This is a genomic window from Sporolactobacillus kofuensis (assembly GCF_024125425.1).
Lineage (GTDB): Bacteria > Bacillota > Bacilli > Bacillales > Sporolactobacillaceae > Sporolactobacillus > Sporolactobacillus kofuensis.
The window spans coordinates 1-55,289 of record NZ_JAMXWN010000015.1 but is presented as its reverse complement, the minus strand read 5'-3'; the positions used below and the strand labels follow the sequence as shown (position 1 = coordinate 55,289).

The following is a 55,289-nucleotide window of genomic DNA, read 5'->3' as shown; positions in this document are numbered from 1 at the left end:
GGAAATGATAAAACGAGTTCTCCAGCTATTCTTCATAATAATTGGCGGTACGCTAGGTTTTGTCTATATACCAAAAATAATTTTGCTTTTAAATCTAGGAAGTGGAATTCCGGATTGGATCGATTCTCCGTTTGTCGGCATGGTGGTTGGTGCGGTCATCATGGCATTTTTATCTTTTTGGTTTGTGGACTCATTAGTAAATGTAATCAAAACTTTTGAAGACAAAATAATAAAGGCACCGATTACAGATGTCGTGTTCGGTTCGATAGGATTAGTCTTTGGCTTACTAGTCTCGTTCCTAATCCAGATTCCGCTTGCGAGCCTGCCTATAGCTGGAATAAGCACAGTACTACCGATTTTTATTTACATCTTCTTAGGCTATTTCTTTTTCCAAGTTGGTTTTAAAAAGCGAGATGAACTGATCGGTCTGTTTCGTCTACCGTCAAGATCGAGAGAGCGAAAAAAGGATTTACGACCTGAGATCGCTCAAGTGGGCGACTATATTCCATATAAGATCTTTGATACGAGTGTGATTATTGATGGCCGGATTGCGGATATTTGTCAAACAAAATTTCTTGAAGGCACTATGGTCATTCCGCACTTTGTCCTTGAAGAGCTGCAGCACATTGCCGATTCTTCAGATGTATTGAAGAGAAACCGTGGACGACGAGGTTTGGACATCTTAAATAAAATTCAGAAGGACCACTCGATCCATGTTGATCTTTATGAAGGTGACTATGATGATATCACTGAGGTGGACAGCAAACTCGTGCGACTCGCCAAAGAAATTGGTGGTATTGTCGTCACCAATGATTTTAATTTAAACAAAGTGTGTGAATTTCAGAAGGTTCCGGTCCTGAATATTAATGATCTCGCAAATGCAGTGAAACCAGTTGTTCTTCCAGGTGAAGAACTGCGTGTTCAAGTGATTAAAGATGGAAAAGAACAAAATCAAGGGGTCGGGTATCTTGACGATGGGACAATGATTGTGGTAGAAGAAGGACATAGGTATATAGGCAAAACGATTGATGTGATCATTACCAGTGTTTTGCAGACATCTGCGGGCCGAATGATTTTTGCCAAGCCTAAATTGCTTGAGAAGGCGCTGTAATGTTAGAAACATACCGCCTTTGAGTTCGGAGGCCATATTAAGATGGACTATCAAGTGGTCGTCCTCGCCGCGGGTCAAGGACGGCGGATGGGCACCGGAGGAAATAAAGTATTGCTGGATTTAGCGGGCGATCCGGTTATTATTCATACGTTAAGAGTTTTTGAAACAGACCCGTCTTGCACCGGCATTGTTCTTGTTATTCGTAAAGATGAGCGGGAGCAGTTCCTTAACTTGATTGAAGGTTACCATCTGAAAAAAGTGCGGAAATTCGTTGAAGGTGGAAAAGAACGTCAGGAGAGCGTTCGGTACGGACTTGCGGCTATTGAAACAGATCAAAAGAGTACTGTTCTGATCCACGACGGTGCGCGTCCCTTTGTTACTCGTCAAGGTATTACGCGAGTAGCAGAGGCTGCAGCAGAGTATGGGGCAGCGCTCCTAGCCGTTCCTGTCAAAGACACCATTAAAGAAGCCACTCATTTTTCAGTTAAACGAACATTAGAGCGAAAAAGCTTGTGGGCTGCACAAACCCCACAGGCTTTTCGATTGTCGGTGATCCGCCGCGCACATCAAGAAAGTGTCGAAACGCATTTCGTGGGCACTGACGATGCGTCACTGGTCGAACAGATGGGGGTACCGGTGAAAATTGTTGAAGGAAGCTACCGCAACATCAAGTTGACAACCCCTGAGGATTTAGTCATTGCGCAAATATTTTTGGAGAGAGAGGAGGAATAAATTGATGAGAATAGGTCATGGTTTTGATGTGCATCAATTCGCGGAGAATCGTAAATTAATTATTGGCGGCGTCACCATTCCTTATGATCTGGGTTTGGTTGGCCACTCCGATGCGGATGTACTGCTTCATGCGATTAGTGATGCATTATTAGGTGCTGTGGCTGAAGGAGATATCGGAAAGCACTTTCCGGATACGGACCAGACTTATAAAGATGCAGATTCTAAGAAACTTCTTGAAGAAGTTGTGGCCATTGTCCGATCTAAAGGATACGAAATCAGTAATGTTGACAGTGTAGTGATTGCACAGAAACCAAAACTTGCACCTTATATTTCGGATATGTGTCAAACCATTGCCGCTATTCTGCAAATTGACACAGGACAGGTGAACGTAAAAGCAACAACCACTGAAAAACTGGGCTTTACAGGCCGAGGAGAAGGTGTTGCTGCAGAAGCGATCTGTTTGTTGGAAAAAGTAGAAGAAGGTTGAGTTTTGAACGAGTACACTTTCGAACATGGTGGATTTGGTGTTGCGTACGAACGGTGACATTCTTTGCGGACGCTCTAATATGTAGAAAAGGCCATGTTTCGTTAAAATCGGACAATTTCTCATTGCTTTTCCCGTATTTTGTTGAACATCCTTTATGAAGAACGTGCTAAAATAAGAAGGAATAACAGAAAGTGGTGAATGCGTTGACAGAAGAAGTCAGGGTACGTTATGCGCCGAGTCCAACAGGTTTTCTGCACATCGGGAATGCGCGTACTGCAATCTTTAATTATTTATTTGCTCGTCATGCAGGCGGCAAGTTTATTATTCGTATTGAGGATACCGACCAGAAACGTAATGTCGAAGGCGGCGAAGAAAGCCAGCTGAAATTTCTAAAATGGCTTGGGCTTGAATGGGATGAAAGTGTGGATGTTGGCGGCGAATATGGCCCATATCGCCAGATGGAGCGTCTGGACATTTACAAAAAATATTGGCAAGAATTGCTGGACAAAGGGCTTGCTTATAAGTGCTACTGCACTCCGGAAGAACTTAAGGCAGAACGTGAAGAACAGATGGCAAATGGCCAAACACCTGGCTATTCAGGTAAATGCCGGCACCTGACGAACGAACAAAAAGCACAGTTCGAAGCTGAAGGAAGAAAGCCAACGATACGTTTTCGTATTCCTGGCGATCAGAAAATTGAATTTGACGATATTGTTAAAGGCCATGTAGCCTTTGACTCGAACGACGTCAGTGATTTTGTGATCGTCAAGCAGAATGGTGTGCCGACCTACAATTTTGCGGTTGTTGTCGACGACCATCTGATGAAAATGACCCATGTTCTTCGCGGTGAGGAGCATATTTCAAATACTCCGAAACAAATTTTATTATTCCGTGCTTTCGGCTGGGAGCCTCCTGTATTCGGTCATATGACACTGATTGTCAATGAACAACATAAAAAGTTAAGTAAACGCGACAACAGCATTGTTCAGTTTATTGAACAATACAAGAACATGGGCTTTCTGCCTGAAGCGCTTTTTAACTTTATTACATTGCTTGGTTGGTCACCAAAAGGTGAGGAAGAGATCTTTTCGCGTGATGAATTCATCAAACTTTTCGATGCAAATCGATTAAGCAAATCTCCGGCGATGTTCGATAAATCCAAGCTGGAATGGATGAATGGCCAGTATATCAAGAAGCTGTCTAAAGAAGACTATGCCGAACTGACCTTGCCTTATATGATTGATGCTGGACTCATTCCGGCCGAAATGACCGATAAGGAACGCGACTGGGCGACTCGAGTTGTCCTTCTGTATCAAGAGCAATTGCATTTTGGTGCGGATATTGTCAATTTATGCGACATGTTCTTTAATAAGGACATTGAGAAGAAAGAATTAACGACAGACGAACAAAAAATTCTTGATGGTGAAGGCGTACATGATGTACTTGCTGTGTTCGATCGTGAACTGAAAAGTTTGCCTGAGTGGACAGCCGAAGCCATTGCACCTAAAATAAAGGTAACTCAGAAAGAAACGAAACAACGCGGATGGAAGTTGTACATGCCGATTCGTGTCATTGCTACAGGATCGCAGCATGGACCTGAACTTCCGGAAGCTTTGGAACTGCTCGGCAGAGATCTGGTACTGAAAAGACTTGATCACTATCTGTCCACACAGCCAACAGTTTGATTTCTTGGAGCTGAATGACCGTTATGTAGTAGCTCTTTAAGTAGCTGAGCATAATGTGTAATGGAAAACGATGAAGAGGTTGAAGTAGGCGTTCGTGTTTCTCAGACAGAGAGGGTGGTCGTTTGGTTGAGAGCCACCTGGGAAATTGAATGGCTGAATTGCCCCTCTGAGTTTATCGCTGAACGAAGACCAGTAGGCGAAAACGGTAGCCACCGTTATCGGCAATGAGTGGAGATTTTTCTCAAGCAAAGTGGAACCGCGTCGATGAGGCGTCTTTGTGTCTGACGACATAAAGACGTCTTTTTAATATAAGAAATTAGGTGAATGATGCCGCAGAAATGGGAAAGTCAAGGCGGCATGATGAAAGAAGGAGGCCAACTTCTGTGCCAAGCATTATCGCAGAAGATCTAAATAATGTGTTTGATCAAGACCCTGCGGCAAGAAGTAAGTGGGAAGTCATTATGACTTACTCAGGTCTGCACGCCATTTGGTCGCATCGACTTGCCCATTGGCTATGGGAGAGAAAAAGATATTTCCTTGCCCGCTGTTTGTCACAGCTTTCACGCCATTTTACAGGCATCGAAATTCATCCGGGTGCCCAGATTGGCAGACGCTTTTTTATGGATCATGGGATGGGCATCGTGATTGGGGAAACTTGTGAAATTGGTGATGATGTGACTTTGTTTCAGGGTGTAACACTTGGCGGTACCGGTAAAGAGAAGGGAAAACGGCATCCCACAGTAGGAAATGATGTGTTAATATCCGCCGGTGCAAAAGTACTGGGATCGATTATGATTGGTGATCATTCTAAGATTGGTGCCGGCTCCGTTGTCCTTCATGATGTCCCTTCCGACTCGACAGTAGTCGGTATTCCCGGACGCGTCGTTCGCCAAAATGGTATTAAAGTGCATCATCATGACTTGAATCATGCGGATCTACCGGATCCAGTTGCAGAAAAAATGAATGAATTAACGCGGCAAATCAAGACGTTACAATCAGAAATTCAGGAATTGAAAAATACGATAAAAGATAAGGAGTGAACATGATGGGATTAAAGGTGTATAACACCCTAACACGGAAAAAAGAACCTTTTACACCAATTGAAGACGGAAAAGTACGGATGTACGTGTGCGGGCCAACCGTCTATAACTATATCCATATTGGAAACGCACGTCCGGCTGTCGTATTCGACACGGTTCGCAGATACTTTGAGTATCGTGGGTACACGGTGAACTATGTGTCTAATTTTACAGATGTTGATGATCGACTCATTAATGCGTCAAAAGAACGTCATCTTTCGGTGCCGGAAATTGCCGATCAATTTATTAAAGCCTATCAGGAAGATACAAGTGCGCTTAATGTGAAAACAGCCACGGTGCATCCGAGAGCAACGGAAACCATGCCTGAGATTATTACATTTATCCGCAAACTCGTTGACGCCGGCTTTGCTTACGAATCAGATGGTGATGTCTATTTCAGAACCCGTAAATTTAAGGACTATGGGAAATTGTCTCATCAGTCTATTGATGATCTGAAAGCCGGGGCTCGAATTGAAATTGGAGAGAGTAAGGAAGATCCTCTCGACTTTGCTTTGTGGAAAGCCGCAAAACCAGGCGAGATTAAATGGGAAAGCCCATGGGGTGAGGGTAGACCTGGTTGGCACATTGAATGCTCGGCAATGGTTGAGAAATATTTAGGTGATACGATCGATATTCATGCGGGTGGCACCGATTTAACATTTCCACACCATGAAAACGAAATCGCGCAGTCTGAAGCTTTGCATCACCAGACGATGGCACATTATTGGCTGCATAATGGTCATATCCAGATCAATCATGAAAAAATGTCGAAATCAATTGGCAATGTCATTCTGGTTCATGACCTCGTTAAAAAGTTTGATCCTCAAGTGGTTCGCTTTTTTATCTTATCTGTTCAGTATCGTCATCCGATTAATTTTAGCGATGAGCTGCTTAATGATGCGGTGCAGGCATTCGGACGTTTAAAGACAACGCATTATAATCTTAGTCACCGCTTGAAGGACGCAGATCAATCGTTAACAATCAATGCGCAACGTGTCGAAAATTATCGAAAATCATTTATTGAAGCTATGGATGATGACTTTAACACCGCAAATGCGATCGCCGTTCTGTTTGATAGTGCTCGGGATGCGAACATTGCACTCCAGGAGGAACAAACTTCAGAAGCTGACCTCGCTGCTTATTTGCATATCTTGACGGAGCTTGCTGATGTACTTGGCTTGAAACTTGAAGATGATTCAGAAAGTATATTAGATAATGAAGTAGAGGCGTTGATTCAGAAGCGTGAAAAGGCTCGGAAAAGCAGAGATTTTGCTGTTGCAGACAGCATTCGCGATCAATTAAAAGCGGCGGGAATTATCCTTGAGGATACCGCTCAGGGTGTTCGCTGGAAAAGAGGGCAGGAATGAAAATGAACGGAATAGATACAGACCCGAATCTACTCAATAGCCTTGCACTCGCTTATATGGGTGATGCGGTGATTGAAGTGTATGTTCGCCAAGCGATTGTCTCTTCTTCAGGGATCACAAAGCCTCATGCACTGCATGTCCAAGCTGTAGACTATGTATCTGCAAAAGCACAGTCCCGGTTCTTGCATGAGCTTATGGATGAAGATTTCCTAACTGAAGAGGAACTTAGTGTTGTTCGAAGAGGACGCAATGCAAAATCACATTCCGTTCCACGAAACACCGACGTGCAGACCTATAATTTTAGTACTGGTTTTGAAGCTTTGATTGGCACCTTATTTTTAATGGGAAAACAGCAGAGGATTGATGAGATTATGGAGAAAATGTTTCTCAATCATCCGATCGAAAGGAGTGGACGTTAATGAGTGATGAATGGATCGTTGGAAGACATCCCGTTGCAGAAGCCATTCGCTCGGGCAGAGAGATCAATAAGGTATGGCTGAATAAAGAAGGGCGCGGATTAGGTGATTTACTGGATCTGATTAAATCCAACGGGATTGCCGTTCAATTTGTGCCAAAACAAAAGCTGGATCAATTGTCCAAATCTGCACAGCATCAGGGAGTGGTTGCCTCTATTGCAGCTTACCGTTATGCAGAACTGGATGACCTTTTTGCGCTCGCCAAACAGCGGGGCGAAACACCTTTTTTTATGATGCTGGATAATGTCGAAGATCCTCATAATTTGGGGTCTATTTTAAGAACAGCCGATGCGTCTGGCTGTCACGGTGTCATCATTCCAAAGAGACGTTCTGTTGGCTTAACATCTGTTGTCGCAAAGGCGTCAACCGGAGCCATCGAGTACGTCCCGGTTGCCCGTGTATCTAATTTGGCGAGTACCATGGACAGTCTTAAAAAACAAGGAATCTGGTTTGCGGGAACCGCAGCAGATGGAAGTGAAGATTATCGTGTGGCTGATTATTCGATGCCGCTTTGTCTTGTCATCGGGAATGAAGGTGCAGGCATGTCGCAATTGGTCAGAAAAAAATGTGATTTTCTCATCAGTCTACCCATGCGCGGGAAAGTAACATCACTGAATGCATCGGTGGCTGCGAGCCTACTGATGTACGAGGTACTCAGGCACCGAGAAAAGCAAGGGTGACGCCTCATGAACGATATTCTGATTGTTGATGGCTACAACGTGATTGGTGCTTGGACAGAACTAAAAGCACTCCAGAATAGTGATTTTGAACGTGCACGCGATTTGCTGGTTGATAAACTCTCAGAGTATCAAGCGGTGACCGGCTGGCAGGTCATTCTGATCTTTGATGCTTATTTGATTCCTGGAAAGGAAACGAAAACCAAAAAATCAAAGATTGAAGTCATTTACACGAAAAAGAGTGAGAAAGCAGATCAGAAAATCGAAGGATTAATTAGAAAGTTGCAGAATGTGAAGACACGTATTCATGTTGCAACCTCTGACATGGCGGAACAATGGGCCGTTTTTTCCCAAGGAGCGTTACGAAAACCATCTCGAGAACTCATAGAGGAAATTGGCGAAATTGAGCGAGAAATAAAGAAAAGTACAACAAACGGTCAAATGACTCAAAAAGTAAAAATCGAACTCGACGAAGCGACGCGCAAGAAATTGGAACAAATGAGAAGAGGATTTTGAATTTTCTTGACGATTTAAAAAACGGTAATGTATAATGTGTTAACAAAAAGCATCATTGTTCTCGGGGGGATTAAAGATGAGTGATGATCCAGTTAAGGCAAATGTAGCATTTGTTGCATTAGATGACGCAGAAATATTGAAAGCGGTTCATGAAGGGGATAACCAAGCCTTAGAGTTTCTCATTTTTAAATACAAGAACTTTGTTCGTGCCAAAGCCAAAGCGTATTTTTTGGTTGGGGCGGATCGGGAAGATATTATCCAGGAAGGCATGATCGGACTTTTTAAAGCGATTCGCGATTATAGAGGGGACAAGCTTGCCTCGTTTAAAGCGTTCGCAGAATTGTGCATCACACGACAAATGATTACTGCCGTTAAGACTGCAACCCGACAGAAGCATATTCCGTTAAATTCCTATGTATCTCTAGATAAACCGATTTATGACGAAGAATCCGAACGTACATTGATGGACGTTGTTTGTGAAACACAGTCAACAGACCCAGAACAGATGCTAATTAATCGAGAAGAGTACGACGATATTGAGGAAAAGCTTTCCCGTGTGCTTAGTGATTTAGAACGTAAAGTACTGAGGCAATACCTTGATGGACGGACGTATCAGGAAATTTCTGTTGATTTGAAACGTCATGTAAAATCAATTGATAATGCGCTTCAGCGTGTGAAAAGAAAGCTTGAACATTGCATGCATCTAAGAGAATTTAGTATATAATCTGCGGACCCCCTGTCACTAGGCCTGTTATTGACACGATATTCGGCTTGTGTTAGAGTGTAAGCAGTATATGACGAACAATAAGAGAGGCGTATTTTCGCCTTTCTTTTCTTTACTTGCAAAAAATGAGAGCAGTTTCAGCATGCATTTGTTATAGGCAGAGATGAACTGGCGTGATTGTTTCTCCTGGGCGACAGAAAATGCAAGTGGGCATCCGAGAGTAAGAATTAGGACGAGTCATGCCAGGCCTATTTTTATAAATGGCAAGGCATATACGACGCAATAGAAACCGAAATAAACTCACTAGCGGAGGGAATACCTATGGCTGGCCTAATCAAAGGGACCGGAAAATTTTTCCAAGACATTGTTACTGAATCAAAAAAAATCACATGGCCGACACGCAAGGAATTGTTGAAGTATACCGTTACGGTCATTGTTACGGTTGTATTCCTGGCGCTCTTTTTTGTTGTTATTGATCTGGGAATCTCTCAGCTTCTGCACGTGATCACAAATCAATGATTGAACTTCTCGTGAACGCGCGAATCAATCATTTGGAGGAAGAAAGATATGGAAAAGAACTGGTATGTTGTTCACACATACTCGGGTTATGAAAACAAAGTAAAGACGAACCTAGAAAAAAGAGTTGAATCGATGGGTATGGCGGATAAAATTTTCCGCATTTTGGTGCCTATGGAAGAAGAAACTGAAATTAAGAACGGTCAGAAGAAAACGGCAATGCGTAAGGTTTTCCCAGGCTATGTACTCACTGAAATGATTATGACTGATGATTCTTGGTATGTGGTACGCAATACCCCGGGTGTAACCGGGTTTGTTGGTTCTACAGGTGCGGGATCAAAACCAACACCACTTCTTCCTGAAGAAGTTGATGCCATTTTGAAACAAATGGGCTTGAAAGACCGAATCAGCGATCTTAACTTTGAATTAAAGGAACAAGTTAAAGTGAATGAAGGACCATTTGCTGACTTCATCGGAAGTGTGGAAAGTATTGACGAAGAAAAAAGTAAGTTGAAGGTTCATGTCAATATGTTTGGCCGTGAAACGCCGATTGAACTTGATTTTAATCAAGTCAAAAAGTTAGATTGAGTGAACATTAGCAAATAGGTCAAGAAAGTTGCTTGACTAAACCTTGCAATTTGTGTCTGCCGATTGTATAATCTTGATGTTTGTATGATTTTATTCTGATCTCACCATCGCAAGACACAAGAAGGAAACAAGCCATAGAGGTAATGTAGGAGTGGGAGGGGAAGACCCGTACCACAAATTGTTGTAGGGAGGTGCTCTCATGGCAAAGAAAGTAATCAAGCTAGTTAAGCTGCAGATTCCAGCAGGGAAAGCAAATCCGGCTCCGCCAGTTGGTCCGGCATTGGGCCAGGCGGGCGTTAACATTATGGGCTTTTGTAAAGAATTCAACGCTCGGACATCCGACCAGGCAGGTCTGATCATTCCGGTTGTTATTACTGTTTATGAAGACCGTTCGTTTACGTTCATCACTAAGACACCACCGGCTGCTGTTCTGCTTAAGAAAGAAGCCGGAATCCAATCCGGTTCAGGTACGCCGAACACAAAGAAAGTAGCGACAATCAAACGTGACAAAGTACGTGCGATTGCTGAACTGAAAATGCCAGATCTTAATGCGGCAAACGTTGAATCCGCAATGCGCATGGTTGAAGGAACTGCGCGCAGCATGGGTATCGTTGTCGAAGACTGATCGGGTACAGTGCGAATAGGGTGAGACTTATTCGTGCCTTTTGTTTATGGTTGGTGGGAGGTCATATACAAACCGTTAATACCACGAAGGAGGATTTCAAATGGCTAAAAGAGGTAAAAAGTATCAAGAACAAGCGAAAGTGGTTGACCGTTCAAAAGCATACGGCATTGAAGAAGCTGTTAGCTTAGTGAAGAAAATCGCTTCTGCTGGTTTCGATGAATCCGTCGATGTTGCTGTTCGTTTAGGCGTGGATACACGTAAAAACGATCAACAGGTCCGCGGTGCTGTTGTACTGCCAAACGGTACAGGTAAAACGCAACGTGTTCTTGTATTCGCCAAAGGTGAAAAAGCGAAGGAAGCGGAAGCTGCTGGAGCAGATTACGTTGGCGAAGCTGAACTTGTAGAAAAAATTAACGGCGGTTGGTTTGACTTTGACGTCGTTGTCGCAACACCGGATATGATGGCACAGGTTGGTCGTCTTGGCCGTGTACTCGGACCAAAAGGCTTAATGCCAAACCCAAAAACAGGTACGGTAACCTTTGACGTTGAAAAAGCAGTTAAAGAAATCAAAGCTGGTAAAGTTGAATACCGTGCTCAAAAAGACGGCAATGTTCATGTGCCGATCGGTAAGGTTTCTTTTGAAGATGAAAAACTGGTTGAAAACTTCAAAGTGTTAATTGAAACACTTGTGAAAGTTAAGCCGGCAGCTGCTAAGGGTACGTACATGAAGAATATTGCCATTTCTTCAACGATGGGCCCTGGCGTGAAGATCTCAACTGCTTCCGTAAAATAAAACAATTCGAGTTGCTGGGTTGACAGACTACAGCAAACTCAATATAATGTTTTATGTTGTGAATTAAATGATTAGCCGTAGACAGCAGGGGCATGGTACATGCTTAATTCATCCCAGCCGAGGTTTAGCAAGTTCTTGATAACTTTTTTGTTTGATAGATAGCGCCCTCGTGTCTTCCGGACAGAGGGCTTTTTTGATGGACCGAAAAGTGGGGGCAATACTGATACGGATTAATTTTGTATGAGGAGGTGCGAAGAACCATGAGTAATGAAAAAGTTCTCGAAGAAAAAAAGAAAATTGTTGATGAAATTGCCGGAAAACTAAAGGATAGTGTGGCAACAATCGTTGTTAACTATCGTGGTCTTTCCGTTGCAGAAGTCACAGAACTCCGCAAACAATTGAGAGAAGCAAACGTGGACTATAAGGTATATAAGAACACCTTTGCCCGCCGCGCGACAGCAATTGCTGGACTTTCTGAACTTGATGATGCTCTGAAGGGACCGACAGCCGTTTCCTTCAGTAATGACGACGTCATTGCACCGGCAAAAGTACTGTATAACTTTGCTAAGGAACATGAAGCTCTTGAAATTAAAGCCGGTGTCATCGAAGGTAAGTTGACTTCCGTTGACGAAATTAAGGCTCTTGCCGAACTGCCATCCAGAGAAGGACTTCTTTCGATGCTGGCCAATGTTCTGCAGGCACCAATCCGCAACTTCGCTTTGGGTGTCAAAGCCGTTGCCGAAAAGAAAGAACAAGAAGCATAATTTTAAGCAAATCATTTAAAAAGGTTTGTTAAAAACTAAATGAATACTGAGGAGGATTATTGACAATGACTAAAGAAGAAATCATTGGCGCTATTAAAGAAATGTCCGTTCTTGAATTGAACGATCTCGTTAAAGCAATCGAAGATGAATTTGGTGTAACGGCAGCAGCTCAGGTTGCTGTTCAAGCAGGTGCAGGTGCCGCTGCAGCTGAAGAACAATCCGAATTTGATGTTATCCTTGCCGATGCAGGTGCTCAAAAGATCAAGGTTATCAAAGTTGTCCGTGAAATCACAGGTCTTGGCCTGAAAGATGCAAAGGCATTAGTTGACGGAGCTCCAAGCCCTGTAAAAGAAGGCGCTGCTAAAGAAGAAGCCGAAGAAATTAAAGGCAAACTTGAAGAAGTTGGCGCAAAAATAGAACTGAAATAAGTTCTTGAAAAGGCCCGCGCTTGCGCGGGCCTTTTCTTTTTCTTAACGTGTTCTAGGCTGCCATGAAACATGTAAGAAAATAGAATTTCAGAGGGAGTGAAAGCCATGAATGAGCATTATTATTCAGAACACCCCCATGTTGAGAGTGATCCTCAACTTTTGAAAGCGACATTGCGTAACTTTGATTTGACATTTACAACAGATGCGGGTGTTTTTTCAAAACGTGCCATTGACTTTGGATCCAAATTACTTATTGAAACAGTTCGTGAACCGTCAATATCAGGCGACTTGCTGGATATGGGTTGCGGCTATGGACCGATCGGAATTACACTGGCGAAAGCTTTTCCGGAGCGAAAGGTCACAATGGTTGATATCAACGAACGTGCGGTAGCTTTGGCAAAGAAGAACGCCGTTGAAAATCAAGTGAAGCCGACTGTGCTGCAGAGTTCTTTGTTTGATCAAGTGTCTGGTGATTACGCTGCCATAATCACGAATCCGCCAATTCGTGCAGGGAAACACGTCGTTCATCAAATTTTTACGGATGCATATCGCTTTTTGAAAGCACAAGGGGAACTTTGGGTAGTCATTCAAAAGAAACAAGGCGCACCTTCAGCTCTGAAAATGTTGCAGACATTATATGGCCACGTGGATATCGCTGCAAAGAAAAAAGGATATTTTATTTTTTGTGCAAGAAAAGATTGACAATGAATATTGTCTATGATATTATGTCTTAATGCTAACATTGGTCTATTTGTAGGTATAGGGATCCCTAATTTTGGGAAAACTAATCAAATAATTTTTGGACTGCGGTAAGCTCAGATGTTTGGTTTGCCGATTTTTTCAATATGCTTGATTTGAGGGGTGAAATAGTTGACAGGTCAACTCGTACAATACGGACGCCACCGCCAACGCAGGAGCTACGCTCGGATTAAAGAAGTGCTGGAACTCCCTAATCTTATTGAAATTCAGACCGCCTCCTATCAGTGGTTCCTTGACGAAGGAATCCGAGAAATGTTTCAGGATATTTCTCCGGTGGAAGATTTTACGGGAAATCTTATTTTGGAATTTGTTGACTATAGTTTGGGAGAACCAAAGTATTCAGTTGACGAATCGAAATCGCGTGACGTGACCTACGCTGCACCGCTCCGCGTTAAAGTTCGGCTAATCAATAAAGAGACTGGTGAAGTGAAAGAGCAGGAAGTCTTTATGGGCGATTTCCCTCTGATGACAGAGGCCGGAACGTTCATCATCAATGGTGCAGAACGTGTCATTGTATCTCAGCTCGTACGCTCTCCGAGTGTCTACTTTAACGATAAAGTCGATAAGAATGGAAAAAAAGGTTTTGGTGCGACGGTTATTCCTAACCGTGGTGCATGGCTTGAATATGAGACGGATGCAAAAGATGTCGTCTATGTGAGAATTGACCGTACAAGGAAAGTACCCGTAACGGTTCTTTTGCGTTCTCTTGGATTCAGCACGGATCAGGAGATTATTGATCTGCTCGGTGACGATGAGTATCTAAGAAACACTTTGGAGAAAGATAACACCGATAGCACGGACAAAGCACTCGTGGAAATTTACGAACGTCTGCGTCCGGGTGAACCGCCGACCGTTGAAAATGCGAAGAGTTTGCTTGAAGCACGTTTCTTCGATCCGAAACGTTATGATCTGGCAAACGTCGGTCGCTATAAAATGAATAAAAAGCTTCATATTAAAAACAGACTGTTTAATCAAAGACTTGCACAAAAACTCATTGATCCGGAAACGGGAGAAATTATTGCTGACGAAGGCACATTGCTCGACCGTCGGACACTTGATCGCCTATTGCCAACGATCGAGAAAAAATTAGGATTTGTTGACTATACACCTGCCGATGGTGTTATTGCTGGTCAAACGATTAAAGTTCAGAAAATTGATGTCTACTCACCTCTTGATGAAGATAAGGGGAAAGTTGTTAGCGTCATGGGCAACTGTGTGATTGACCGATCAATCAAACATATTACGCCTGCTGACATTTTGGCTTCAATTAACTATTTCTTTGATCTGCTTCATGGAATCGGCGACACAGATGACATCGATCATTTGGGTAACCGTCGTCTGCGTTCCGTTGGTGAATTGCTTCAAAATCAATTCCGCATTGGTTTGTCCCGAATGGAACGTGTGATTCGCGAACGTATGTCTATTCAGGATACGAACAGCATTACACCACAGGCATTGATCAACATTCGTCCGGTCATTGCATCGATTAAAGAATTCTTTGGTAGTTCACAGCTTTCACAGTTCATGGATCAGACGAACCCTCTGGCCGAATTGACGCATAAGAGAAGACTGTCTGCCCTTGGACCTGGTGGTTTGACAAGGGAACGTGCCGGTATGGAAGTGCGTGACGTTCACTACTCGCACTATGGACGTATGTGCCCAATTGAAACGCCAGAAGGTCCGAACATCGGCTTGATCAACTCACTGTCGAGTTATGCACGTGTGAATAAATACGGCTTTATTGAAACACCTTATCGTCGTGTTGATCCGGATACGGGCAAGGTAACTGAACATATCGATTACCTGACAGCTGATGAAGAAGATAACTACGTTGTTGCTCAGGCAAACGCGGAACTTAGTGATGACGGTGAATTCTTGGATGATCACATCCTTGCACGTTTCCGTAGTGAGAACTTAGTTGTTCATAAAGACCGCGTTGACTATATGGATGTGTCGCCTAAGCAAGTTGTTTCTGTCGCTTCTGCTTGTATTCCATTTTTGGCAAATGACGACTCCAACCGTGCGTTGATGGGTGCAAACATGCAGCGTCAGGCTGTTCCGCTCCTACGTCCGGAAGCACCGCTTGTTGGAACAGGTATGGAATATGTATCTGCTCGTGACTCTGGTGCTGCTATTCGTTCGAAGTTCCGTGGACGCGTTGACTACGTATCTGCACGGCAAATTAGAATCCGCACATTAGAAACGATTGATGGACGTGAAACCGAAGGCGATCTTATTTCTTATAAGCTCTCGAAGTTTGAACGTTCAAACCAAGGCATGTGCTACAATCAAAAACCGATTGTTGCAAAAGGCATGATCGTTGATAAAGGTGAAATTATCGCAGATGGTCCTTCGATGGATCAAGGTGAACTCGCATTAGGACGCAACGTTCTAGTTGGATTCATGACTTGGAACGGATATAACTATGAAGATGCCGTGATCATGAACGAAAGACTTGTAAAAGATGACGTATATACTTCTATTCATATTGAAGAATATGAATCTGATGCCCGCGATACAAAACTCGGACCGGAAGATATTACGCGTGACATTCCGAATGTCGGCGAAGATGCGCTGAAGAATTTGGATGATCGTGGTATTATTCGCGTCGGTGCTGAAGTGCGCGACGGTGATATCCTCGTTGGTAAGGTAACACCTAAGGGTGTAACGGAGCTCACTGCAGAAGAACGTTTGCTCCATGCGATATTCGGCGAAAAGGCGCGCGAAGTGCGTGATACCTCGCTGAAGGTGCCACATGGTGGTGGCGGTATTGTTCATGATGTTAAGATATTCACACGCGAGGCCGGCGATGAATTGCCACCAGGTGTCAATGAACTCGTCCGCGTGTATATTGTTCAGAAACGTAAGATTCATGAAGGAGATAAAATGGCCGGACGCCACGGAAATAAAGGTGTCATTTCCAAGATCCTTCCTGAAGAAGATATGCCATTCTTGCCAAGTGGACGTCCACTGGATATCATGCTTAACCCACTTGGGGTGCCTTCACGTATGAACATTGGTCAGGTTCTAGAACTTCACCTTGGTATGGCTGCTCGTGAAATGGGTATTCATATTGCAACACCGGTATTTGACGGTGCGCGAGAAGAAGATGTCTGGAGCACACTTGAAGAAGCCGGATTGTCACGAGACGGCAAGACCGTGCTTTACGATGGACGTACTGGTGAAGCGTTTGATAACCGTGTATCCGTCGGTGTCATGTATATGATCAAACTGGCACACATGGTTGACGACAAGTTGCATGCACGATCAACAGGCCCATACTCATTGGTTACTCAACAACCACTTGGTGGTAAAGCACAGTTCGGTGGTCAGCGTTTTGGTGAAATGGAAGTTTGGGCGCTTGAAGCCTACGGTGCAGCGCACACGCTTCAAGAAATCCTGACTGTTAAATCCGATGATGTTGTCGGTCGTGTGAAGACTTATGAATCTATTGTTAAAGGCGAAAACGTACCTGAACCAGGTGTACCTGAATCGTTCAAGGTACTGATTAAGGAACTTCAAAGCCTTGGTATGGATGTTAAGGTTCTCGATGCCGATCACTCTGAAATTGTCATCAAAGAACTTGAAGACGAAGAAGAGACATTGGATGACAGCCTGAACGTGCAAGTCTGAGTCTCTTTGAATCAACCTCTTATAGGGCGCAATGAGAAGGATTGAAGGACAAACGATGGTTCTCATAATCCTGTACTCACCGCCTAACATACAACAACTCGGTGAACTAAAGCGATGGCACTTATGCCAGACACTGAAAATATAAGGGAGGTTGCCCCCTTGCTGGATGTCAATAAATTTGAGTTTATGAAGATTGGTTTAGCGTCACCTGATAAAATCAGGTCCTGGTCTCATGGCGAAGTTAAGAAGCCGGAGACAATCAATTATCGAACATTGAAGCCAGAAAAGGACGGCCTATTCTGTGAGCGGATTTTTGGGCCGACCAAAGACTGGGAATGCCACTGCGGAAAGTACAAGCGCGTCAGATATAAGGGCGTCGTTTGCGACCGTTGCGGTGTTGAAGTAACACGTGCGAAAGTCCGTAGAGAGCGCATGGGTCATATTGAACTTGCAGCACCGGTTTCGCACATCTGGTATTTCAAAGGTATTCCAAGCCGTATGGGACTGCTGCTGGATATGTCCCCAAGAGCATTGGAAGAAGTCATTTATTTTGCATCATATGTCGTGACTGAACCTGGAGATACTCCGCTTGAGAAAAAGCAGCTGCTGTCTGAAAAGGAATACCGCAGCTACCGTGAAAAATACGGCAATGCGTTCAAAGCAGGCATGGGTGCAGAATCGATTAAAAAACTTCTTCAGGATGTTGATTTGGACAAAGAATCCGAAGCACTCCAAGAAGAACTAAAGAGTGTTCAAGGTCAAAGAAGGACACGCGCAGTAAAAAGGCTGGAAGTCATTGAAGCCTTCCGTGAATCCGGCAATGAACCGTCTTGGATGATCCTTGATGTACTTCCTGTTATTCCACCTGAACTGCGTCCAATGGTTCAGCTTGACGGTGGTCGATTCGCAACATCTGACCTTAATGACCTTTATCGAAGAGTCATCAACCGGAATAATCGTCTGAAAAGACTTCTTGAACTTGGTGCGCCAAGCATTATTGTTCAAAACGAAAAACGTATGTTGCAAGAAGCGGTCGATTCACTTATCGACAACGGCCGTCGTGGCCGTCCGGTTACCGGACCCGGTAACAGACCATTGAAATCCCTTTCGCATATGCTCAAGGGTAAACAAGGCCGCTTCCGCCAGAACCTATTGGGAAAACGTGTCGACTATTCAGGCCGTTCCGTTATCGCAGTTGGACCGACGATGCAAATGTATCAATGCGGTCTGCCAAAAGAAATGGCTCTGGAATTATTTAAACCATTTGTGATGAAGGAACTGGTTAGTCGAGGCATCGCAAATAACATTAAAAGTGCAAAGCGCAAAGTGGAGAAAATCCATGCAGACGTATGGGGCGTACTTGAAGATGTCATTAAAGAGCATCCGGTACTGCTGAACCGTGCGCCAACGCTTCACCGGTTAGGAATCCAAGCGTTCGAGCCGAGAATTGTAGAAGGTCGTGCGATCCGTCTTCACCCACTCGTTTGTACGGCATATAACGCCGACTTTGACGGTGACCAAATGGCTGTTCACGTACCACTTTCTGCTGAAGCCCAGGCAGAAGCACGTTTGCTGATGCTTGGTGCACAAAATATCCTGAACCCGAAGGATGGTAAGCCAATTGTTACGCCTTCTCAGGATATGGTGCTCGGTAACTACTATTTGACACTCGAACGTAAGGGTGCTGTTGGCGAAGGAAAGATTTTCAAAGACATTAATGAAGTGCTGCTCGCTTATTACAATGGCTACGTTCACTTACATTCACGCATTGCCATCCCTGCAGCTGCAACGCATAACCCGACGTTTACTGAAGAACAGAACAAGCAATATTTGCTAACAACGGCAGGTAAGCTGATTTTTAACCGTATTCTGCCACCAGCATTCCCATATATTAATGAACCGACGGATAAAAACCTTCAGGAAGCAACTCCTGATAAGTTCTTTGTCGCAATGGGTTCTGATATTCCTAAAGAAATTGCGGCTCGTGAAGAGATTCCGCCATTCAAGAAGGGCTATCTGGGACATATTATTGCTGAAGTCTTCAAGCGCTATAAAGTTACCGAAACATCTAAGTTCTTGGACCGTCTGAAGGCACTTGGATTCCAATATTCAACGAAAGCCGGTATTACAGTTGGTGTATCTGACGTTATCGTGCTTCCTGAGAAGAAAGAAATCCTTGATGAAGCTGAAGAAAATGTCCAGAAGGTAACAAAGCAGTTCCGTCGAGGCTTGATTACTGAAGATGAGCGTTATGAACGCGTTGTAGGTATTTGGAGCGATGCCAAGGATACAATCCAATCAAAACTGATGGATTCCCTGGTAAAGACCAACCCAATCTTTATGATGAGTGATTCCGGTGCCCGTGGTAACGCATCGAACTTTACACAGCTTGCCGGTATGCGTGGATTGATGGCCGATCCTTCTGGTCGTATCATCGAACTTCCAATTATCTCGAGTTTCCGTGAAGGGTTGACCGTGTTGGAATACTTTATTTCAACGCACGGTGCACGTAAAGGACTTGCCGATACGGCGCTGAAGACGGCAAACTCTGGTTACTTGACGAGACGTCTTGTAGACGTTGCTCAGGATGTTATTGTCCGCGAAGATGATTGTGGTACGGAACGTGGCATTGTTGTTCATGCGATCCGTGAAGGTAATGAAGAGATTGAAAGTCTGTACGATCGGCTTGTTGGACGTACAGCCAATCAGATCGTATACCATCCGGATACAGATGAAGTGCTTGTTGAGAAGAATCAGTTAATCACAGAAGATATTGCTTCAAGAATTGTTGAAGCTGGGATCACCGAAGTAGAAATCCGTACCGTATTTACTTGTGAAACGCGACACGGTGTCTGCAAGAAGTGCTACGGACGTAACCTGGCAACAGGTTCTGAAGTTGAAGTTGGCGAATCAGTGGGTATCATCGCCGCCCAATCAATTGGTGAACCAGGTACTCAGTTGACCATGCGTACCTTCCACACGGGTGGTGTGGCCGGAGATGATATCACACAAGGTCTCCCACGTATCCAAGAATTGTTCGAAGCTCGAAACCCGAAAGGGCAAGCGGTTATTTCGGAAATTGATGGTACGATAACTTCATTAACTGAATTGAAGGATAAACGTGAAATAGTAGTCAAAGGCGAAATGGAAACCAGAAACTATACTGTTCCGCTCAGTGCACGCATGAAGGTTGGCGAAGGCAATGAAATCAAAGCCGGCGAAGCATTTAACGAAGGTTCTATCGATCCAAAGGAACTGCTTCATGTAGTTGGCCTACAAGGTGTACAAAACTACTTGCTCCGTGAAGTACAAAAAGTTTACCGGATGCAAGGTGTGGAAATCGGCGATAAGCACGTTGAAGTTATGGTTCGTCAGATGATGGGCAAGATTCGTGTCATTGACAGCGGTGATACTTCCGTGTTGCCAGGTGCTCTTGTTGATATTCATCGCTTTAAGGATGACAACCGTGATGTCTTGCTTAAACGTAAAATGCCTGCAACCGGTCACCCGGTACTTCTTGGTATTACGAAAGCTGCGCTCGAGACAGATTCCTTCTTGTCTGCCGCTTCATTCCAGGAAACAACACGTGTATTGACGGATGCAGCGATTAAAGGCAAGGTTGATGAATTGCTCGGCTTGAAAGAAAATGTTATCATTGGTAAGTTGATTCCTGCAGGAACCGGTATGCCGAAGTACCGTAATGTTGTGGTTGAAGCAGAAGATGGTTCAGTTACAACAGAAACAAAGGCTCAACCAGAAGAAGCATTGATGAATCAAGAAAGTTGATTCTGCCATTGACAATAGTTAACGGCCGGTGCTATTATATCTGAGTGTTCTTTTACACTTGTTACTTTGGAGGATGTACGGTGATGTCTTATGATAAAGTGACACAATCAAAGAACGAAGTCATTATTGGCACGAAACAGGCAATTAAAGCTCTGAAAGAAAACCGAGTTAAAGAGGTTATCATAGCTGAAGATGCTGATGTTCGAGTCACCAATAAAGTACTGACACTTGCGGAAGAATTAAAAGTGCCTGTGAGCACGGTGGCCTCAATGAAAAAGTTAGGCCAGGCTTGCGGCATTGAAGTCGGAGCATCGGCTGTTGCGATAAAAAAATAATGTTTTTGCAAGAGCAATCTTGCAAAAACAATTTTTTGCGCGAGAAAAGAACCGCCTGGATCAGTGGGTTTAGAAATTTGAAAGGAGGAACAGGTAAATGCCTACAATTAATCAATTAATTCGTCAAGGACGCAAGTCTAAAATCAGAAAGTCTACGGCGCCTGCATTGAACAGAGGTTACAACAGTTTTAAGAAATCGTTGACTGATGATTTTGCTCCACAAAAGAGGGGCGTGTGCACCCGTGTCGGCACGATGACACCTAAGAAGCCAAACTCTGCGCTTCGTAAATATGCTCGTGTTCGTCTGTCAAATAACATTGAAGTCAATGCTTATATCCCGGGAATCGGCCACAATCTTCAGGAACACAGTGTTGTTCTGATTCGCGGCGGACGTGTGAAGGACCTCCCTGGTGTGCGTTATCATATTATCCGCGGTGCTTTGGATACGGCTAGTGTTGTTGACCGTAAGCAAGGCCGCTCGAAATACGGCGCAAAGAAACCTAAGGCTTAATCACTACTAACTGGGAGGAGGAATTAACATGCCTAGAAAAGGCCCTGTCGAAAGACGCGATGTACTGCCTGATCCGCTTTATAATTCCAAACTGGTCACTCGACTGATCAACCGGATTATGGAAGATGGAAAAAAGGGAAAGGCACAAACCATTCTCTATCAGGCATTTGATCTGATCAAAGAACGTACAAATCAGGAACCGATGGAAGTTTTTGAACAGGCACTTAAGAACGTTATGCCTGTACTCGAAGTAAAGGCACGCCGTGTTGGTGGATCTAACTACCAAGTGCCGGTTGAAGTTCGTCCGGAACGTCGGACAACGCTAGGACTTCGCTACTTAGTTAATTATTCAAGACTTCGTGGAGAAAAGACGATGGTTGAACGATTGGCTAATGAAATTATCGACGCATCCAACAATACCGGAGCATCGGTTAAGAAACGCGAAGATATGCATAAGATGGCTGAAGCCAACAAGGCTTTTGCTCACTATCGCTGGTAAGATTACTAATAGGAAGGAGAGAAAACCATGGCTAGGGAATTCTCCTTGGAAAAGACGCGCAATATCGGTATCATGGCGCACATTGATGCCGGCAAGACGACAACAACTGAGCGTATTCTCTTCTATTCAGGCCGTATCCATAAGATTGGTGAAACCCATGAAGGGGCTTCACAAATGGACTGGATGGACCAGGAAAAGGAACGCGGTATCACCATTACATCCGCGGCAACGACTGCGCAATGGAAGAACCATCGAATTAACATTATCGATACCCCAGGTCACGTGGACTTCACGGTTGAAGTAGAACGTTCACTTCGTGTACTTGATGGTGCGGTAACAGTTCTTGACGCACAATCCGGCGTTGAGCCTCAGACGGAAACCGTTTGGCGCCAAGCGACGACTTATGGCGTACCAAGAATCGTGTTTGTTAACAAGATGGATAAGATCGGCGCGAATTTCCTTTATTCTTGCAAGACTCTGCATGAACGCCTTCAAGCCAATGCTCACCCGATTCAGTTGCCAATGGGTGCTGAAGATAATTACCAGGGTGAAATTGACTTGGTCAACATGCAAGCTTATGTCTATGAAGATGATCAGGGTTCCATTGTAGATGCGGAAGAGATTCCTGCTGAATACAAGGAACAAGCCGAAGAATACCATGAAAAACTCATTGAAGCCGTTGCGGACGTTGATGATGAACTCATGGAAAAATACCTCAATGGTGAAGAAATTTCTGTAGAAGAATTGAAAGCAGCAATTCGTAAAGCGACTTGTGCTGTTAAATTCTATCCGGTACTTTGCGGTACGGCCTTTAAGAATAAAGGTGTACAACACGTATTGGATGCCTGCATTGATTATCTTCCTTCACCACTTGATGTCCCTGCAATTAAAGGTACGCTGCCGGATACAGGCGAAGAAGCATTGCGCCCAGCTGACGACAGTGCACCATTTGCAGCATTAGCATTTAAAGTTATGACAGACCCATTTGTTGGTAAGCTGACATTCTTCCGGGTATACTCAGGAACAATCGAAGCAGGTTCTTATGTACAGAACTCAACAAAGGATACACGTGAACGTATGGGACGTATTCTTCAGATGCACGCCAACCACCGTAGCGAAATCAAAAAGGTTTACTCCGGTGACATTGCGGCAGCTGTTGGTTTGAAGAATACAACAACCGGAGATACACTTTGCGATGAGGATCACCTCATTGTTCTTGAATCAATGGAATTCCCTGATCCGGTTATCCACGTTGCCATTGAACCAAAATCGAAAGCTGATCAGGATAAGATGGGTATTGCGCTTGCAAAACTGGCTGAAGAAGATCCAACCTTCAAAACGCATACAGATGAAGAAACAGGCCAAACCATTATCGGTGGTATGGGTGAACTTCACCTTGACATTATCGTTGACCGTATGCGCCGCGAGTTCAAAGTTGAAGCCAATGTAGGTAACCCACAGGTTGCTTACCGTGAAACGCTAACTAAGGCTGGCAGAGCTGAAGGTAAATTTATTCGTCAGTCCGGTGGTCGTGGACAATACGGTCACGTTTGGATTGAATTTGAACCTCAAAAAGAAGGCGAAGGATTCACATTCGAAAACAAGATCGTCGGTGGTGTTGTTCCTCGTGAATACATCCCAGCGGTTGAAGCAGGCTTGAAAGATGCATTGCAAAACGGTCTACTTGCCGGCTATCCGTTAATCGATGTGAAAGCTAGCCTTGTTGATGGATCCTATCATGATGTCGATTCCAGTGAAATGGCGTTCAAGATCGCTGCTTCAATGGCGCTGAAATCAGCGAAGAATGTCTGTGCTCCAGTTATTCTTGAACCGATCATGAAAGTAGAAGTCAGCATGCCTGAAGAATATTTGGGAGATATTATGGGTGATATTACAAGCCGTCGTGGACGTGTAGATGGTATGGAAGCACGTCAAGGCGTTCAAGTAGTTAGCGCTCATGTTCCACTGGCTGAAATGTTTGGCTATGCAACGAATCTTCGTTCAGCTACTCAGGGTCGCGGAACCTTCACGATGCAATTTGATCACTATGAAGAAGTACCGAAGAGTGTCAGTGAAGAAATTATCAAAAAGGCAACCGGCGAATAATTATTCGAATGGTTTGTCTGCCTGACAAATTCATTGTCACACTATATATTTTATTGTAAGCTAGGGGAGATGGCATAAGCTTGCCAACTTTCTTACTGCATATAAATTAAACTTTCTATTGAATTAAAGGAGGATAATACAATCCATGGCTAAAGAACATTATGAACGTACAAAACCGCATGTTAACATCGGTACAATTGGTCACGTCGACCACGGTAAAACAACACTGACGGCTGCTATTACAACCGTATTGGCAAAATCAGGTAAAGCACAAGCGCGCGCTTATGATTCTATCGATGGTGCACCAGAAGAACGTGAACGTGGTATCACGATTTCAACTGCACACGTTGAATATGAAACTGACAAACGTCACTATGCACACGTTGACTGCCCAGGACACGCTGACTATGTAAAGAACATGATCACAGGTGCTGCTCAGATGGACGGCGCTATCCTCGTTGTATCTGCTGTTGACGGCCCAATGCCACAAACTCGTGAACATATCCTTCTTGCTAACCAAGTAGGTGTGCCTGCGATCGTTGTCTTCTTGAACAAAACAGACCAAGTTGACGATCCAGAACTTCTTGAACTCGTTGAAATGGAAGTTCGTGACCTTCTTAGCGAATACGACTACCCAGGCGACGATGTTCCTGTAATCAAGGGTTCTGCTTTGAAAGCATTGCAAGGCGATCCTGAAGAAGAAAAACACATTCTCGAATTGATGGATGCAGTTGACGAATACATCCCAACTCCAGTTCGTGAAAACGACAAGCCATTCATGATGCCTGTCGAAGACGTATTCTCGATCACAGGTCGTGGTACTGTTGCTACTGGCCGTGTTGAACGTGGCCAAGTTAAGATCGGCGACGAAGTTGAAATTCTTGGTTTGACAGATGCTCCTAAGAAATCCACTGTAACGGGCGTTGAAATGTTCCGTAAAACTTTGGACTTTGCAGAAGCCGGCGACAACATCGGCGCATTGCTCCGTGGTGTTGACCGTGAAGGCGTTGAACGTGGCCAGGTTTTGATTAAACCAGGTACCGTAACTGCCCACAAGAAATTCAAAGCTCAAGTTTACGTTTTGAAAAAAGAAGAAGGTGGACGTCATACTCCATTCTTCACTAACTACCGCCCACAGTTCTACTTCAGAACAACTGACGTTACTGGCACCATTACTCTTCCAGAAGGAACTGAAATGGTAATGCCTGGTGACAACGTTGAAATGGACGTTGATCTGCTTGCACCGATCGCTATCGAACAGGGAACAAAATTCTCTATTCGTGAAGGTGGACGTACAGTAGGCGCTGGTTCCGTATCTGAAATCGTTGAATAATTAGTCAATGAAAAGAGCTCTCTTCGGAGAGCTCTTTTTTTATGGCTATTATAAATTCTATTTTTCATTTGATCTTTTATGAAAAACTCTTTATAATGTAACAGTCACTGAAAAAAGTGGTGGTTCGCCTTGCTTTGTACCTAGATTTTAGGTATAATGGTGTAGTTGGTTTTTTGGCAATGATGCGGAAGGTTGCAGATACACCCGGCTCCTTTGCCAAGGCGGGCTATCTGGAAATTTTCGTGGAGCAAGTCTATTTTTGAAAAATGGACGAAAAAAGGAGGGAATACAACATGGCAAAGCAAAAGATTCGCATTCGTTTAAAGGCATATGATCACCGTATTTTGGATCAATCCGCTGAAAAGATTGTGGAAACGGCAAAGCGCTCAGGTGCAAAGGTTTCAGGGCCGATTCCACTTCCTACAGAAAAATCGATTTATACGATTTTGCGTGCGGTACACAAATACAAAGATTCACGTGAACAATTCGAAATGCGTACGCACAAACGCTTAGTTGATATTGTTGAGCCTACACCTCAAACGGTCGATTCACTCATGAGATTGGATCTTCCTTCAGGTGTCGACATTGAAATCAAATTATAATTTATTTAGAGCAAATAGGAGGTGTTACGGATGAGTAAAGGAATCTTAGGCAAGAAGATCGGCATGACTCAGATTTTTGCTGAAAACGGTGATGTGATTCCTGTTACGGTTGTCGATGTATCCGACAATGTCGTTCTTCAAAAGAAGACGGTTGAGACGGATGGATACGAAGCTGTACAGATCGGTTTTGATAATGCAAAAGCTTCTCGAATTACCAAACCGGCAAAGGGACACGCTGAAAAAGCAAAAGCCGAACCTAAGCGCTTCATTAAAGAACTCCGTAATGTAAATTTAGATGACTATGAATTGGGTAAAGAAGTAACTGCTGATACTTTTAAAGCTGGAGACGTTGTTGACGTTACCGGTACTTCAAAAGGTAAAGGATACCAAGGCCCAATTAAGAGAAACAATCAATCTCGCGGACCGATGACGCACGGTTCTCGTTACCACCGTCGTCCTGGTTCCATGGGTGTTATTGATCCAGCACATACTTTTAAAGGTAAAAAGCTGGCAGGACGCATGGGCGGAGAAACGGTTACGGTTGAAAATCTCGTCATTGCTAAAGTTGATCCGGAACGTAAATTGATTCTCGTTAGAGGCAATGTCCCGGGCGCTAAGAAGAGCTATATTGTTATCAAATCTGCACTCAAAGCAAAAGAAGCTAAATAAGAAGGGAGGATGCTTCCATGCCAAAATTAACTGTATTTGATCAAAAAGGCGCTGAAGTTGGAGCTGTTGAACTGGCTGACGCTGTATTCGGCATTGAACCTAACGAACATGTTGTCTACCAAGCGGTTGTTATGCAACAGGCTTCTCTTCGCCAAGGAACACATGCTGTAAAAAATCGTTCTGCTGTACGTGGCGGTGGCCGCAAACCGTGGAAACAAAAAGGAACAGGCCGTGCACGTCAAGGTTCTATCCGTTCACCACAGTGGGTTGGCGGTGGTACCGTATTCGGACCTACTCCACGCAGCTATGCTTATAAACTGCCTAAGAAAGTACGTAGACTTGCAATTAAATCTGTACTTTCAGGCAAAGCCGGAGATAATGATCTGATTGTATTGGACACATTGAAGATCGAAGCTCCGAAAACAAAAGAAATTGTCGCTTTACTGAATAACCTGTCTGTGTCAGACAAGGCACTGATTGTCACAAATAATGTTGACCAAACAGCTGTATTGTCATCCCGCAACATCCCTGGCGTGAAGGTGCTTGCTGCGAACGAAGTCAATGTACTTGACGTTGTTGCACATAACAAACTGATCGTCACCAAAGAAGCTGCGGCAAAGCTTGAGGAGGTGCTTGGATAATGAAAGATCCTCGCGATATTATAAAGCGCCCCGTGCTGACTGAACGTACAACTGATCAGATGGCAGACAAGAAATACACTTTTGACGTTGATACGAAGGCAAATAAGTCTGAGATCAAACGTGCGGTAGAAGCCATCTTTGATGTTAAAGTCGTTAAAGTCAATACGTTGAACGTAAAAGGTAAACCGAAACGTTACGGCCGCTATTCAGGCTATACAAATAACCGCAAGAAAGCCATTGTTACTTTGACGCCGGAAAGTAAAGAACTTAACTTTTACGAAGGCGAATAAGGAATATTAAAGAAGGAGGTTACTGATCGTGCCACTTAAAAAGTACAAACCGACATCCAACGGTCGTAGAAATATGACATCATTGGATTTCGCGGAAATCACTACAGATACGCCGGAAAAATCGTTGTTGACGTCGCTCCCGAAAAAGGCCGGCCGAAACAATCAAGGTAAGTTAACGGTTCGCCACCAAGGCGGCGGCCACAAACGTCAATATCGTGTTATTGACTTCAAACGGAATAAGGATGGCGTACCTGGTCGCATCGCAACGATCGAATACGATCCAAACCGTACGGCAAACATCGCACTTGTTCACTATGTGGATGGAGAAAAACGTTATATTCTTGCACCAAAAGGTCTTAAAGTGGGTACAGAAATCATGTCAGGCGTCGACGCCGACATCAAAGTCGGAAATGCACTTCCTCTGAAGAACATTCCGGTAGGTACCACGATTCATAACATCGAACTGAAACCAGGAAAAGGCGGACAACTCGTGCGTTCTGCAGGAACGTCTGCACAGATCCTTGGTAAAGAAGGAAAGTACGTACTGATTCGTCTTGTATCTGGTGAAGTACGTATGATTCTCGAAACTTGCCGTGCGACAATCGGTCAGGTCGGCAACTTGGAACACGAACTTGTTTCTGTTGGTAAAGCCGGCCGTTCACGTTGGAAAGGCGTTCGCCCGACCGTCCGTGGTTCTGTAATGAACCCGAATGATCACCCACATGGTGGTGGTGAAGGTAAGGCTCCAGTTGGACGTAAGTCGCCAATGTCTCCATGGGGCAAGCCAACGATGGGTTACAAGACACGTAGCAAGAAGAATGCTTCTGAACAATTTATCATTAGACACCGCAAGAAATAATCGCGAATAAATAGTTTATTTGGAAGGAGGCCTACACATGAGCCGAAGCCTGAAGAAAGGCCCTTTTGTCGATGGACACCTGATGACAAAAGTCGTTGCCATGAATGAAAAGGACGAAAAAAGAGTCGTAAAGACTTGGTCCCGCAGATCGACCATTTTCCCTGAATTTATCGGCCATACCATTGCCGTGTATGACGGACGCAAGCATGTGCCGGTATACGTTACGGAAGACATGGTAGGACATAAACTTGGAGAATTCGCCCCGACAAGAACTTATCGTGGACACATTTCATCCGATAAGAAAACGAGTGCACGCTAACGAAAGGAGGAACTATGATGCAAGCAAAAGCTGTCGCTAAACAAATTCGTATTGCTCCTCGTAAGGCGCGTCTTGTTATTGATCTTATCAGGGGCAAGGACGTCGGTTATGCTATGGCTGTGTTAAAGAATACACAGAGATCAGCATCACCGATCATTGAAAAGGTTTTGAAATCCGCTATCGCTAATGCGGAACATAATTACGATATGGATGCAGAAACATTGTATGTTGAAAAGGCGTTTGTTGATGAAGGAGCTACTTTGAAACGCTTCCGTCCTCGCGCACAAGGTCGCGCAAGCAAGATCAACAAACGGACCAGCCACATTACAATCGTTGTATCAGAAAAGAAGGAGGGATAACGCGTGGGTCAAAAAATTAATCCTATTGGATTTAGAATCGGTGTCATTCGCGATTGGGAATCCAAATGGTATGCTGATAAAGAATATGCGGAATATCTTCACGAAGATATCAAAATCCGTCAATATATCGAAAAGAAGCTGAAAGACGCTGCTGTTTCTGGTATTGAACTGGAACGTGCTGCGAACCGGATTAACGTAACCATTCGGACGGCGAAACCGGGTATGGTCATTGGTAAAGGCGGCTCTGAAGTTGAAAACCTTCGAAAAGCTCTGAACGATCTTACTGGTAAACGTGTCCACGTTAATATTTTTGAAATTAAGCAAGCTGATCTTGATGCGAAACTCGTTGCTGAAAATATTGCTCGCCAGCTTGAAGGCCGTGTCTCTTGGAGACGTGCTCAGAAGCAAACGTTGCAAAGAGCAATGCGTGCAGGTGCCAAAGGTATCAAAACACAATGTGCCGGACGCCTTGGTGGCGCAGACATGGCGCGTACAGAGGATTACAGTGAAGGAACTGTTCCGCTTCATACTTTGCGTGCCGACATTGACTACGGTACAGCAGAAGCTGATACCACATATGGCAAGATTGGTGTTAAAGTATGGATTTATCGCGGAGAAGTCCTTCCGACGAAAGGAACGACAAATAAGGAAGGAGGCAAATAATTATGTTAATGCCTAAACGTACAAAGTATCGTAGACAACACCGTGGTAGAATGCGTGGCCAAACTAAGGGCGGCGCTTCGGTAACTTTCGGTGAATACGGACTGCAGGCTCTTGAATCCGCATGGATCACGAGCCGTCAGATTGAAGCAGCACGTATTGCAATGACACGTTTTATGAAGCGTGGCGGTAAGGTTTGGATTAAAATTTTCCCGCAAAAATCATACACAAAGAAACCTCTTGATGTCCGAATGGGTTCCGGTAAAGGTGCTCCAGAAGGATGGGTGGCTGTTGTGAAACCCGGCCGTGTGCTTTTTGAAGTCGGTGGCATTAGTGAAGAAGTGGCAAACGAAGCATTAAGACTAGCTAGCCACAAATTGCCTATTAAAACGAAAATCGTGAAACGCGAAGAAGTGGGTGGTGACGCAAATGAAGGCTGAGGAAATTCGTAATTTGACCACTGCTGAAGTTGAAGAAAACGTCAAGTCTTTGAAGGAAGAATTATTTAATCTGCGTTTCCAGCTCGCTACCGGACAATTGGAAAATCCGGCCCGCATTCGTGAAGTCCGCAAATCCATTGCTCGCGCAAAAACGATTTTGCGTGAACGTGAATTGAATGTTCAAAACGGCTGAGAAGGAGGTTATCTGAATGGCAGAAGAAACACGCAAGAACGCGCGCAAAGTTCTGGTTGGCCGTGTTGTCTCAGACAAAATGGATAAGACCATTACTGTACTCGTTGAGACTTATAAGAACCACCGTCTCTATGGAAAGCACGTTAAGTATTCCAAGAGATTCAAAGCGCATGATGAAAATAATCAAGCAAAAGTCGGCGATATCGTAGAAATCATTGAAACTCGCCCACTTTCTAAAGATAAACGTTTTCGTCTTGTAAAAATCGTTGAGGAATCCGTTATTATCTGATCGTCGGACATGTCCGTAGATCGAAGGGAGGTTGCACTTTATGATTCAACAGGAAAGCCGTTTGAAAGTAGCCGATAACTCAGGTGCTCGTGAAGTCCTGACTATTAAGGTTTTGGGTGGATCCGGTCGCAAGACTGCTAATATCGGTGATGTTATTGTTGCTTCGGTCAAACAAGCAACACCAGGTGGCGTTGTTAAGAAAGGCGAAGTTGTAAAAGCTGTTGTTGTTCGTACAAAACATGGTGTAAGACGTGTTGATGGTTCTTATATTCGTTTTGACGAGAACGCTGTTGTCTTAATCAAAGAAGACAAAAGCCCTCGCGGCACGCGTATCTTTGGGCCAGTTGCCCGTGAATTGCGTGACGGACAATTTATGAAAATCGTTTCTCTTGCACCGGAAGTATTGTGATTCTGAATGGTTAGGAAAAGGAGGTGGCATTTAACATGGCAAAACTGCATGTGAAAAAAGGCGACAAGGTTCAAGTCATTTCCGGTAAGGATAAAGGCAAACAAGGTGTGATCCTTGCAGCGTTTCCGGCAAAGGAACGTGTGCTCGTTGAAGGTGTAAACATCGTCAAAAAGCATTCAAAACCAAGCCAGGCAGCTCCGCAAGGCGGCATCCTCGAACACGAGGCGCCAATTCACGTATCAAATGTTATGCTGCTTGACCCAAAAACAAACGAACCTACACGCGTAGGTCACAAAATAGTAGACGGAAAAAAAGTACGTGTTTCTAAAAAATCAGGCGAAGTCATCGAATGATCTGATTGTCTGTGAAAGGAGGTAAACACATGAGCCGATTCAAAGAAAAGTATGAAAAGGAAGTTGTTCCGGCTTTAATTGAAAAGTTTAACTATACATCTGTAATGCAGGTCCCAGCCATCCAAAAGGTAGTCATCAATATGGGTGTTGGCGAAGCAGTTCAGAACTCTAAGGTTCTGGATAGCGCTGTTGAAGATCTGACTGCATTATCCGGTCAGAAACCAGTGATTACTCGCGCAAAGAAATCCATCGCTGCATTTAAACTTCGTGAAGGTGTTGCGATTGGTGCAAAAGTTACACTAAGGAAAGAACGTATGTATGATTTCCTTGACAAGCTGGTTACAGTTGCTCTCCCTCGCGTGCGTGACTTCCGCGGTGTCTCAAAGAAAGCATTTGACGGCCGAGGTAACTATACGCTGGGTATCCGCGAACAATTGATTTTCCCTGAAATTGATTATGATAAAGTCGATAAAGTACGCGGTATGGATATCGTTATTGTAACGTCAGCAAACACTGATGAAGAAGCAGCTGAATTACTGACATTGCTAGGCATGCCGTTCGTTAAAAAATAATCGCAAGGAGGATATGAATTTTGGCAAAAAAATCAATGCTTGTTTCGTCACATCGCCCAAAAAAATTCAAAGTGCAGGAATACACACGCTGTGAACGCTGCGGACGTCCTCATTCGGTTCTTAGGAAATTCAAATTATGCAGAATTTGTTTTCGCGAACTTGCCTATAAAGGACAAATCCCAGGTGTTAAAAAAGCTAGCTGGTAAAATTTTATGTGATAGGGAAGGAGGTCGTTTTGCATGGTCATGACAGATCCGATTGCAGATATGTTGACCCGCATTCGTAATGCCAATATTGTTCGCCACGAACAAATTGAACTGCCAGGTTCCAGAATTAAGAAGGAAATCGCTGAAATTCTGAAACGCGAAGGATTTATCAAAGATGTAGAATACATTGAAGACAACAAACAAGGTGTGCTTCGTCTGATCCTCAAATACGGCGGCAATAAGGAACGGGTAATTTCCGGATTGAAGAGAATCAGTAAACCAGGTCTTCGCGTTTATGCGAAAGCCGATGAGGTACCTAAGGTTCTCGGTGGTCTTGGTATCGCACTAGTTTCAACGTCAAAAGGTGTTATTACGGATAAAGAAGCACGTCAACAAAAAGTTGGCGGAGAAGTACTCGCATACATTTGGTAATAAGCAAACAAGAATGGAGGTGTCCTAATGTCTCGTATAGGTTTAAGACCGACAGCCATTCCTGATGGTGTAACGGTTACGATTGACGGCCAGACTGTAACAGTCAAAGGACCTAAAGGTGAATTATCCCGGAAGTTCCATCCGGATATGATCATAAAGCAAGAAAACAATGAAGTTAAAGTTGAAAGACCAGATGATTCAAACCAACATCGTGCCCTTCACGGTACGACAAGTAGTTTGATTAGCAATATGGTTGAAGGTGTGACTAAGGGATTCGTTAAGAATCTTGAACTTGTCGGCGTAGGTTACCGTGCTAACAAACAGGGTAAGAACCTTGTATTGAATGTCGGCTACTCTCACCCGGTAGAAATCGTTCCTGAAGAAGGAATTGAATTAGCTGTTGAAGGAAACAACAAGGTGTCTGTTTCTGGAATTGACAAACAGCGTGTCGGCGAAGTTGCCGCAAATATTCGTTCCGTACGTGCACCAGAGCCTTACAAAGGCAAGGGTATTCGCTATGAAGGCGAAAAGGTACGTCGCAAGGAAGGTAAAACAGGTAAGTAATAGATTTCAATTTCTACTAGAAAGGAGCGACAAACTGTATGATTTCCAAAAAAGACAAGAACGCGCTTCGTCAAAAAAGACATCTTCATGTACGCCACCGCATCGTGGGTACAGCAGAACGTCCACGTTTGAACGTATTCCGCTCTTCCAAGAATATTTATGCGCAGTTGATTGATGATGCAAAGGGTGTAACGCTCGTTGCCTCTTCATCGATTGACAAAGCATTTGATCTTGAAAAAGGTAGCGACGTTGCCGCAGCTAAAAAAGTTGGCGCAATGATCGGTGAACGTGCTTTGGAAAAAGGAATTGACACGGTTGTTTTTGACCGTAGTGGTTATATTTATCACGGACGTGTAAAGGCTGTAGCTGAAGGCGCCCGAGAAGCAGGACTTAAATTTTAAGGTTAAGGAGGGGAATCCATGGCTAATAATGATCGCAATAAATCAGAATTTGAAGAACGCGTCGTAACAATCAACCGCGTGGCGAAAGTAGTTAAAGGCGGACGCAGATTCCGTTTTTCAGCGCTGGTTGTTGTCGGCGACAAAAAAGGTAATGTAGGTTATGGACAGGGTAAGGCTCACGAAGTACCTGAAGCCATTCGTAAGGCGATTGAGGATGCGAAGAAGAACGTATTTAATGTTCCGATCGTTAACACAACCATTCCTCACCAAGTAACAGGCCATGCAGGATCAGGTAGCGTATTGCTGAAACCGGCATCCGAAGGTACTGGAATTATTGCTGGCGGTCCTGTCCGCGCCGTACTCGAATTGTCTGGACTCGGTGACATTCTTTCGAAGTCATTGGGATCGAACAATCCGATTAACATGGTTCGTGCAACAGTTGAAGGACTGCAAAGCCTGAAACGTGTTGAACATGTAGCTAAGCTGCGTGGCAAATCAGTGGAAGAACTGCTCGGATAAGGAGGGAACAGGATTGGCTAAAAAATTGGAAATTACCCTCAAACATAGTGTGATCGGACGTCCTGAATCACAACGCGTGACGGTAAGAACGCTTGGCTTGAGAAAGACTTACCAAACTGTTGTGCAGGATGATAATCCGGCCATTCGCGGTATGATCAACAAGGTCTCCCACCTTTTGGCTGTACGCGAATTGAATGATTGATTTCGAATCAAACTGAGAATAAGGAGGTGCCAAGATGAAACTCCATGAATTGAAACCAGCTGAAGGTTCCCGTTTTGCTCGTAAAAGAGTAGGACGCGGCTATGGTTCAGGACTTGGCAAAACATCTGGTCGAGGACAAAAAGGACAAAAAGCTCGTTCGGGCGGTAAGGTACGTCTCGGATTTGAAGGCGGACAGATGCCATTGCTGCAGAAACTGCCTAAGAAGGGCTTCAAGAACCCGACGCGCAAAATTTACGCTGTTATTAATGTTGAAAAGCTGAACCGTTTTGAAAATGGAACAGAAATTACTCCGGAATTGCTGCTTGAAACACGTGTGATCCGGAAATTGAATGACGGTGTTAAAGTTCTTGGTGAAGGCAAGCTTGAAGCAAAACTGACAGTTAAGGCACATAAATTTTCTGCTTCTGCCAAAGAAGCGATTGAAGCTGCCGGCGGAAACATTGAGGTGATTTGATGTTTCAAGTGCTTTCCAGTATGTGGCGAGAGGCCGAAATTCGCCGAAAAATAGTATTCACATTGCTTATGCTCATTATATTTCGGATCGGGACATTCATTCCCGTTCCGGATATTAATACAGAGCTGATCAAATTCAGTGATTCAAGTGCCTTTGGCTTGTTTAACACTTTTGGTGGCGGTGCACTAGAGAACTTTTCAATTTTCTCTATGGGTATTATGCCTTACATTACCGCATCAATTATTGTTCAGTTGTTACAGATGGATGTAGTTCCTAAGCTTACTGAATGGTCTAAACAAGGAGAAATGGGAAGGCGCAAACTGAATCAGCTGACTAGGTATGGGACGATCATTCTCGGATTTATCGAAGCAGTGGGTCTTTCATACGCGTTCAGTAACAATTATCAAGGGTTGGTAAGTAACCCAACCATCTGGACCTTTCTGATCATTGCATTGGTACTGACAACTGGTACGGCTTTTCTCGTATGGCTGGGTGATCAGATTACCGCTTACGGCGTAGGAAACGGCATTTCCATTATTATCTTTGCAGGAATTATTGCCCGAATCCCTACTGCTGTTGGCCAAATTTATGCTCAGCGGTTTGCGTCGTCAACCAACACATTTATGGAAGTACTTGGATTGCTCGCCATTGTCGTTGTTGTCCTGCTTATTATTGTCGGAACTATTTTCGTTCAACAAGGGTCTCGAAAAATTCCGATTCAATATGCAAAACGGACAATCGGTACGAAGACATACAGTGTGGAACCGACGCACTTACCAATCAAGGTTAATGCTGCCGGAGTTATCCCTGTGATCTTCGCGATCTCATTGATGATCACGCCGCCAACGATTGCCCGTTTCTTTCCGCAAAATAATGTGACTGCGTGGATTATCCGCGTATTCGATTACTCTACGGTTTACGGGATGATCATCTATGCGGTACTGATCATTGCCTTTACCTATTTCTACACGTTTGTTCAGGTTAACCCTGAAAAGATGGCGAAAAATCTTGGTGAACAAGGCGGCTATATTCCGGGAATACGTCCAGGTAAGAGCACGGAGCAATACATTACCAAGATTCTTTATCGCTTGACTTTCCTTGGTGCCATTTTCCTTGCAGTGATCTCACTGCTCCCGATTGTCTTTGGTGAAATGGGAAGCCTTCCTGCGAGTGCAAGAATCGGCGGAACCAGCTTACTCATCGTTGTCGGGGTTGCGTTGGATACCATGAAACGTATTGAAAGCCAGTTGATCAAGAAGAACTATCAAGGCTTTATCAGAAAAAGGTAAGGCACTGACTATGAATGAGTCAGGAGGAGTACAATGAATCTCATATTAATGGGCTTGCCTGGTGCTGGTAAAGGTACTCAGGCGGAGCGAATTGTTGATAAATTCGGTTACCCTCACATCTCTACCGGCGATATGTTTCGTGCGGCGATTAAAGGTGGCACGCCACTAGGAAAACAAGCAAAATCCTTTATTGATAAAGGTGCGCTTGTTCCCGATGAAGTGACGATTGGAATTGTCAACGAACGTCTGTCAGAGAGCGATACTGATGAAGGTTTTCTTCTCGATGGTTTTCCTCGGACGGTTGAGCAAGCAGAAGCACTCGACAAGATGATGAATGAGCACGGAAAGAAAATTGATGCTGTACTTTATATCAGCGTCGATCCTGAAAAATTACTCGCTCGATTAACGGGACGTAGAATCTGTTCTAACTGCGGAGCAACCTATCACTTGACGTTTAATCCTCCTGCAAAAGAAGGAATTTGCGATAAGTGCGGAAGCGATTTGAAACAGCGAGCAGATGACAATGAAGCAACGGTTCATGAACGGTTGCAAGTCAATATGCGTCAGCAGCAACCGCTGCTCGACTTCTATGAAGCAAAGGGATCTTTGAAGACGATCAATGGGGATCAGGACATTGATTCTGTTTTCCGGGAAGTTTCAGAGATCTTGGGCGTTCTTGCCAAGTGATCACGCGGAAAACGATAGAGGAAATCAACAGGATCCGCATTGCGGGAAAAATAGTGGCTGAGACGCTGGAACGTTTGCGTCAGGCTATTCGTCCCGGCATATCGACGATTGAACTCGATACGCTGGCAGAGCGCTTGATAAGGGATGCGGGAGCTAAACCCTCATTCAAAGGATATGATGGGTTTTCAAAAAGTATCTGCACATCCGTCAACGATCAGTTGGCCCACGGTATTCCTGGTTCCTATGTTCTGCAGGACGGAGACATTATCAGTATCGATATTGGTGCCAAGTATGAAGGATTTCATGCAGACTCCGCCTGGACTTTCCCCGTGGGCACGGTTTCTGAGACGACCCGAAGGCTTCTGGAAAAGACGGAAGAATCGCTCTACAAAGGAATTGCTGAAGCAAAGCCGGGAATGCGGCTGACGAACATTTCCCATGCGATTCAGATGTGTGCCGAGTCAAATGGATTTTCCGTTGTACATGAACTGACTGGCCACGGCGTTGGCCGTGATCTTCATGAAGCACCGGATGTACCGAATTACGGTCGATCAGGCCGGGGACCGGTGTTGAAGCCCGGAATGGTTCTGGCAATTGAGCCTTTAGTGAATGAAGGCAGCCGGGACATCTGGATGGTTGAAGATGATGACTGGACATTGATGACTCAGGATGGTAAGAATTGTGCGCATTTTGAGCACACAATTGTAATAACGGAAAATGGAAATGAAATCTTGACAAAGCAATAAGTGAAGGTGATGATTGATGGGTAGTGATCAAGCCCCTTTACCTGTTCCCGGACAGCTCGCATGTGTTCTGAAAGGGAAAGAAGCGGGTTCTTATTTTGTCATTGTGCGTCTTATTGATCATCGATTTGTCGAAATTGCAGATGGTGACAAGAGGAAGTTCGACAATGCAAAAAAGAAAAACATCAGCCATCTTGAACTTCAATCATATATATCTGTCGAAGTACAGAAAAGTCTACGCGAGATCGGACGCGTGACAAACGGAAAACTGCGTTTTGCCATCGCTCATTTTTTGGATGGAGAAATCAGTAACAAGAGGAAGGGTGAGTCAGCCGATGGCTAAGGAAGATGTCATTGAAGTTGAAGGCACCGTTATCGAACCACTGCCAAATGCAATGTTTCGTGTGGAATTGGAGAATGGCCATAAGATTTTAGCTCATGTATCCGGCAAAATCCGTATGCATTTCATCCGCATTTTGCCAGGAGATAAAGTAACGGTCGAGTTGTCGCCATATGATGTGTCGCGCGGCCGCATTACGTTCAGGCATAAATAATTGCTCTGCGGTGTATAAGGAGGGTTCAATAATGAAGGTAAGACCATCAGTTAAGAAGATTTGTGAAAAATGCAAGATTGTCCGCCGTAAAGGTGTTGTCATGGTGATTTGTGAAAATCCAAAACATAAACAAAGACAAGGTTAATAAGGAGGTGTTCTGACGTATGGCTCGTATTGCAGGTGTCGACATTCCAAGAGAAAAACGCGTGGTTATTTCCTTGACTTACATCTTCGGCATTGGCCCAGCAACAGCTAAGAAGATCTTGGCAGAAGCTAATGTTTCCGAAGACACACGTGTACGTGATCTAACTGAAGAAGAACAGACACGTATCCGTGAAGTGGTTGACCACTACCGCGTTGAAGGTGACCTTCGCCGCGAAGTTTCTCTTAATATCAAGAGATTGATTGAAATTGGTTCCTATAGAGGTATCCGCCACCGCAGAGGTCTGCCGGTTCGTGGACAAAACACAAAAAACAACTCACGTACGCGTAAAGGTCCTAAGCGCACAATGGCTGGTAAAAAGAAATAAGTAAAGGAGGGTTAAACATTTATGGCAAAAGCACAACAACGTACGCGTAAGCGCCGTATCAAGAGAAATGTTGAAAACGGGGTGGCACACATCCGTTCAACATTTAACAACACAATCGTAACGATCACGGATCCACATGGTAACGCGATTGCTTGGGCTAGTTCCGGCGGTCTTGGGTTCAAGGGTTCTAGAAAATCCACTCCATTTGCAGCACAAACAGCAGCAGAAGCAGCTGGTAAGAGCGCATTGGATAGTGGAATGAAAACTGTTGAAGTATCTGTCAAAGGACCAGGTGCAGGACGTGAAGCAGCGATTCGTGCACTTCAGGCAGTTGGCCTTGAAGTAACAGCAATTCGTGACGTTACGCCGGTTCCACACAACGGTTGCCGTCCTCCGAAACGTCGCCGCGTTTGATTGTATAGCTCGCTATTAATCTGTTAATAATGCAACTATGACTAAACGTGTACACCGATCAGAGAAGCACGCCGTAGCTAAGTTCTAAGGAACAACTTTGGAAAATATTGGCCAACGCGCGCTGAAAAAGTATCGACGTTTTGAAGGAGGGTTCACATTTGATGATTGAGATCGAAAAGCCAAAGATCGACACGGTTGAAATAGCAGACGATGGTAGTTATGGGAAGTTTGTTGTTGAACCGCTCGAACGCGGATACGGCACGACTCTGGGTAATTCTTTGCGTCGAATTTTACTTTCATCCCTCCCAGGCGCGGCTGTAACGACGGTACAGTTTGATACTGTGCTTCATGAATTTTCCACGATTGAGGGCGTTGTTGAAGATGTAACGGCGATCATTCTGAATATCAAAAAGCTTTGCTTGAAGCTGTATTCAGATGAGGAAAAGACATTGGAAATTGACGTTCAGAGAGCTGGGAAAGTAACAGCTGCCGATATTGTCCACGACAGTGATGTTGAAATACTGAATCCTGAACTGGAAATTGCGACACTCGATGAAGGTGCGCATTTTCATTTGAGAATGCTTGCCAAGAAAGGTCGCGGTTATGTTCCTGCTGAAGGTAACAAATCCGATGATCTTCCGATTGCCGTAATTCCGATTGATTCAATTTACACACCAATCACCCGTGTGAACTATCAAGTGGAGAAAACCAGAGTTGGCCAGGTAGCTAATTATGACAAGTTGACACTCGATGTCTGGACAGATGGCAGCATTCGTCCGGAAGAAGCAATTGCTTTGGGTGCCAAGATTCTGACCGAACATTTAAATATCTTCGTTGGATTAACTGATCAGGCACAAAAAGCTGAGATCATGATTGAAAAAGAAGAAGATAAGAAAGAAAAAGTTCTTGAAATGACCATTGAAGAACTTGATCTTTCTGTACGGTCATACAATTGTCTGAAACGCGCCGGCATCAACACAGTTCAAGAACTGACTCAGAAGAGTGAAGAAGATATGATGAAGGTCAGAAATCTTGGACGCAAATCTCTTGAAGAAGTTGAAGAAAAGCTGCATGACCTTGGCCTTGGGCTGAGAGTGGAAGAGTAACCAGTTGGTAGACAAGGGATTATTTTTCTTTTTTGCGCAAAAAAGAAAGATTCAGGGCAGGAATAAAGGAGGTACAAGTAAATGGCATATGCAAAATTAGGCCGGGATTCAGCTGCGAGGAAGGCGCTGTTCCGCGATCTAGCGACCGACTTGATTATTAATGAGCGTATTCAAACAACGCATTCCAAAGCAAAAGCGCTTCGGCCGATCGTTGAAAAAATGATTACGTTGGCAAAACGCGGTGATTTGCATGCACGTCGTCAGGCGGCTGCTTTTATCCGTAATGAAGTTGCTGATCAGGAAGCAGGTCAGAATGCGGTTCAGAAGTTGTTCGATGATGTTGCAAAACGCTATACAGAACGTCAGGGTGGATACACTCGTATTCTGAAAGCGGGCCCTCGTAAAGGCGACGGCGCCGAAATGGCAATCATTGAGCTTGTTAAATAATCAGTGTAAATAACGAGAGGCAGAAGCCGGGTTCGTATGAGCTTGGATTTCTGCCTTTTTTAATAGCGATTGCTGAGATTTCGAGTAACTTTTCATGATTCATTTTTTATAACAGGAAATGTGAATCGATATGCACGCATCGTTTAGCAAAATCGTTTATAATTCATTTAATGACATAACTTGAGCTGAGTTGAGAGCGAATAGCCTACCTATTCGTGTACATAGATAAGAATAGGTGTGGCGCGCATGAGGGGAGTGGAGAGCGTACATGGAGAAGATCATTGAAGTTCGTGATTTATCATATCGTTATTCAGAAGAGCATCCGTTGGTGCTTAAAGAGATCAACTTTACAGTCAATAAGGGTGAATGGTTATCCATTGTTGGCCATAACGGTTCAGGAAAATCAACGTTAGCAAAATGTCTCAATGGGTTGATTATTCCACAAAAAGGAACGGTAGAGGTCAATGGTTACGATACTGCGGATGAACAAACCATCTGGGAGATCCGCCGTTTGGTAGGCATGGTTTTTCAAAATCCGGACAACCAATTTGTTGGTGCAACAGTTCAGGACGATGTTGCCTTCGGTATGGAAAACCATGGATTGCCACGAGCGGTGATGGTTGAACGTTTATCCGAAGCGTTGCGGCTTGTGAAGATGGAGGCTTTCGCACAGACAGAACCACATCGCCTGTCAGGTGGGCAGAAGCAACGTGTCGCCATTGCAGGCATTGTTGCTTTGCAACCGTTAATCATTATTATGGATGAAGCAACATCAATGCTCGATCCCGAAGGCAGAAGAGAAATTATCCAAACGGTGCGCGACTTGAACAAAAAGCACCAGCTTACAGTCATATCGATTACCCATGACCTCGAAGAAGCGATTCATTCGGATCGTTTGCTCGTCATGAATGATGGACAGATCGTTCGTGAAGGCAAGCCGCGCGACATATTTAAATCAACGGATCTGCTCAAGAAAGTCGGCCTCGATCTGCCTTTTGCAATAAAAATGCGTAACGCGCTGCGCGCCAAAGAAGTACCCTTAACAGATAGTGCATTATTTCAGGAAGAGTTGGTGGATGAGCTATGGACATTACATTCGAGCATGTGACTCATGTGTACGGTCAAAAGACCCCATTTGAGAAAAAGGCGCTTAACGATGTCAGCCTTCATATCCCGTCCGGCTCATTCACGTCAATAATCGGACATACAGGATCAGGAAAGTCGACGCTCGTCCAGCATATCAACGGATTATTAAAACCCAGCGCGGGAAGAATTTCCGTCGGGGATTTTGTCATCGATGCAAATCAAAAGAAGCAAGATCTGAAGCCTCTTCGAGAAAAGGTCGGTTATGTGTTCCAATATCCGGAGCACCAACTGTTTGAAGAGACAATCATCAAAGATGTTTGCTTTGGTCCGATGAATTTTGGCGTCTCTGATTCGGAGGCAACGAAACGTGCAGAGGAGAGTCTTCAACTGGTTGGGCTTCCTGCAGCATACTGGCATCGGTCTCCATTCGATCTAAGTGGTGGTCAGATGCGTCGAGTAGCTATCGCCGGTGTTCTTGCTGTGCGTCCACAAGTCATTATTCTAGATGAACCGACGGCAGGTCTCGATCCCAGAGGTCGCGAAGAGATTTTGAGTTTATTCAGCGATCTTCATAAACGACTCAACTTAACGATCATCATGGTGACGCACAATATGAGCGATGCGGCCATTTATTCGGATCAGGTCATTGCCATGGATGGCGGCAAGCCACTCTTGGCAGACACACCAGAAGAGGTATTCTCTCATGTAGAACTATTACGAAAAGTAGGCTTAGATGTTCCGGAAACCATGGAATTTCTAAGTAAGCTTTTGAAAAAGGCGGGGAAACAACAAGTCGTGACCGCATTTACACTTGATGATACGGCAGACGCTGTGATCGATTTGCTGAATGAGGTGAAGGACCATGTTTAATCTTGTGATCGGTCAGTATGTACCCATGGATTCTTATGTACATAAGCTAGATCCTCGCTCTAAATTGATCAGTGTGTTTCTGTTTGTCCTTATCGTTTTCCTAGCGAATAATTGGGTAACAAATATGCTGATGGTTTTGTTCTGCTTGATTGGTATATTCTTGTCAAAAATGCATTTTTCTTTTATCTACAAAGGCTTGCGTTCAGTATTTATCATAGTATTGATTACTTTTCTACTTAATCTTTTTCTGGCGACTGGCGGAACGGTGCTCTTCAGTTGGGGGTGGTTGCATGTGACCACCAACGGACTCACTCAGTCGATTTTTATAGCGATTCGAATTGTAGTGATCATCGTTGTGACCACTTTGCTGACGCTGACTACTTCACCTATCGAAATTACAGATGGTATGGAAAGCATGCTCAACCCATTAAAGCGCATCAAGGTGCCTGTTCATGAATTCGCATTAATGATGTCGATCTCGTTGCGTTTTATTCCGACTTTGCTGGAGGAGACTGAGAAGATCATTAAAGCACAGGCTGCGCGAGGCTCTGATTTTACAAGTGGCTCATTAAAAAGCCGTATCAAAGCTATTGTTCCGTTGCTTGTACCTTTGTTTGTCGGCGCATTTAAGCGGGCAGAGGACTTGGCGATGGCGATGGAAGCAAGAGGTTACCACGGCGATGCGGGACGTACTAAGTTGCATCAACTCAACTGGGGTTGGCGCGATACATTGCTTCTTGTATCGATAGTACTGCTCGCATGCGTGTTGATTTTTATGAGAAATTAAGTTGCAGGTGGAAGCATGACAAAGATTAAATGCACAGTAGCTTACGATGGCTCCGGATTCCATGGCTATCAAGTTCAACCAGGGAAGCGTACCGTGCAGCGTGAAATACAAGCAGCTCTGGCACGGATGCATCATGGACAAACGGTCAAGATTGCTGCTTCCGGAAGAACAGATGCAGGCGTTCATGCATTTGGACAAGTCTTTCATTTCGATACGCCTTTGCATCTACCTGAGGAACGTTGGCCAATGGCCTTGAACAGTCTATTACCGGAAGATATATACATTCGTGAAGCAGAAGAAGTGCCCGATGCATTTCATGCGCGTTACGCTGTGAAAATGAAAGAATATCGTTATCGTCTGCTGACACGGACAGAACCGGATCTGTTTCGCCGTACGTACACGACACATATAAAACAACCGCTTGATCTAGCACTGATGAATCGGGCGGCTGAGGCGATTGTCGGTACTCATAATTTTTCCTGTTTTTGTGCAGCAAATACCGATGTGAAAGACAAAGTCCGTACCGTCTACCATTTGTCCATACAACCGGAGAATAATGATGAAACGGTTATTCGTATTGTCGGTAGTGGTTTCTTATATCAGATGGTGCGCATTATCACGGGCACATTGCTTGATGTCGGCACACACAAAATGGCGGCGGAACATGTTTCGGAGATCATTGCAGGACAGGATCGGCAAGCAGCTTCAGCAACGGCGCCACCTCAAGGATTGACGTTGTGGAAAGTTACGTACTGAACCTTATCGATGAACGTTTTATAATCATTCGATAAATGGTTTGATACTCTTGACAATGGCTCTAGGGTATTATATTATATACTTCGGCATTTCTAATTTGACCACTATTAGCCCCAAAGATATTGGTTCAAATAGATGACTGAAACGGTGAGAAAGCTGAAAGAAGTTTGGCTTTCATCTCGAAGCGGTTGTGGGTCGCTGAGAGAACAGAATTTGAATGTGTGGATTTACTTAGAGGAGGAAAAGAACGTGCGTACAACTTTTATGGCCAACTCGGCTACAGTTGACCGCAAATGGCTTGTTGTTGATGCTGAAGGCCAAACACTTGGCCGCTTGGCAAGTGAAGTAGCAGCCATTCTTCGCGGTAAAACAAAACCGACTTTTACACCACATGTTGATTGTGGCGACCATGTAATCATAATCAATGCGAACAAAATTGAATTAACCGGCAAGAAATTGCTGACGAAAAAATACATTCACCACTCCGGTTTCCCAGGTGGTATCAAGGCTCGTTCTGCACAAGATATGCGTGCAACACGCGCTCGTGAAATGCTGGAGAGAACGATCAAAGGCATGCTTCCGCACAACAGTCTCGGAAGAACAATGTTTACGAAACTTCATGTATACGAAGGCGCGGAACATCCGCACGCCGCACAAGAACCAGAAGCTTATACGCTTCGTGGTTGATCAGGGAGGGAAAATAGATAATGGCACAAGTTCAATACTACGGCACCGGACGTCGTAAAAGTTCTGTCGCTCGCGTAAGGCTCGTCCCTGGCGAAGGCAAAGTTGTTATCAACGGCCGCAATGCTGACGAATATTTCAATCTTGAAACACTGCGTACAATTCTGAAACAACCACTCGTTGCCACAGAAACTGAAGGCAGATATGATGTTCTTGCTAATGTAGAAGGCGGCGGTTTCACAGGCCAAGCCGGCGCAATCCGTCACGGTGTTGCCCGCGCATTGCTGGAAGCTGATCCTGAATACCGCGCTGTTCTGAAGAAAGCCGGATTCCTGACACGTGACCCAAGAATGAAAGAACGTAAGAAATACGGACTCAAAGGTGCACGTCGTGCTCCACAGTTCTCAAAACGCTGATTTATCAACGTTTCAAAGCCCTTTCCGAGAGATCGGAAAGGGCTTTTTTTAACCTGAATAATCAGTTTGTGACTACATTTTGACTACATTTCATTTTCTTTTTTCTTTTTCATGTACTCTTGATACTTTCCTGCTTCTTCAATTTTTATTTTTTTCGCGACATGCGTATAGATGTTCATAGTTGTCTCCAGACGTCTATGACCGAGAAATTTTTGAGCAGTTTTCCATCAACATTGGTAGGTATCGATTATGTCTTTTTATATCACTAAAATATTTGTGAACGTTGGTGAGTGGATAATTAAAAAAAAGACTACGTCTGGTCCTTTCCTGTTACTTCTATGCGGCTTTGAATCATCACTCTTGTGCTTGAACGACACTTCAGCTGCTCGCTTGCCGCGGGCAGTCCGGGAGCCTCCTCAATCAACCGTCATCTGCGGGGTCTCCCCTGGCCTGCACTCCCGCAGGCGTCACGCACTTCCGTGTCCTGAACTTAATTTATTGAGGGAGCACCGTATCAGCAGGCCACAAATTTTAATACTTTCTTATCTTGTAAAAAAGGAACCAATCGGCTCCTCTTAAAAAATGAATGAAAATTATTCTGGAACACGTTCACCCCATGTTTGAGTCCGCATCGATTGTTGTAAGGACCAGTAATAGTGAACCAACTGTGATTCGACTTCGAAGTGTTTTTTGTAAAAGAAAATGTGTTTTTCAGGGTCAATATGTTCATAGTACTTGGCTAATGTACCATATAAACTCGTCAGCTGAAGAAGTTTAGCTAATTGTGGATCCACAAAAAATCTCTCCCTTTCGTTGAATAATGCACTATGTGCAGATAAAGGGCAGTTGACACGGTTTTATTATAGAAGCAGGATCGTCAGGGATCTTATTCGTTTGTTTAAATCGGGGAGATGGTTCCTTATGAAGGGAAAACACTGATTTATCAATGTTTCCGGGCTCTTAACCTTATTGGTTGGGAGCCTTTTTGGTACCTGAAATTGATGTGTAACGACACTTTGATGAACTTTAATTTTTGTTCATATATTCCTGATACGTTCCGGTTTGTCCGTTAAAAATTAGGCCATACTGATCATAATCAAAAGATTAGGATTGAAGGGATTAACTGATGAAAGCAGTAACCTACCAAGGAGCACAAAAAATTGAAGTGAAAGCTGTTTTGGATCCCCAAATTCAGGATCCGGAGGATGTAATTATCAAAGTTACTTCCACTGCAATTTGTGGTTCGGATCTCCATCTTTATTTAGGCGACTTTCCCTTACCGAAAGGATATATTATTGGACATGAGCCAATGGGTATTGTTGAAGAGGTAGGGTCAGAGGTAACAAACGTCCAAAAAGGTGATCGGGTCGTTGTCCCTTTTACAGTCGCGTGTGGTCGATGTCCGTATTGTCATCAACACTTAGAAAGTCAATGTGATCACTCAAATCCTCATTATGATTCTGGAGGTTTATTCGGGTACTCTGAAAAATTTGGCGATTACCCAGGTGGTCAAGCCGAATACCTACGCGTTCCCTTTGGAAACTATACGCCATTCAAAATTCCACAAAATTGCGAGCTGGAAGACGAAGAATTATTATTTCTAAGTGATGTGTTACCAACAGCCTATTGGAGTGTGGAAAATGCAGGCGTAAAGGCCGGAGATACAGTGATCGTATTGGGATCAGGACCAGTTGGATTAATGACTCAGAAATTTGCTTGGCAAAAAGGTGCGGAGCGTGTCATTGTCGTTGATTATATAAATTATCGACTTGAATTTTCCAAAAAGATAAATCGCACAGAAACCTTTGATTTTACAAAGGATCCCGACATAGGTGAGACGCTTAAAGAGATCACTCACGGCGGAGCGGACGTAGTCATTGATTGTGTGGGGATGGATGGTAAGAAATCACCTTTGGAATTTATTGAACAAAAGTTGAAGTTACAAGGAGGGACACTGGGACCGATCCAAATCGCCACAAAGGCGGTACGTAAATGTGGTACGGTTCAAATTACAGGCGTTTACGGTGGACTGTATAATATGTTTCCGCTTGGGCCCTTTTTTGTTCGTAACGTTACACTAAAAACAGGTCAAGCACCTGCCAGAGGCTACATGCCAAAACTTTATCAAATGATTACTGAACATAAAATTGATCCAACGGCAATCATTACACATCGCCTCCCTCTCCAAGATGCTGCGAAAGCTTATGACCTTTTCCATAACAAAAAGGAGGACTGCATTAAGGTAGTATTAAAACCCTAAATGAATGGTTTAGAAGCTGTTCGTGTATCTACGTGGTGGAAATAGCTGAAGAGAAAATCGGTGAAAAATGTACACAAAAAAATCCCTCTTTTCAGAGGAATAATTTCAATTACCAACTCGCTTTTCGAATACCAGGTATTTGGCCTTTATAAGCAAGTTCTCGGAAGCAGATTCGACACAATTTAAATTTCCGAAGAACTGAATGTGGACGGCCACAGCATTCACAACGTGTATAGGATCGTACAGTATATTTTTGTTCTCTAGTGTGCTTGACGATTAAAGATGTCTTAGCCAATTTTCTCATCCTCCTAGTTAGAGTAGTAGGGGCGGAAGAAAAATTATAGCTTCATTCAGCAGTTATGTAAACAGTTAAATTGTGTTAATTCCTTAAGTACTCAATTTCTTCGCTTGAAAAAATGCGATAGGAAGCAATACAACAAGCAACACCCATCTTAGTAATGGGTGTTGCTTGTTTAAGTAAGTTAAGTAAAATACTTTGTTAGGATTGTGGGATGTTTAACGCAGTTTGTGTAGCCTTGGTATCAACATTGATCTGTTCACTTAAATTATCCGGGTGATAATAGCCTTGAGAAATCATAAAATTGGAAATTTTTTCGTGGGTATTGATCGCATCATCAAGATATTGTTTCAGGACCTGACGAACTTCTGGAGATGACGTTTCTGTAAGTGCATAGGCAATATTCCTGACACCTGATTTTGCTGTGATAAGAAAGTCAGTAGCAATCACCTGTTCAGTAAGTGATCCCATTCCGGTTATATTTTGAACGATCTGATTCATACTTGAACTCTTTATTCAATTTTTGAGAAATAAAGAAAAGGAATGAACCTGAACGGTTGATTAAAGCGTCTATACGTTTTGTTTTTGTCTTCTTTTTTTATTTGGGATGGAATCAACTTCAAATACAGCTAATTTTTTTGAAATACATAATCCACGCGAATTTAACCAAAATACCTTTATGGCATTTTTAAATGTCATAAAAATTAAGTAAAGGATGATGCAGAGTGGATCGATTTAAAGACAACAACAATAAAAAATTTGATGATCAAAAAAAACTTAAAAACGACGCAAATCGTGTTGAGTTTTCAAAACAACTCGATGAGCAATTTGATGAAGAACTAGAAAAGAAAAACTCTAGAGACCAACGTAACTAAATCAATTACAAAAAGAGGGTTCGAATTCGAACCCTCTTTTTGTGTAGCATTATCATCGCAGTGCCTTGGCCGCTAATTGAAAATCGTTTTGTTATAGTGGTCCCAAATCATAGGATGGATATCGGCCACTTTTGTATATGTAGTTATAAATAGAAGCATGAAGATCGATCCTAACAAGTAATTATCGTTCAGAACCTCACTGTAGGCGTCGCAGTTGTGGTAATGCCCATTGCATCGTATTTATCTTTTGCATAGATCGTACACAAATGGGTTAATTCAATGACTAAGCGGAGATAATGGTATCTGAAGATCATAACAATGAAGGATGATACGATGATTTACATATATAATGATTTTGGCGGTACGCATACTACAGCACTTGCTGCGGCTTACCATTTAAAGTTAATACCCAAAGATCGTAAGCTAACAAAACAGGAAATTTTATCTGTACCCTATTTCAATGAACTGAACTCTTCCGATATGGGGAAAATTATTTATCATGGAACAGATGACGATGGAAATTCTGTTTATACATTAGGACGCGGAGCTTCCAAGCATTTACTGCCCGCTGTGAATAATATGAGTATAATGTTACAGGAAAAGTATAATGGAAATGAAAAAATCATTTTTTCTAATACATCCCCAACTGTTCCGTTTGTAATGACTCTAGGTGGCCTATTATCCAGATGGCTTAAAATAGATTTTCTAGGGGTACCGTTGCTTGTCATTGGGGCTAAGCAATGTTACAAGGATATTATTCATCTCGTTGATTACACCAAAAAAGCCGGAAGAACCACGGCGAAAAACATTCAAGTTTTAGAAAATAAATCATTTAAATGATCACCATAGCACCTCTTAAGGTGTTTTTTTGTATGAGATTGTACGTCATTAATTTTTGTATGCAAAAAGGGCACCAAGCTTGGTGCCCCAACCGATAGTGAGTTGCGGAGTACTGCATGGGTGCCGATAGTGGAGTGCTCCAATTAATAATTAGTAGCAGAATGCAGTACCAACAATAATCAAAAGGATGAACAATACAACGATTAACGCAAAGCTATTGTTCTTTGAGGAGCCAGAGTATTCACTCATCTTGATTTCCCTCCTTATCACATGATATTCCATCATATGCATCGCAAGGGATAAGTGCATCAGACAGATGAATGGTCAATGTGCCCGTTTTTGGTGTGGGGTCAATGCATTGTTTCCGTGTGTTAAGAAAACTGTGCGGGAAACTGTCGGGCAATTCCATAGGCCATCACATCGGCCATTTGCAGGACTTGTTGTTCGATTTGATCAAGGACCGTAACGCTATCCTCATATTTTTTGGTTAAGAAGTTAACGGCTTCGGTCTTTGTCATCTCTAAATGGTTATAAAGCATCGTTTGCCAGTCTTTTGCCGACCAGTAGGGATTGATGCTGCCGAGAAATGCGGCAATTTGATCGGCATTCGCATACCACTTTTTCTCGGCTTCTGCTGCGGCCGTATTATTCCCCGCCTTTGCTGCTTGAACAAGTTGGGCGGCCACGACCAGATGTTCCGTAAATAATGAGGCAAACCGTGAAGCGATTGCAGGACCATATAAAGGAGCTAACGCCTGTTCAAAATCTTTGGGATTTCTAAGTAACCGGTTTGTTGTGGACTTAAGGTCAGGTAGATCGAAGACAATTCCACTGATGACCAGTCGTGTCCAGAAGACATGTTGTTCCCATAACATCCTCAGATGATTTCTTAATTCAGCTTCTGCCATGTTGATTTGACGAGAGGGCATCATGATCACAACCTCGATAAAGTTTTTACTATAAACTATGAGGACACATCGGAAAATATAACGAATAGAGTGAATTTGGAACGTGGGGAACTTCAAAGCGCTCGACTCAAATGTGGTCGGGCGCTTTCGAGTACAATCAACACCTGTATTTAATGACTAGTCTCCTTATTTTTTGATGTATTGAGACCAACTTGGATGAAAGGGAGCACTTCATCGAGATGCGAGGCATAGGTCGCAGAGACATGGCTTCGCCGACATGAAACGATTCTTTTTTTTATCCGTCATGGACTTCATCGGCTCAACGCAGCTTCAGCAACGCTAAACATTTGGCATGATCAACCCGCACTTCTTTTTATCACGGATCGTGTCCCCACTTTAAGTAAAAAATCGTCCACACAAAAAATGCTACCACTACTTTCCGGCTTCGTGTCGATGCTCTGGAAAAAGCTGTTACGTTTGATTGTCTGTGCCTTGCTTGATGATAAAGAGAGAAAGGAGGAACAATGATGGGCATTGTGATGAATTTTAAAGAAAAGCAGCGGCATAAACAGTTGGTTTCAGAAAGACGTGCGCTTCAGGATTTATCATTTTCTAAAATTGAAACATCCGTTTTGCGTTACTTTGAACGGTATTTGGCACTGATCCCAACAGCGGGCTCAACCGGCAAAGAAATGTGCGCAGAATTTGCTTTAGAAGGATTTCTGCTCGGATCTTCAATGGGACGCTTTGGCTTTTATGGGGAAGATATGGAAAAAGCTTTTGCGCGAAGCAAGCCCGAATTTTATGCACTCTTAGATGATTTTTATGATTTCTGGTTATTCTGGGGGACTGAGCACGAATCATTTGATGATTTACAGGAAACATGCAGGAGTTATTTATACAATTGGTGGGTGGATGGTTATGAGGCGTCTTTAAAACGGTGGAGGCTAAAGCTTCATTAACGCGGAACTCCCCGCATAATTAGCAGCTTTGTCCATATATATGAGAGAGAGACAGGCTTGCCGTTGTGGGGGGATTTGATTGAAACGCAGATGGCTGTTTATGGGATGTATGATCGTGGTGCTGTCTTTTGTAACGCTGGCAGGTGTCAAGTGGCTGGTCAGCTGGCATGCAAGCGAGCGTTGGCATATGCCGCTTGCCGGACGCGTTATTGTCATTGACGCCGGTCACGGTGGTCCGGATGGTGGGGCGGTAGGCGGGGATACAGAAGAAAAGGATATTAACTTAAAAATTGCCAAAGATTTGCGCAACTATCTTCAGGAGTCCGGCGCACTTGTGGTGATGACACGAGAAACTGATGCCGATCTTTCAGATGAAAATTATCGTGGTCGCCATAAGAGACAGGATCTGATTCGCCGGGCCGAACTCATCAACAAAACACATCCGGACGCATTTGTCAGTGTGCATATGAATGCGATTCCGATGCCTAGCCTTCATGGTGCGCAAACCTTTTATCACCCAAAGTTCGATGAAAACCGTAAGCTTGCATTGTTTATTCAAGATTCACTGAAACGAAACCTTGGCAATACTACTCGTTTTGCCAAACCGATCAGTCATGTGTATTTACTGAAAAAGGCAGAAGCGCCGTCGGCATTAGTTGAAGTTGGATTCCTATCAAACGCACAAGAACGTGCGTTGCTGGAGCAGTCCACATACCAAAAGCAAGCAGCTGCATCAATCAGCCAAGGCATCATGCGTTACTTCACGAATGAAAAAATCCCATCCGATTAATTTTTGTGGTATCAAAAAGTAGGTTTTTCGAATCAAGTTTTGCTATACTGAAGGTGTAATTACTGGAAAGATGGTGAGACAATGATGGATCGAAGCCAGGTGTTGGACGTACTGAAAACCGTTCAGGACCCTTTTTTACATAAAAATTTATATGAAACGCAAGCATTAAAAGAACTATCTATTGAAGAAGGGCGTATTGTTCTTAACGTTGCCTTGTCAAAACAAGATAAGGTCAAACAAATGCAGATCCAATTGGAAATTTCCTCAAAATTAAAGGAGCAGGGTGCATCATCAGTTAAAATTCGATTTGATGTGCTTAGTGAAGAGGCCATTCAGAAATTGGGTGGATTCCCGGTGAAAAAGCAAACACTGCTTGCATCGGGTTCAAAGACTGAGTTTATCGCAGTGGCCAGCGGTAAAGGCGGTGTCGGGAAATCAACTGTGTCCGTTAACCTTGCTTTGGCATTGGCAAGGCAGGGAAAGAAGGTCGGTCTGCTTGATGCGGATATTTATGGATTTAGTGTACCTGACATGATGGGCATTGAGAATCGTCCGGAGATTGTCGACGGTAAAATTATGCCGGTTGAACGTTTGGGTATTAAAGTCATTTCCATGGGCTTCTTTGTAAAGGATAACTCGCCGGTGATTTGGCGTGGCCCGATGCTTGGGAAGATGCTTAATAACTTCTTTAATGATGTGGACTGGGGCGAACTGGATGTGCTTGTCCTTGATCTTCCACCGGGAACAGGTGATGTAGCGATGGATATTCATAGCAAACTGCCCCATTCCAAAGAAATTATCGTCACGACACCACATCCTACTGCCGCTTTTGTCGCAGCACGAGCAGGTGAGATGGCGAAGCACACCGAGCATGAGATTCTCGGTGTTATTGAAAATATGGCCTACTATAAGAGTAAGAAGACTGGAGAAGTTGAGTACGTATTTGGAAAAGGTGGCGGGGATAAGCTCAGCGATCTTTTAAGTACAGACTTACTTGGTCGCGTCCCGCTCACGCAACCTGAACCGAAGCAAGGTATTTTTGCTCCGGGTGTATATTTCGAAGATGATCCGATTGCACCGATCTATGATCAGATTGCGAACACGGTGATCAACAAATTAACAAAATAATTAATGAACCTTAAAGGGTGCCTCAAAAGTCTATGGACTGTGAGACACCCTTTTTTCGCACATTTTTGAATGGGTTTTGCGCGACTGAATTAAGGCGAGATCTGTGAAAACAGTGAGCCAGGAGGCAACGGAGGCTTTATGCGTTCCTTCAAAGAAGCGCCGGGAATTGCCTCTTTTTTATCGAGGCAAGTGCCTGAATATTTTTGTCGTGCTGTCGAATAATAATCTCAGACGCACACATATTAAGCAATGAAAGGGTGATCAAGGAGGAAAGATGATGGCGAAAGTGGGTTCTTTGGTTTTATGTGTCTGCCTGCTTATTGGTCTGGCGGGATGTGGGAGTCAGCAGAAACTGCCGAGTTATCAGGAAAATAAAAAAATGGTGCTGGATATGCTGAAGACCGACGATGGGAAAAAAGTCTTTCAGGACATGTTGAAAGACCGCGAATTTAAGCAAGCGCTTGTACTCGATGACGAGGCGGTACGCAAGACACTGATCCAGACACTCACTACAGAGCAAGGACAAAAACTATGGCAAAAAATGCTCCAAGATCCGGACTTCTCAGAGCAATTGGCCAAGACCATGGAAAGTGAAAATGAGAAACTGTTAAAACAAATGATGAAAGACCCTGGGTATCAGGGCATGATGCTCGATATCCTGAAAACTCCTGAACTGCAGCAACAATATTTGGGCTTATTGAGAACAAAGCCTTTCCGCCAGCAGATTGATAAAAGTATTGCAGAGTTGATGGCCAGTCCCCTTTTTAAAAAGCAACTATCCGACGCAATTGTCGACACGCTCAAAAAAGAACAGGAAAAACAGCAATAGTTGCTCGTTGCTAATCCATCAGCTTGCTTTTTGACTGTGCGTTGGAAATAAGACTCTTTACGGTAACAAAAGTAAACCCGCGGTTCTCCAGTTCTCTGATGATCAAGGGCAGGGCTCGGTCTGTACTTTTGGCTACATCAGAGGCATGTAATTTAATAATGTCGCCTTTTCCTGCACGCTCAAGAACGCGGCCCACAACTTCTTTGTAACCGGGGTTGGTTTCATCGTGTGGATTGACACTCCAGAGTACCAGTTGCTGGTTCAATCCAGAGGCAATAGTCAATGTATCTTTGTTTAGTTTGCCAAAAGGTGGACGGATCATTTCCGGACGCTCTCCGCTGGTTTTATAAATTGCTTCATTGCCAAAAATGATGTCAGAACGTACTTTCTGGGCATTCAACTGGGTATAATCATCATGCCTCATGCCATGCGACTCCACCTCGTGACCATTTCTCAACAACGCACGGACAAAATTGGGATGACGTTCAGCCCATTCACCGGAAATAAAAAAAGTGGCTTTGACATGTTCCGCGCGAAGCGTTTTTAAAATGAGTGGCAATTGTTGATCACCCCAATTAATGTCAAACGTTAGAGCAATTTGCTTTTGGTTTGTCATGACTTTTGAGAGTGCACCGGATTGTTTGATGGGTGTAAAGACATCCGTATCTTGTTTCTGTACAAATAAGATCAGTGCTGCAAAAAAAGCGGCAATAACAAGCAGCAGTATGTTTTTAACTTTCTTGCTATTAATAATCCAAATCATTGATGGCCCACCTCGTTCCAGATGTTTGTACCATTGTATGGGCAAGCTCTAACGAATATGCGGAGCATTGGCGGTAGTCGTCAGTAAAACCTTGGACAGACTTCATTTTTAGAAAATGAAAAATAACAGTTGACATTTTGCTGATAGCTGGTAAAATAAATTTTGTTGTCTTTCCGGAATTGATTTAATGAGATCGATTGATTGAAATTAAATTAAAAAAAAGGGTTGACAAAAGAAACACAGGAATGTATAATTGTTTAAGTCGTCTGATAGAGATGACTGA

The 55,289-nt window shown here is 43.8% G+C and carries 74 protein-coding genes and 2 other annotated features; of the genes, 68 read left to right on the top strand and 6 right to left on the bottom strand.

Translation table 11 applies throughout. The annotated features are described in order from the left end of the window. Positions 1-4: 4 nt before the first annotated feature. The 61 genes from NIE32_RS12005 to rpsI all read left to right on the top strand — a co-directional run bounded on the left by NIE32_RS12005 (position 5) and on the right by rpsI (position 45,353). The gene (locus tag NIE32_RS12005; RefSeq protein ID WP_253077136.1) at positions 5-1,111 is read left to right on the top strand and encodes a PIN/TRAM domain-containing protein; all 1,107 of its coding nucleotides are present in this window, start codon (positions 5-7) and stop codon (positions 1,109-1,111) included. Between the two features lie 42 nt (positions 1,112-1,153). Further along, positions 1,154-1,843 (top strand): 2-C-methyl-D-erythritol 4-phosphate cytidylyltransferase, encoded by a 690-nt coding sequence (gene ispD, locus NIE32_RS12000; protein ID WP_253077135.1) that lies wholly within the window; start codon positions 1,154-1,156, stop codon positions 1,841-1,843. Between the two features lie 4 nt (positions 1,844-1,847). Further along, a complete protein-coding gene (gene ispF, locus NIE32_RS11995) occupies positions 1,848-2,330 on the top strand; it encodes a 2-C-methyl-D-erythritol 2,4-cyclodiphosphate synthase (RefSeq protein ID WP_290443608.1) in 483 nt (160 codons plus the stop codon). 203 nt (positions 2,331-2,533) lie between these two features. Beyond that, the gene (gene gltX, locus NIE32_RS11990) at positions 2,534-4,015 is read left to right on the top strand and encodes a glutamate--tRNA ligase (RefSeq protein ID WP_253077144.1); all 1,482 of its coding nucleotides are present in this window, start codon (positions 2,534-2,536) and stop codon (positions 4,013-4,015) included. A 61-nt stretch (positions 4,016-4,076) separates the two neighbouring features. Then, positions 4,077-4,295, top strand: a binding site (T-box leader). Between the two features lie 112 nt (positions 4,296-4,407). Beyond that, positions 4,408-5,055: a serine O-acetyltransferase gene (gene cysE, locus NIE32_RS11985; protein ID WP_435594236.1), complete on the top strand. Its 648-nt coding sequence runs from the start codon at positions 4,408-4,410 to the stop codon at positions 5,053-5,055. Positions 5,056-5,057: 2 nt separating this feature from the next. Continuing rightward, positions 5,058-6,461: a cysteine--tRNA ligase gene (gene cysS / locus NIE32_RS11980; RefSeq protein WP_253077132.1), complete on the top strand. Its 1,404-nt coding sequence runs from the start codon at positions 5,058-5,060 to the stop codon at positions 6,459-6,461. After that, complete coding sequence (locus tag NIE32_RS11975) at positions 6,458-6,880, top strand: Mini-ribonuclease 3 (protein WP_253077131.1); 423 nt, start codon at positions 6,458-6,460, stop codon at positions 6,878-6,880. The genes cysS and NIE32_RS11975 overlap by 4 nt, the downstream gene beginning before the upstream one ends. Next, positions 6,880-7,617: a 23S rRNA (guanosine(2251)-2'-O)-methyltransferase RlmB gene (gene rlmB, locus NIE32_RS11970; protein WP_253077130.1), complete on the top strand. Its 738-nt coding sequence runs from the start codon at positions 6,880-6,882 to the stop codon at positions 7,615-7,617. Before NIE32_RS11975 ends, rlmB begins: the two co-directional genes overlap by 1 nt. Before the next feature lie 6 nt (positions 7,618-7,623). Beyond that, a complete protein-coding gene (locus NIE32_RS11965) occupies positions 7,624-8,130 on the top strand; it encodes an NYN domain-containing protein (RefSeq protein WP_253077129.1) in 507 nt (168 codons plus the stop codon). A gap of 76 nt (positions 8,131-8,206) precedes the next feature. Beyond that, positions 8,207-8,854: an RNA polymerase sporulation sigma factor SigH gene (gene sigH, locus NIE32_RS11960; RefSeq protein ID WP_253077128.1), complete on the top strand. Its 648-nt coding sequence runs from the start codon at positions 8,207-8,209 to the stop codon at positions 8,852-8,854. Between the two features lie 333 nt (positions 8,855-9,187). Beyond that, positions 9,188-9,373, top strand: a complete 186-nt coding sequence (gene secE, locus NIE32_RS11955; RefSeq protein ID WP_381452739.1) for a preprotein translocase subunit SecE — start codon at positions 9,188-9,190, stop codon at positions 9,371-9,373. Between the two features lie 48 nt (positions 9,374-9,421). Then, on the top strand, positions 9,422-9,958 hold the full coding sequence (gene nusG, locus NIE32_RS11950; protein WP_253077126.1) for a transcription termination/antitermination protein NusG: 537 nt from the start codon (positions 9,422-9,424) through the stop codon (positions 9,956-9,958). Between the two features lie 199 nt (positions 9,959-10,157). After that, on the top strand, positions 10,158-10,583 hold the full coding sequence (gene rplK, locus NIE32_RS11945) for a 50S ribosomal protein L11 (protein ID WP_253077125.1): 426 nt from the start codon (positions 10,158-10,160) through the stop codon (positions 10,581-10,583). Positions 10,584-10,683: 100 nt separating this feature from the next. Further along, positions 10,684-11,376, top strand: a complete 693-nt coding sequence (rplA, locus tag NIE32_RS11940; protein WP_253077124.1) for a 50S ribosomal protein L1 — start codon at positions 10,684-10,686, stop codon at positions 11,374-11,376. Positions 11,377-11,433: 57 nt separating this feature from the next. Next, positions 11,434-11,580 (top strand) — a sequence feature (ribosomal protein L10 leader region). A gap of 56 nt (positions 11,581-11,636) precedes the next feature. Continuing rightward, positions 11,637-12,140 carry a 50S ribosomal protein L10 gene (gene rplJ / locus NIE32_RS11935; RefSeq protein ID WP_253077123.1) on the top strand — a complete coding sequence of 168 codons (504 nt, stop codon included), beginning with the start codon at positions 11,637-11,639 and terminating at the stop codon, positions 12,138-12,140. A 65-nt stretch (positions 12,141-12,205) separates the two neighbouring features. Next, complete coding sequence (rplL, locus tag NIE32_RS11930; RefSeq protein ID WP_253077122.1) at positions 12,206-12,568, top strand: 50S ribosomal protein L7/L12; 363 nt, start codon at positions 12,206-12,208, stop codon at positions 12,566-12,568. A 105-nt stretch (positions 12,569-12,673) separates the two neighbouring features. Further along, positions 12,674-13,270: a class I SAM-dependent methyltransferase gene (locus NIE32_RS11925; protein WP_253077121.1), complete on the top strand. Its 597-nt coding sequence runs from the start codon at positions 12,674-12,676 to the stop codon at positions 13,268-13,270. A 168-nt stretch (positions 13,271-13,438) separates the two neighbouring features. Then, positions 13,439-16,960: a DNA-directed RNA polymerase subunit beta gene (gene rpoB / locus NIE32_RS11920; protein ID WP_253077120.1), complete on the top strand. Its 3,522-nt coding sequence runs from the start codon at positions 13,439-13,441 to the stop codon at positions 16,958-16,960. A gap of 159 nt (positions 16,961-17,119) precedes the next feature. Beyond that, positions 17,120-20,746, top strand: coding sequence for a DNA-directed RNA polymerase subunit beta' (gene rpoC / locus NIE32_RS11915; protein WP_253077119.1), 3,627 nt, complete (start codon positions 17,120-17,122; stop codon positions 20,744-20,746). Positions 20,747-20,829: 83 nt separating this feature from the next. Then, complete coding sequence (locus NIE32_RS11910) at positions 20,830-21,081, top strand: 50S ribosomal protein L7ae-like protein (protein WP_253077143.1); 252 nt, start codon at positions 20,830-20,832, stop codon at positions 21,079-21,081. 97 nt (positions 21,082-21,178) lie between these two features. Beyond that, positions 21,179-21,592: a 30S ribosomal protein S12 gene (gene rpsL / locus NIE32_RS11905; RefSeq protein ID WP_253077118.1), complete on the top strand. Its 414-nt coding sequence runs from the start codon at positions 21,179-21,181 to the stop codon at positions 21,590-21,592. Positions 21,593-21,620: 28 nt separating this feature from the next. Further along, positions 21,621-22,091 carry a 30S ribosomal protein S7 gene (gene rpsG, locus NIE32_RS11900; protein ID WP_023511460.1) on the top strand — a complete coding sequence of 157 codons (471 nt, stop codon included), beginning with the start codon at positions 21,621-21,623 and terminating at the stop codon, positions 22,089-22,091. 27 nt (positions 22,092-22,118) lie between these two features. After that, positions 22,119-24,197, top strand: coding sequence for an elongation factor G (gene fusA / locus NIE32_RS11895; protein ID WP_253077117.1), 2,079 nt, complete (start codon positions 22,119-22,121; stop codon positions 24,195-24,197). A 145-nt stretch (positions 24,198-24,342) separates the two neighbouring features. Further along, positions 24,343-25,530, top strand: a complete 1,188-nt coding sequence (gene tuf, locus NIE32_RS11890) for an elongation factor Tu (protein ID WP_253077116.1) — start codon at positions 24,343-24,345, stop codon at positions 25,528-25,530. Between the two features lie 293 nt (positions 25,531-25,823). Continuing rightward, the gene (rpsJ, locus tag NIE32_RS11885; RefSeq protein WP_010024543.1) at positions 25,824-26,132 is read left to right on the top strand and encodes a 30S ribosomal protein S10; all 309 of its coding nucleotides are present in this window, start codon (positions 25,824-25,826) and stop codon (positions 26,130-26,132) included. A gap of 30 nt (positions 26,133-26,162) precedes the next feature. After that, complete coding sequence (gene rplC / locus NIE32_RS11880; RefSeq protein WP_253077115.1) at positions 26,163-26,801, top strand: 50S ribosomal protein L3; 639 nt, start codon at positions 26,163-26,165, stop codon at positions 26,799-26,801. Positions 26,802-26,818: 17 nt separating this feature from the next. Beyond that, positions 26,819-27,442 carry a 50S ribosomal protein L4 gene (gene rplD, locus NIE32_RS11875; protein ID WP_253077114.1) on the top strand — a complete coding sequence of 208 codons (624 nt, stop codon included), beginning with the start codon at positions 26,819-26,821 and terminating at the stop codon, positions 27,440-27,442. Further along, entirely contained in the window at positions 27,442-27,732 is a 291-nt protein-coding gene (gene rplW, locus NIE32_RS11870; RefSeq protein ID WP_023511455.1) for a 50S ribosomal protein L23, read from the top strand. Before rplD ends, rplW begins: the two co-directional genes overlap by 1 nt. 28 nt (positions 27,733-27,760) lie before the next feature. After that, a complete protein-coding gene (gene rplB / locus NIE32_RS11865) occupies positions 27,761-28,591 on the top strand; it encodes a 50S ribosomal protein L2 (RefSeq protein ID WP_253077113.1) in 831 nt (276 codons plus the stop codon). Positions 28,592-28,628: 37 nt separating this feature from the next. Then, entirely contained in the window at positions 28,629-28,910 is a 282-nt protein-coding gene (rpsS, locus tag NIE32_RS11860) for a 30S ribosomal protein S19 (RefSeq protein WP_253077112.1), read from the top strand. Positions 28,911-28,927: 17 nt separating this feature from the next. Next, a complete protein-coding gene (gene rplV / locus NIE32_RS11855) occupies positions 28,928-29,269 on the top strand; it encodes a 50S ribosomal protein L22 (protein WP_253077142.1) in 342 nt (113 codons plus the stop codon). A 3-nt stretch (positions 29,270-29,272) separates the two neighbouring features. Then, positions 29,273-29,932, top strand: a complete 660-nt coding sequence (gene rpsC, locus NIE32_RS11850; RefSeq protein WP_253077111.1) for a 30S ribosomal protein S3 — start codon at positions 29,273-29,275, stop codon at positions 29,930-29,932. 2 nt (positions 29,933-29,934) lie between these two features. Then, positions 29,935-30,369, top strand: coding sequence for a 50S ribosomal protein L16 (gene rplP / locus NIE32_RS11845; protein ID WP_253077110.1), 435 nt, complete (start codon positions 29,935-29,937; stop codon positions 30,367-30,369). After that, on the top strand, positions 30,359-30,562 hold the full coding sequence (gene rpmC / locus NIE32_RS11840) for a 50S ribosomal protein L29 (RefSeq protein ID WP_023511449.1): 204 nt from the start codon (positions 30,359-30,361) through the stop codon (positions 30,560-30,562). The genes rplP and rpmC overlap by 11 nt, the downstream gene beginning before the upstream one ends. A 16-nt stretch (positions 30,563-30,578) precedes the next feature. Continuing rightward, positions 30,579-30,851 carry a 30S ribosomal protein S17 gene (rpsQ, locus tag NIE32_RS11835; protein WP_253077109.1) on the top strand — a complete coding sequence of 91 codons (273 nt, stop codon included), beginning with the start codon at positions 30,579-30,581 and terminating at the stop codon, positions 30,849-30,851. Between the two features lie 40 nt (positions 30,852-30,891). Then, positions 30,892-31,260, top strand: coding sequence for a 50S ribosomal protein L14 (gene rplN / locus NIE32_RS11830; protein WP_253077108.1), 369 nt, complete (start codon positions 30,892-30,894; stop codon positions 31,258-31,260). Positions 31,261-31,304: 44 nt separating this feature from the next. After that, a complete protein-coding gene (gene rplX, locus NIE32_RS11825; RefSeq protein ID WP_253077141.1) occupies positions 31,305-31,613 on the top strand; it encodes a 50S ribosomal protein L24 in 309 nt (102 codons plus the stop codon). Between the two features lie 29 nt (positions 31,614-31,642). Then, positions 31,643-32,185, top strand: coding sequence for a 50S ribosomal protein L5 (rplE, locus tag NIE32_RS11820; RefSeq protein ID WP_253077107.1), 543 nt, complete (start codon positions 31,643-31,645; stop codon positions 32,183-32,185). A gap of 20 nt (positions 32,186-32,205) precedes the next feature. After that, on the top strand, positions 32,206-32,391 hold the full coding sequence (locus tag NIE32_RS11815; RefSeq protein WP_010024562.1) for a type Z 30S ribosomal protein S14: 186 nt from the start codon (positions 32,206-32,208) through the stop codon (positions 32,389-32,391). A 33-nt stretch (positions 32,392-32,424) separates the two neighbouring features. Next, a complete protein-coding gene (rpsH, locus tag NIE32_RS11810; RefSeq protein WP_253077106.1) occupies positions 32,425-32,823 on the top strand; it encodes a 30S ribosomal protein S8 in 399 nt (132 codons plus the stop codon). A 27-nt stretch (positions 32,824-32,850) separates the two neighbouring features. Further along, on the top strand, positions 32,851-33,387 hold the full coding sequence (gene rplF, locus NIE32_RS11805) for a 50S ribosomal protein L6 (RefSeq protein ID WP_253077105.1): 537 nt from the start codon (positions 32,851-32,853) through the stop codon (positions 33,385-33,387). 38 nt (positions 33,388-33,425) lie between these two features. Beyond that, on the top strand, positions 33,426-33,788 hold the full coding sequence (rplR, locus tag NIE32_RS11800) for a 50S ribosomal protein L18 (protein WP_253077104.1): 363 nt from the start codon (positions 33,426-33,428) through the stop codon (positions 33,786-33,788). A gap of 18 nt (positions 33,789-33,806) precedes the next feature. Continuing rightward, positions 33,807-34,307: a 30S ribosomal protein S5 gene (gene rpsE, locus NIE32_RS11795; protein WP_253077103.1), complete on the top strand. Its 501-nt coding sequence runs from the start codon at positions 33,807-33,809 to the stop codon at positions 34,305-34,307. A gap of 13 nt (positions 34,308-34,320) precedes the next feature. Next, a complete protein-coding gene (rpmD, locus tag NIE32_RS11790) occupies positions 34,321-34,509 on the top strand; it encodes a 50S ribosomal protein L30 (protein WP_093674141.1) in 189 nt (62 codons plus the stop codon). A 34-nt stretch (positions 34,510-34,543) separates the two neighbouring features. Continuing rightward, positions 34,544-34,984 (top strand): 50S ribosomal protein L15, encoded by a 441-nt coding sequence (gene rplO / locus NIE32_RS11785; protein WP_253077102.1) that lies wholly within the window; start codon positions 34,544-34,546, stop codon positions 34,982-34,984. Next, on the top strand, positions 34,984-36,273 hold the full coding sequence (gene secY / locus NIE32_RS11780) for a preprotein translocase subunit SecY (RefSeq protein ID WP_253077101.1): 1,290 nt from the start codon (positions 34,984-34,986) through the stop codon (positions 36,271-36,273). The genes rplO and secY overlap by 1 nt, the downstream gene beginning before the upstream one ends. 33 nt (positions 36,274-36,306) lie before the next feature. Then, a complete protein-coding gene (locus NIE32_RS11775) occupies positions 36,307-36,960 on the top strand; it encodes an adenylate kinase (protein WP_253077100.1) in 654 nt (217 codons plus the stop codon). Further along, the gene (gene map / locus NIE32_RS11770; protein ID WP_253077099.1) at positions 36,957-37,706 is read left to right on the top strand and encodes a type I methionyl aminopeptidase; all 750 of its coding nucleotides are present in this window, start codon (positions 36,957-36,959) and stop codon (positions 37,704-37,706) included. Before NIE32_RS11775 ends, map begins: the two co-directional genes overlap by 4 nt. A gap of 16 nt (positions 37,707-37,722) precedes the next feature. Then, positions 37,723-38,046, top strand: a complete 324-nt coding sequence (locus NIE32_RS11765) for a KOW domain-containing RNA-binding protein (RefSeq protein ID WP_253077098.1) — start codon at positions 37,723-37,725, stop codon at positions 38,044-38,046. Then, on the top strand, positions 38,039-38,257 hold the full coding sequence (infA, locus tag NIE32_RS11760) for a translation initiation factor IF-1 (protein ID WP_010024579.1): 219 nt from the start codon (positions 38,039-38,041) through the stop codon (positions 38,255-38,257). The genes NIE32_RS11765 and infA overlap by 8 nt, the downstream gene beginning before the upstream one ends. 31 nt (positions 38,258-38,288) lie before the next feature. Beyond that, positions 38,289-38,402 carry a 50S ribosomal protein L36 gene (rpmJ, locus tag NIE32_RS11755; RefSeq protein ID WP_023511434.1) on the top strand — a complete coding sequence of 38 codons (114 nt, stop codon included), beginning with the start codon at positions 38,289-38,291 and terminating at the stop codon, positions 38,400-38,402. 19 nt (positions 38,403-38,421) lie between these two features. Then, positions 38,422-38,787 (top strand): 30S ribosomal protein S13, encoded by a 366-nt coding sequence (gene rpsM / locus NIE32_RS11750; RefSeq protein ID WP_253077097.1) that lies wholly within the window; start codon positions 38,422-38,424, stop codon positions 38,785-38,787. 21 nt (positions 38,788-38,808) lie between these two features. After that, on the top strand, positions 38,809-39,201 hold the full coding sequence (gene rpsK, locus NIE32_RS11745) for a 30S ribosomal protein S11 (protein ID WP_253077096.1): 393 nt from the start codon (positions 38,809-38,811) through the stop codon (positions 39,199-39,201). A gap of 161 nt (positions 39,202-39,362) precedes the next feature. Then, positions 39,363-40,307, top strand: coding sequence for a DNA-directed RNA polymerase subunit alpha (locus NIE32_RS11740; RefSeq protein ID WP_253077095.1), 945 nt, complete (start codon positions 39,363-39,365; stop codon positions 40,305-40,307). Positions 40,308-40,388: 81 nt separating this feature from the next. Then, a complete protein-coding gene (gene rplQ, locus NIE32_RS11735) occupies positions 40,389-40,754 on the top strand; it encodes a 50S ribosomal protein L17 (RefSeq protein ID WP_253077094.1) in 366 nt (121 codons plus the stop codon). 268 nt (positions 40,755-41,022) lie between these two features. Continuing rightward, positions 41,023-41,862, top strand: coding sequence for an energy-coupling factor ABC transporter ATP-binding protein (locus NIE32_RS11730; protein WP_253077093.1), 840 nt, complete (start codon positions 41,023-41,025; stop codon positions 41,860-41,862). After that, on the top strand, positions 41,838-42,710 hold the full coding sequence (locus NIE32_RS11725) for an energy-coupling factor ABC transporter ATP-binding protein (protein ID WP_253077092.1): 873 nt from the start codon (positions 41,838-41,840) through the stop codon (positions 42,708-42,710). The genes NIE32_RS11730 and NIE32_RS11725 overlap by 25 nt, the downstream gene beginning before the upstream one ends. Beyond that, positions 42,703-43,497 carry an energy-coupling factor transporter transmembrane component T family protein gene (locus NIE32_RS11720; RefSeq protein WP_253077091.1) on the top strand — a complete coding sequence of 265 codons (795 nt, stop codon included), beginning with the start codon at positions 42,703-42,705 and terminating at the stop codon, positions 43,495-43,497. The genes NIE32_RS11725 and NIE32_RS11720 overlap by 8 nt, the downstream gene beginning before the upstream one ends. A gap of 15 nt (positions 43,498-43,512) precedes the next feature. Next, positions 43,513-44,253, top strand: a complete 741-nt coding sequence (truA, locus tag NIE32_RS11715; RefSeq protein ID WP_253077090.1) for a tRNA pseudouridine(38-40) synthase TruA — start codon at positions 43,513-43,515, stop codon at positions 44,251-44,253. A 249-nt stretch (positions 44,254-44,502) separates the two neighbouring features. Further along, positions 44,503-44,940, top strand: coding sequence for a 50S ribosomal protein L13 (gene rplM, locus NIE32_RS11710; RefSeq protein ID WP_253077089.1), 438 nt, complete (start codon positions 44,503-44,505; stop codon positions 44,938-44,940). A 20-nt stretch (positions 44,941-44,960) separates the two neighbouring features. Next, positions 44,961-45,353, top strand: coding sequence for a 30S ribosomal protein S9 (rpsI, locus tag NIE32_RS11705; protein ID WP_253077088.1), 393 nt, complete (start codon positions 44,961-44,963; stop codon positions 45,351-45,353). Positions 45,354-45,946: 593 nt separating this feature from the next. On the opposite strand, the gene NIE32_RS11700 is transcribed toward rpsI, so the two are convergent. Next, positions 45,947-46,147 (bottom strand): hypothetical protein, encoded by a 201-nt coding sequence (locus tag NIE32_RS11700; protein WP_253077087.1) that lies wholly within the window; start codon positions 46,145-46,147, stop codon positions 45,947-45,949. A gap of 332 nt (positions 46,148-46,479) precedes the next feature. On the opposite strand from NIE32_RS11700, the gene NIE32_RS11695 reads away from it, so the two are divergent. Next, positions 46,480-47,613 (top strand): zinc-dependent alcohol dehydrogenase, encoded by a 1,134-nt coding sequence (locus NIE32_RS11695; protein WP_253077086.1) that lies wholly within the window; start codon positions 46,480-46,482, stop codon positions 47,611-47,613. A gap of 109 nt (positions 47,614-47,722) precedes the next feature. Here NIE32_RS11695 and NIE32_RS11690 read toward each other — a convergent pair whose 3' ends face one another. Both NIE32_RS11690 and NIE32_RS11685 read right to left on the bottom strand, forming a co-directional pair. After that, a complete protein-coding gene (locus tag NIE32_RS11690) occupies positions 47,723-47,908 on the bottom strand; it encodes a type Z 30S ribosomal protein S14 (protein ID WP_253077085.1) in 186 nt (61 codons plus the stop codon). A gap of 204 nt (positions 47,909-48,112) precedes the next feature. Further along, entirely contained in the window at positions 48,113-48,412 is a 300-nt protein-coding gene (locus tag NIE32_RS11685; protein WP_253077084.1) for a spore coat protein, read from the bottom strand. A 224-nt stretch (positions 48,413-48,636) separates the two neighbouring features. On the opposite strand from NIE32_RS11685, the gene NIE32_RS11680 reads away from it, so the two are divergent. Together NIE32_RS11680 and NIE32_RS11675 are read left to right on the top strand one after the other, a co-directional pair. Then, a complete protein-coding gene (locus NIE32_RS11680; protein ID WP_253077083.1) occupies positions 48,637-48,786 on the top strand; it encodes a hypothetical protein in 150 nt (49 codons plus the stop codon). A gap of 333 nt (positions 48,787-49,119) precedes the next feature. Then, positions 49,120-49,626 (top strand): DUF3189 family protein, encoded by a 507-nt coding sequence (locus NIE32_RS11675; protein ID WP_253077140.1) that lies wholly within the window; start codon positions 49,120-49,122, stop codon positions 49,624-49,626. A gap of 150 nt (positions 49,627-49,776) precedes the next feature. Here the strand turns inward: NIE32_RS11675 and NIE32_RS11670 are convergent, their stop codons facing one another. Both NIE32_RS11670 and NIE32_RS11665 read right to left on the bottom strand, forming a co-directional pair. Further along, complete coding sequence (locus tag NIE32_RS11670) at positions 49,777-49,875, bottom strand: YjcZ family sporulation protein (RefSeq protein ID WP_253077082.1); 99 nt, start codon at positions 49,873-49,875, stop codon at positions 49,777-49,779. 122 nt (positions 49,876-49,997) lie between these two features. After that, positions 49,998-50,558 (bottom strand): acetylglutamate kinase, encoded by a 561-nt coding sequence (locus NIE32_RS11665; RefSeq protein WP_253077081.1) that lies wholly within the window; start codon positions 50,556-50,558, stop codon positions 49,998-50,000. Between the two features lie 500 nt (positions 50,559-51,058). On the opposite strand from NIE32_RS11665, the gene NIE32_RS11660 reads away from it, so the two are divergent. The 4 genes from NIE32_RS11660 (at position 51,059) to gerD (ending at position 54,243) form a co-directional block, all read left to right on the top strand. Next, entirely contained in the window at positions 51,059-51,496 is a 438-nt protein-coding gene (locus tag NIE32_RS11660) for a DUF2521 family protein (RefSeq protein WP_253077080.1), read from the top strand. Positions 51,497-51,575: 79 nt separating this feature from the next. Further along, positions 51,576-52,286, top strand: a complete 711-nt coding sequence (gene cwlD, locus NIE32_RS11655) for an N-acetylmuramoyl-L-alanine amidase CwlD (protein WP_253077079.1) — start codon at positions 51,576-51,578, stop codon at positions 52,284-52,286. Between the two features lie 81 nt (positions 52,287-52,367). Further along, a complete protein-coding gene (locus NIE32_RS11650; protein ID WP_253077078.1) occupies positions 52,368-53,414 on the top strand; it encodes an Mrp/NBP35 family ATP-binding protein in 1,047 nt (348 codons plus the stop codon). 274 nt (positions 53,415-53,688) lie between these two features. Beyond that, the gene (gene gerD / locus NIE32_RS11645) at positions 53,689-54,243 is read left to right on the top strand and encodes a spore germination lipoprotein GerD (protein ID WP_253077077.1); all 555 of its coding nucleotides are present in this window, start codon (positions 53,689-53,691) and stop codon (positions 54,241-54,243) included. A 10-nt stretch (positions 54,244-54,253) separates the two neighbouring features. Here the strand turns inward: gerD and NIE32_RS11640 are convergent, their stop codons facing one another. Further along, positions 54,254-55,006, bottom strand: coding sequence for a polysaccharide deacetylase family protein (locus NIE32_RS11640; RefSeq protein ID WP_253077076.1), 753 nt, complete (start codon positions 55,004-55,006; stop codon positions 54,254-54,256). Between the last annotated feature and the right edge of the window lie 283 nt (positions 55,007-55,289).

Coding starts and splice junctions, on each gene's coding strand:
- NIE32_RS12005 (WP_253077136.1), top strand. CDS start 5: ATGATAAAACGAGTTCTCCAGCTATTCTTCATAATAATTGGCGGTACG.
- ispD (WP_253077135.1), top strand. CDS start 1,154: ATGGACTATCAAGTGGTCGTCCTCGCCGCGGGTCAAGGACGGCGGATG.
- ispF (WP_290443608.1), top strand. CDS start 1,848: ATGAGAATAGGTCATGGTTTTGATGTGCATCAATTCGCGGAGAATCGT.
- cysS (WP_253077132.1), top strand. CDS start 5,058: ATGATGGGATTAAAGGTGTATAACACCCTAACACGGAAAAAAGAACCT.
- NIE32_RS11975 (WP_253077131.1), top strand. CDS start 6,458: ATGAAAATGAACGGAATAGATACAGACCCGAATCTACTCAATAGCCTT.
- rlmB (WP_253077130.1), top strand. CDS start 6,880: ATGAGTGATGAATGGATCGTTGGAAGACATCCCGTTGCAGAAGCCATT.
- NIE32_RS11965 (WP_253077129.1), top strand. CDS start 7,624: ATGAACGATATTCTGATTGTTGATGGCTACAACGTGATTGGTGCTTGG.
- sigH (WP_253077128.1), top strand. CDS start 8,207: ATGAGTGATGATCCAGTTAAGGCAAATGTAGCATTTGTTGCATTAGAT.
- nusG (WP_253077126.1), top strand. CDS start 9,422: ATGGAAAAGAACTGGTATGTTGTTCACACATACTCGGGTTATGAAAAC.
- rplK (WP_253077125.1), top strand. CDS start 10,158: ATGGCAAAGAAAGTAATCAAGCTAGTTAAGCTGCAGATTCCAGCAGGG.
- rplA (WP_253077124.1), top strand. CDS start 10,684: ATGGCTAAAAGAGGTAAAAAGTATCAAGAACAAGCGAAAGTGGTTGAC.
- rplJ (WP_253077123.1), top strand. CDS start 11,637: ATGAGTAATGAAAAAGTTCTCGAAGAAAAAAAGAAAATTGTTGATGAA.
- rplL (WP_253077122.1), top strand. CDS start 12,206: ATGACTAAAGAAGAAATCATTGGCGCTATTAAAGAAATGTCCGTTCTT.
- NIE32_RS11925 (WP_253077121.1), top strand. CDS start 12,674: ATGAATGAGCATTATTATTCAGAACACCCCCATGTTGAGAGTGATCCT.
- NIE32_RS11910 (WP_253077143.1), top strand. CDS start 20,830: ATGTCTTATGATAAAGTGACACAATCAAAGAACGAAGTCATTATTGGC.
- rpsL (WP_253077118.1), top strand. CDS start 21,179: ATGCCTACAATTAATCAATTAATTCGTCAAGGACGCAAGTCTAAAATC.
- rpsG (WP_023511460.1), top strand. CDS start 21,621: ATGCCTAGAAAAGGCCCTGTCGAAAGACGCGATGTACTGCCTGATCCG.
- fusA (WP_253077117.1), top strand. CDS start 22,119: ATGGCTAGGGAATTCTCCTTGGAAAAGACGCGCAATATCGGTATCATG.
- tuf (WP_253077116.1), top strand. CDS start 24,343: ATGGCTAAAGAACATTATGAACGTACAAAACCGCATGTTAACATCGGT.
- rpsJ (WP_010024543.1), top strand. CDS start 25,824: ATGGCAAAGCAAAAGATTCGCATTCGTTTAAAGGCATATGATCACCGT.
- rplC (WP_253077115.1), top strand. CDS start 26,163: ATGAGTAAAGGAATCTTAGGCAAGAAGATCGGCATGACTCAGATTTTT.
- rplD (WP_253077114.1), top strand. CDS start 26,819: ATGCCAAAATTAACTGTATTTGATCAAAAAGGCGCTGAAGTTGGAGCT.
- rplW (WP_023511455.1), top strand. CDS start 27,442: ATGAAAGATCCTCGCGATATTATAAAGCGCCCCGTGCTGACTGAACGT.
- rpsS (WP_253077112.1), top strand. CDS start 28,629: ATGAGCCGAAGCCTGAAGAAAGGCCCTTTTGTCGATGGACACCTGATG.
- rplV (WP_253077142.1), top strand. CDS start 28,928: ATGCAAGCAAAAGCTGTCGCTAAACAAATTCGTATTGCTCCTCGTAAG.
- rplP (WP_253077110.1), top strand. CDS start 29,935: ATGTTAATGCCTAAACGTACAAAGTATCGTAGACAACACCGTGGTAGA.
- rpmC (WP_023511449.1), top strand. CDS start 30,359: ATGAAGGCTGAGGAAATTCGTAATTTGACCACTGCTGAAGTTGAAGAA.
- rpsQ (WP_253077109.1), top strand. CDS start 30,579: ATGGCAGAAGAAACACGCAAGAACGCGCGCAAAGTTCTGGTTGGCCGT.
- rplN (WP_253077108.1), top strand. CDS start 30,892: ATGATTCAACAGGAAAGCCGTTTGAAAGTAGCCGATAACTCAGGTGCT.
- rplE (WP_253077107.1), top strand. CDS start 31,643: ATGAGCCGATTCAAAGAAAAGTATGAAAAGGAAGTTGTTCCGGCTTTA.
- rpsH (WP_253077106.1), top strand. CDS start 32,425: ATGGTCATGACAGATCCGATTGCAGATATGTTGACCCGCATTCGTAAT.
- rplF (WP_253077105.1), top strand. CDS start 32,851: ATGTCTCGTATAGGTTTAAGACCGACAGCCATTCCTGATGGTGTAACG.
- rplR (WP_253077104.1), top strand. CDS start 33,426: ATGATTTCCAAAAAAGACAAGAACGCGCTTCGTCAAAAAAGACATCTT.
- rpsE (WP_253077103.1), top strand. CDS start 33,807: ATGGCTAATAATGATCGCAATAAATCAGAATTTGAAGAACGCGTCGTA.
- rplO (WP_253077102.1), top strand. CDS start 34,544: ATGAAACTCCATGAATTGAAACCAGCTGAAGGTTCCCGTTTTGCTCGT.
- secY (WP_253077101.1), top strand. CDS start 34,984: ATGTTTCAAGTGCTTTCCAGTATGTGGCGAGAGGCCGAAATTCGCCGA.
- NIE32_RS11775 (WP_253077100.1), top strand. CDS start 36,307: ATGAATCTCATATTAATGGGCTTGCCTGGTGCTGGTAAAGGTACTCAG.
- NIE32_RS11765 (WP_253077098.1), top strand. CDS start 37,723: ATGGGTAGTGATCAAGCCCCTTTACCTGTTCCCGGACAGCTCGCATGT.
- infA (WP_010024579.1), top strand. CDS start 38,039: ATGGCTAAGGAAGATGTCATTGAAGTTGAAGGCACCGTTATCGAACCA.
- rpmJ (WP_023511434.1), top strand. CDS start 38,289: ATGAAGGTAAGACCATCAGTTAAGAAGATTTGTGAAAAATGCAAGATT.
- rpsM (WP_253077097.1), top strand. CDS start 38,422: ATGGCTCGTATTGCAGGTGTCGACATTCCAAGAGAAAAACGCGTGGTT.
- rpsK (WP_253077096.1), top strand. CDS start 38,809: ATGGCAAAAGCACAACAACGTACGCGTAAGCGCCGTATCAAGAGAAAT.
- NIE32_RS11740 (WP_253077095.1), top strand. CDS start 39,363: ATGATTGAGATCGAAAAGCCAAAGATCGACACGGTTGAAATAGCAGAC.
- rplQ (WP_253077094.1), top strand. CDS start 40,389: ATGGCATATGCAAAATTAGGCCGGGATTCAGCTGCGAGGAAGGCGCTG.
- NIE32_RS11730 (WP_253077093.1), top strand. CDS start 41,023: ATGGAGAAGATCATTGAAGTTCGTGATTTATCATATCGTTATTCAGAA.
- NIE32_RS11725 (WP_253077092.1), top strand. CDS start 41,838: ATGGACATTACATTCGAGCATGTGACTCATGTGTACGGTCAAAAGACC.
- NIE32_RS11720 (WP_253077091.1), top strand. CDS start 42,703: ATGTTTAATCTTGTGATCGGTCAGTATGTACCCATGGATTCTTATGTA.
- truA (WP_253077090.1), top strand. CDS start 43,513: ATGACAAAGATTAAATGCACAGTAGCTTACGATGGCTCCGGATTCCAT.
- rpsI (WP_253077088.1), top strand. CDS start 44,961: ATGGCACAAGTTCAATACTACGGCACCGGACGTCGTAAAAGTTCTGTC.
- NIE32_RS11695 (WP_253077086.1), top strand. CDS start 46,480: ATGAAAGCAGTAACCTACCAAGGAGCACAAAAAATTGAAGTGAAAGCT.
- NIE32_RS11685 (WP_253077084.1), bottom strand. CDS start 48,412: ATGAATCAGATCGTTCAAAATATAACCGGAATGGGATCACTTACTGAA.
- NIE32_RS11675 (WP_253077140.1), top strand. CDS start 49,120: ATGATTTACATATATAATGATTTTGGCGGTACGCATACTACAGCACTT.
- NIE32_RS11670 (WP_253077082.1), bottom strand. CDS start 49,875: ATGAGTGAATACTCTGGCTCCTCAAAGAACAATAGCTTTGCGTTAATC.
- NIE32_RS11665 (WP_253077081.1), bottom strand. CDS start 50,558: ATGATGCCCTCTCGTCAAATCAACATGGCAGAAGCTGAATTAAGAAAT.
- NIE32_RS11660 (WP_253077080.1), top strand. CDS start 51,059: ATGATGGGCATTGTGATGAATTTTAAAGAAAAGCAGCGGCATAAACAG.
- NIE32_RS11650 (WP_253077078.1), top strand. CDS start 52,368: ATGATGGATCGAAGCCAGGTGTTGGACGTACTGAAAACCGTTCAGGAC.
- gerD (WP_253077077.1), top strand. CDS start 53,689: ATGATGGCGAAAGTGGGTTCTTTGGTTTTATGTGTCTGCCTGCTTATT.
- NIE32_RS11640 (WP_253077076.1), bottom strand. CDS start 55,006: ATGATTTGGATTATTAATAGCAAGAAAGTTAAAAACATACTGCTGCTT.